This is a genomic window from Dapis purpurea BLCC-M126, assembly GCF_050015975.1.
Taxonomy (GTDB): Bacteria; Cyanobacteriota; Cyanobacteriia; order Cyanobacteriales; family Microcoleaceae; genus Trichodesmium.
The window spans coordinates 1-57,671 of the sequence record NZ_JBNHER010000083.1 but is presented as its reverse complement, the minus strand read 5'-3'; the positions used below and the strand labels follow the sequence as shown (position 1 = coordinate 57,671).

Sequence of the window (57,671 nt, the reverse complement as noted above, 5' to 3'; positions counted from 1 at the left end):
AATGGTGTGTCGATCCCTGGCATGATAATTATCAGGAAGCCCCTTCGGATGGTAGTGTATGGGAAAAAGATGGGAATTATGCCTACAGAGTATTGAGAGGTGGTGGGTGGTTAAACTATCCCAGGGGTTGTCGCAGTGCAAATCGAAATTACAAAAATCCTAGGGGTAGGTATAAGTCTGTAGGGTTTAGAATTGCCCTTTCTTATCCTATATAGCTGAAGTCAGAAGTCAGAATACTCTAATGGCTATTATGCCGTATATTCGCAGCACGGACTAAATTTGAGAGGCGTGATAATGTCCTAAGCACTCTAGTGGCTGCTACACGATTGTTAAACCCTAGATTTCTTATTTAGCTTGCTAAAAAGTACCAGGTTTTGAGCTGCTTAATGCTCAAAAAGGAAAGCATTTTCATTAAAAAAGACTTTTTCAGCAAACCCTAAATAATTAAGTAGGGTTTGCTGATTAAATCTCAAAGCCTCTATATATAAAAATTTTAGCCTTTTTGGATCTGGAAAAAGTACTAAGGTTTTCGTTCTCTAGAGCTGCAAAAAGGAGCGGATTTTGGATTGACAAAGGCCGAAAAATTAAGGAATAATTCTTCTTTCTACCTCCTCGCTCATTCCACATTCCTCTTGACTTCCCCTCCTGCTCCCCTCCGAGGAGGGGCTGGAGGTGGGTTGGGTTAAAGGTGGGTTGACTCCTGAGGACTGACTCCTACCCTCACCGATAAGACTTTTTCAGCAAGCCCTAAGTAGGGGTTCCTTAGTATTTTTCTAATAATTTGACGAAATAACAGATACTTATTGTTGTTGAAGTAGATGTAAAAAAGAAGAGGTTGAAATTTTTGGGTCAAATTTTTGTGAATTAGTATGGGTAGTTTTAAATTTTATTGAAAAAAGCTAATTTTTGTAACTTTATTTTGACAACTTCATGTAGTTTTACTTAGCTACTATGATTCTTTCTCCTTTCTCCTCTTTTCCCTATAAGGGTTTCAACACTGATGGGTAAAACATAGCCCCTTAGGTAGGGGATAAAAAAATAAACTTCAGTATTTCAAACATAGAACCTCAGCCTGAGGTACTGATAACTGATAACTGAATATTAGTCGTCCACAATTTGGGCCCAATCTGGGAAGGAAGGAGGAAAGAAATTAATATCGTAGTCAGACTCTTCCCATTCATTAACCCATAATGGGACTACTCCTACTCCTTTTATGGGAGTTCTAGAGAATACCCTTTCCTTAGATTCGATAGTATGAAATATTTGTTTGAGGGTATCTCCTAAGTTCAGAGTGAAGCTTAATAGTTCGTCCAATTCGGGATCAAGTCGCTTAACCCTTTGTTTTTCTTCTTCAACCCATAATAGTTTTAAGGATTTTAGGGATCTGGGGCTAAGTTGGCTCCGATAATAAACACGCTTAAGCTGGGCTACAGGTTCAAGACTCCTTTCTACCCGGCGAATTTGCTGTAACCTAAGATTGTGCCACTCGGCCAAATGCTTTCGGTCTTCAGGGGGTATTTTTCCTTTACTCGTAGAGTGTTGGAAGGCATATCTGGCACAACTACAGCCAAGATTAGCTAAAAGATGGATTAACTGTCTCTCTTTAGGGGTAGCTTGTCTTCTTTCTGCAGTTCTTGTAATAAGCCTTTTTCTGCGTGTAGTAGTTGTTGTGTCCATCGTTTTGGTCGATAATACTAATCAGAATATATTAATAGAATAACCGAAGGTAGAACCCTAATCAGTAACAAAGAGTTCTACCCAGCTCTAAATCTAGTCTAATCTATCTATACTGTCTCAAGGAAGTTATTTCGGCTTTCCTTATATTTTATCTGCTTGTGTCTACTTCCTCTCTCTCACCATCCTCATCATTGCTTGTGTAATCTTTAGCTAATATCTGACTCTCTTCAATAGTAGTCTTATTAGATAGGCCAAAATTCCAGGCATTGGCCTTTGGTACATGACAAAACGTCAAGCCTGCGGAGGCTATTAATCCTAAAGCAATAATATTCTGTTTCATAGTAGTAGATGAACCCTGTTTAGTTGTTTGGAATTGACTACTGACACTCTTGCAACCTGTAAAAACTGGGTTTTTGCAAAAGCCCTCTTGTATTCCAAAGAATCAGTCTGTAATTATAAAAGAAGCATAGGCACGACCTGATGGATCACAAACGCCGGAAGAGAGGTGTTAGTAGTATTATTACTATCTTCTCCCCAATCCTGGTATTTGGGATGTGGAGACTAAGCCATTAGGGAGTTAAACCATCAGGTAATTAGTCCATCTAGGAGTTATCCATCAGGGGTATCTACTTTTTATTAAACTATCAGGGTGTATCTCCATCTGCAGTTCTGAACTTGCTGTCTATAAGGAAATTAATGATTGAATCATTAATCCAAATAGGCAGCTTTTTTTGTCTATCTAACTTTCCTTAGTAGGAAGATTAAGGAAAGATTAAAGCTCAAGGCCATTTGCTCAAATTTCAATTTTTCTCCACTTAGTTCTTTTATGGATATTGAGTTTAATTCCTTCAGCAAATTAAAGGTTCGTGGCCTTCAATTACTGTTTTCAGCTCCATTGAAAATTGAGCTTCTGAGGACCTTGAAGACGCCTTACTTTCAATTAATAGTTTAGTTATTGCAGTCCTAAATATTTATGTAACTGCACAGAGAGTCGGTAATAAGGATATTCTTGAAGTAATTCTAGGACTAACGGTAGAGTCAAATTGCGACTATACCATTCAGGCTGGAGATAAACAGGAATATTATTATTAGCTAATAAAATTTTACTATAAAATTCTAATTCTTTGCCAGTTTCTATCACCAATTTTATTTCTGAAGCCCGTTTCCACATCTCCGGTACAACTGGATATTTAGGACTAATATGTTGTTTAGGACTAAGAGTTATCCAAATGTTAGAAGAAATATCTTGCCAATAGCAACCGGAGGTTTCTATTGAAACTTTTCTACCAGTAGCTTCTATTCTTTTTACTAAAGTAGGTAGTTGTTTATGAATAAAAGGTTCACCACCAGAAATAACAACTCTAGGAGAAAATAACTCATTAATTAATTCATCAAAAGTGCTTAATTGTCTTGGTAAACCAACTCCTCCATCCGCATAACCAGTATCACAATAATGACAACCTACTGGGCAACCAGCAAGACGAATAAAATCTACTGGTGTACCTGCCCAATAGCCTTCTCCTTGAATAGTTTTCTGGAATGTTTCATGGATGGGAATTGTTAAGTTTTCTGTCATGTTTGAGTGGCAAGGAATAAGTAAGAAGGGAGAAATAGGAAGTAAGAAGTAAGAAGGAATAAGTAAGAAGTAAGAAGGAAGAAGGAGGGAGAAATAGGAAGGAAGAAATAGGAAGTAATCTCACGGGGTGAAAAAAGAATGTTACAAAACTCTAGTTATAGGGAACAGGGAACAGAGATTCGTAGCAAACATTTATCAAAATGGTATAAGAAGGAAGCAGGCATCTCTATCATTGTTCCTTTTTTTTCAATATTTAGTCCTTCTATCCTAGATAACTCAACTCTTCTTCCTTCTTCCTTTTTCCTTCTTCCTTCATCTATAAAATTGGTATTACAGGTTTAAGTTTTTCCTTTTCAACTGTTAATTTTCTCGACACCATAACTGCTAAAGCTAAAGGAACTACCTGAAAATGAGCTGGAGTATAAGTAATAATTTCTCCATCAGTATTAATAGGACGAGGTTTGCGAGTATAAACACTAATTAAGGATCCAGAAAGGGAACGAAAACCAAAACTTTCTTGATATTTTCCTTGCCATATAGAAGGTAACATCCCAATAAACTGCCAACAATATTTTACTTCTAAGCTGTATAAATCTAACCTTTGGTCATCAATTGTAGCATCATGAGCAATGGTCATACCACCTCCATAATGTCTGCCATTTCCTACAGCAACTTGTAAAGTCTTGACTATTTTTGATTCACCATTACAACGAATTTCTGCTGTGAAAGGGCGACTTTGTAAAATCATTTTACTGGCAGTAATAGCATAAGCTAATACACCCCACCGACGCTTTGCTTCTTTAGTTAAATTATTAGTAATATCTACACTTAATCCAATACTGGCAACATTGAAAAAATATTTACCGTTAACTACACCTAAATCTATATAACGTTTTTTTCCAGTAGCGATCGCTCGACAAGCCTCAAATAAAGAAACAGGAATCCCTAAAGTGCGAGCTAAATCATTGGCTGTTCCTAATGGTAAAATTCCCAATGGTAAACCTGTTTCTACTAGAGCATCTACGGCTAAATTTAATGTGCCATCTCCACCACCAATAATTATCAGATTTACCTGATTTTTATACTCTTGAATAAAATGGTTGAAATCCTGGGGCGATTCAGTCTCTTTGCAGATAATTTCTAGGCCAAAATCTTGTAAATAGTTTAAGGCTAAATGTAGATTATCTTTAACTTTTCTAGCATGAGGATTTACCAATAAAAGAGCTTTTGTTGATTCTATCTTATCTAGGTTCATAAAGAAAGTAAAAATTTAAAAGTTAAAAGTAAGAAAAAAAGGAAATTGTTTAAGATTATACTAAGTAATATGAAATACGAAAAATTATGCTACAAACAAAGCATCAGATAAAGCTTCTGATATAAAATACAAAAAATTGTGCAAATATACGAATCTCCCAATCTCCCTATCCCCCCATCCCCCTATCAATCTTTGGTAGCAAACATTAACGTATTTCATATAAAGTCTGTCTTGATGGAAAGTAGCAAATTTGATAACTGTTTATTCCTGAGAGCTGACAGCTAATAGCTGTTTGCGTAGCATTCGGCAGGAAATGCTTACCTCTTTTATGGGAGGTCTAAATAATTAGCGAATTTTTTTGTGTAAAAAAAAATGTCTGCTTCATTTAGTCATCAAAAAACTTTCTCTTTCCTATTTATATGACACTTTTTCCCCACTCATATCAAGTATTATTAAACAACTGTAATAAGAATTTTTCAAACTTGTAGAGACGTTTAATGGAACTTCCCTAGATTTTAATTAGGGTTTGCGCTCAAAAGTATTATGGGTGAGAGTAGGAGTTAGGAGACAAGAAGAGTCAGGAATGAGGGAGAAGGCAGTCGGAAGAATTATCCCTCAATTTCTCTGTCCAAATCTTGCTGTTAATACTAACTTTTTGAGGCTTTTCAACTCAAATCAGCGCACTTTTTCCAGACTTAAAAATGCCAAAAGCAATATCAGTAAACATTTTCATATTTATTCAGCAAACCCTAATTAATCTAACTTGATATTATATCAAGTATTATTACAGGAAATTTCATTACAGCTATGGCAGGCAAGATTCCCACGCTCAATTTGAATCTAGATTCATTTTATAAGCTGAAATTCATCAAATTTTACTACTTTAGAATTAGGCTTTCCTGTATCAAAATAGTAACTACTAACTGTTCCTGTATCGGTCTCAAAAATACTAAAAGCTGTAATATCATTACTAGCAATATAAGGTTGAGGTTTACCATTTTCATCCACTAAAGGTGCGATGGTTGGAATTATTGCATCTAAACCATTTGGATTACCAACTTCAGCATATTTTTCTTGATAATTGAGAGGAACATTTCGCTTTTTATCTCCTAGATAAGCTCCATAACTATTACCTACATTTGATGTTTCTAGAAAGTGCATTCCACTCGAACTAACAAAACGATTCCAAAGATGAGAATGTCCGTAAAATACTAACTGGACACCAGCAGTTTCTAATAATGGCAGAACATCTCGAATAATATAGTCATTTTGTTGGGGATATTCATAACGAATCATGGTAATTTTGCCATTTTCATCTCGGTCAATATATTGGATGGGATTAGTATAAGCAGGAATAATATTTTCACCTAGAGAATGAGGTGGATGGTGGAACATAACTACTTTATATTTTGCTTGTTGAAATTCCTGACTTGCTAGTTCTTTTTCTAGCCAATTATATTGTTCGCTACCTTTAATAATAGGTTCAAAAATATGCTGACCGTAACCCCATTCAGCAGGATTATCAAAATCTTTTTTCCTTTCCCGATATTTGCCTCTAGCATTATCATCTAAACGGGGGACTCGCCAGATATTTGTGACATATAAAACCACTAGACGTACATCACCGAAAGTCACGGCATAATAATTTTTTTTCTCCAAACTATTTTCAGGCAGAGTAAAAATTTCTTGGTAAGTGTCTGTATTAAAAGAATTATTTTTTAACCAAATATCAAGATTAATATTTTCAGGATTTTGTGGATATAAATATTTGGCAGCTTGCCTAGGATAGGGCTGACTAAATTGATAATTTAAAGAAGTTTTCATAGAAAATATACCCATAACTTCATGGTTTCCAATTGCTGGAAATAGAGGTATGTTTTGGATTAACTCCCCACCGGTATAAACAGTCTTTTTGCCATTTTTTTCTAATTCATAATTTGCTCTACCTTGGAGATTTGGAAAAAAAGCATTGCCTCGATTATCATCAAACCATTCTGAGGCACGATCAGGAATATTAACTAAATCTCCAGCAAAAAAAATAGCGTCTAATTTATCAAAATTTTCTGTTACTTTTTGCAGATTGGCTGAACTCATTGGTTTTAATTGATGGTCGGAAGTTAAGAGGATTTGTAATGGTTTACCAGGAGTTGGTTTAGGAGCCAGATTAAAAATTTTACTCTTTATATTTTTCCCATTTTCCTTTTCACTAATAATTTGGTATGGCACAGAATTATTAGGAGTTAAACCAACAACTTTTGCTTCATGTCGCCAGATATCTCGGATAATCGGTTGTTGATAAATTAAACCTTTTTCTGTTTGTTTTCCCACGAAAGAATCTTGGTCTTCACGAGTCCAAGTAAGTTTAGTAGTATTTGCCTCAACAACTTGATTCAAATTTTGACCATAAACCACAAGATGACGTTTGCCAGGAAATTCAGTAAACCAAACAACTTGTACAGAATTTTCTGTCGGAGCTTGGAGAAATGGGTCAGTTAAAAATTCGGATTCAGATTCTAGAGAAAACATAATTATAAATAGGAAAATAACAACAATAATTAAAATACCAAAAATCCAGGGATTACGATAAGAATCTCTGGGATTTTCAAATATTTCTGGCGGAGGATTGAACATAGAAATAATTAGAGAATTTTTAGAGATAATTATGATGATAATCTCATCTATATTTTCAATAATTGATAGTGGTGCATATTCAACAATTGAGAATTGAAAATTACCTTTCCTTGGAAAGAAGAGGATTGACGAACAGGAAAATTGTTATTTATTATCTCCTTAAAAGGAGAGGCTTTAAACCACAATATTTCGGTAATGGTATAGGATATGTGGGAAGTGAGGGAAAAAATATACAGCAAATTGCAAGTAAATGAGGTACAGTCCTTAATTTGATGAATCCCCAGCATTTAAAAATTTGCTTGAAAAACTTTTTTTGCTGTACCTCATAAACCTGAAATACGCTGTATATTTTTACCATTACTATGCAGGAGAACCCAATAATTTAATGTAATTGTCAAAATCATCTTGAATTACTCTTAAATATTCAAATGAATGAATCTCAAATAGCCGATCTTTTACCCGCTCAATTTCTAGAGGAAAATTAATCACTTCCTCTAATTTAAAGGGATATCTAATTGGGCGATCGCTCAAAGTATATCTTATTTCTTGAATACTAGAAAGTTAACTGGCTCCATATACTCGAAGTTTCCCTTTTTCATAGCACACACCAGCTTCAATTGTATACCAAAAAAGTATAGCTATATCCTGTTCTATATCTTGGCTGTTGACATTTTTTTTAGTTACATATTGATTGCCTAAATATTGTCAAAAGTTAGAATAGATTGGGGAAAAAGTAAGGGAACATGACCAAAAATATTATGCCAAAGGTCGGGACGTGGAGAAAAATTAATATCAGTATCTGATCTGACAAAAGTTGCTACGGCAAAATCAAAATAAGGATGAGAAAGTAGATAAAAAAATTTGTCTGCTTCTAATAATCCTATAAATGGCCATAGTTGCCATCCAATTTGTTCTTCTAAAAACTCGGAAAGATGGTTAATATTAGGAATATTTTGAATCAAATCTTTGATCTTTACTAAACCTTCAATAAATAGTTGTAATGTTCGATTTTCAAGACTTTATAATTGTGTATTTAAAAGTTTTTCCCAGTTACTATGAGCTTGGCTTTGATAATTAGAAAAGTTCTGATTTGATCTTTCATAAAGTAAATTTTCTAAAGTTATAGGTTGCATTTTTACTCCTATTAAGTTATTCTACATTGAACTAGAATTATAAATTTATGGTCAAGATACTATAAAAAAAATACTTTGTCAATTCCAAGTAAATTTTGTAGATAATTGAAGTAAAATAGAAGAGATTTCATTAATGGATAATGGATAATTGATAATTGATAATTATCTCTGGTTAAAACTGTTCGGGAATTGAATATAAGGAAATTCAAGAGTATTTTTATCTTGGTCGATTGGATATGGCGTTTAGCGTTCCGCACAACGCGCGTTAACGCTGCGCGACATGAAAAGCGTTAGCGGCTCTGCAAGAGCGGGAAACATCGCCATCTCATCCTTCGGAATGCTCCGCAAACGACTGCTTTTTCCCCTTTAAAGGGAAGGCTAATAAAGCTGAATAATTAATAATTATTAATTATTCGGTAAAAATTTCAATTATTCACTAAAAATAACTTTAATGACCAAAAAATAATGTCCGAACCTTATGGATTTAGCTCGAAATACTTGTAACTGATAACTAATAACTAATAACTAAAATAATCAGGAGCTTGCCTTGATGAAAGAAAGTATAAAACCAAGCTATACGCTGCATAAAAATTTTCGCCTACCAATGGGATTTCCAGCAGAAAAATGGGACTCTGGACTTACATATAAAGCTCAAGCAAGAGACACTTTTATTGTCACTTATCCTAAATGTGGAACAACTTGGACTCAACATATTGTTTGGATGTTATCCCATAATGGAGACCCATTTCCTGTCGGTAAAAATATTAATTTAGAAGTTCCTCATCTCGAAGAAGTGGGAAGTAATTTTGTGAAAAATTTATCTGAACCTCGCTTTATAAAAACCCATTTAATTTACGATTTAACTCCCTATAATCCTGATTCAAAATACATTTATGTAGCTCGCAATCCTTTCGACTGTGCTGTTTCTTTTTATTATCATACTAAAGGATTCATCAAACATTATGATTTTGCCGAAGGTACATTTGATGATTTTTTTGAATGTTTTATGAATGGAGAAGTAGACTGGGGAGATTACTTCGATCATTTGCTGTCTTGGGTGGAGCATAAAAATGATCAAAATGTTCTGTTTTTAACTTATGAATCTATGAAAAATAATCCCAAAATAAATATTATTGCTATAGCTAAATTTTTAGGTGATAATTATGTAGAAAAAATTGAAAATCCACAAATTATAGAAAGCATTCTTGATCATACGAGTTTTACGAGCATGAGCAAAAATCAAAGTCGTTGGTCTAGTCAACGTCCTGCTAATATGACTCCATTTATTCGTCAAGGAAAAGTAGGAGATTGGAAGTCACATTTTTCTGTTGCTCAAACTCAGAGATTAAGTCAAAAGTTGAGGATGAGAATTGCTGGTACTGAAGCTGAAAATTTATGGCAAATTCCTGAATAGTTATGATTATTATTCACAAAAAAGTAAGAGATGAGAAGTTATATTTATCTGTTTATCAAACTCAGAAATTAAGTTAAAAATTGAGATAAATACTGGGACTGTAGCTAAACATTTATGGTGAATTTATGAATGATTCGGAAAAAATTATCCTACAGTGGTTTTTATTTCGGTAGACCACAGCATGGGCAATTCGCGTTTTGCATTCTGCAAAGCTTTCCTAGGAAATCACCCCTACAGAGTTTTGGTTGTGACGTGAGGTCATCAATCAGCAAAAGCGCTGTAAACAATAAAAATCATTGGTCAAGATTAACTAATATGATTTTTCTCCAAAAAGGGAAAATTTTTGATATAATTAAATCTGAAAATTTTGGTAATAAATTTTAGTAAAAAAAATGGTTAATCAATTTACAGGAATTACTAATTATTACGATTTGTTGATGATGTCTGGCTACTATGACTACTATAATATAGCTCAGGAAGCATACTCAATTGTAGGTAATAATTCTCAGGTTCTTGAACTAGGAGTAGGAACGGGATTATTTGCAGAAAAGTACATGGAAATTGACAACACTTGTCAGTTTACTGGAGTTGATATTACACCATCCTTTGTGGAAATTGCTAAAAAACGTTTGGGAAATAAAGCTAAGTTGATTGTAGCTGATGGTCTAACAATGGAATTAAATAAAACCTTTGATGTTGCTATATCTCATGCAGGAGTTTGGCTATTTATTAGTTGTGGCGATCGCTTGGAGTTAGTAAGTCATATTCCTGATGTTCAAGCTAACTATCAAGGATTAAAAAATTTAGCTCGTCATTTACGAACAGGAGGTTTGTTTTTGTTAAGCATACAAAAGTCGGGGATTGATTTTGAAAAAAATTTACCAGGAGGGATTGTATATTCTCAACTTATTGAGGAATTGGAAGATAAAGTAGATTATCGCACTCGTAAAAAAAGCTATTTCTTTAAGAAAGATGGTGAAATTTTAGCTCAAGAGCAACTAACAGTTACTTTGTTCAGACAGGATGCTTATCAGAAATTATTCGATGAAGCAGGATTTGATTTCCAAGGTGTTAATAATGATAATAGCTTGGCAATCTACAAAAAAAGATAAAAGTCTATTGGTACTTAAGTTGAAAATTTATGGCAAATTCCTGCGTCTTAAAATTATTGTCTTGTCCTGCTAATAATTTTAAGTAAAATGTTTGAGATAGCCTCTGATTCCACCAATATAAAATAGGTCTTTTAAATAAATATCTGTATCAGGTTCTAATAAATCTGTTGGCTTAAATCCACATAATATAGAACTGTAACTAACATCTATTTCTATTTGTGGATATCCTAGATAATCCCATCCAATCCCACCAAAGTTCTGACATATTCTATCTGCTACTACCTGATTTAACAAAAGAACAAAAATACAAATTTCGTTCTTATCTCGTTCTTGTTTATTTATTTTCCATTTTATTTGATTTATAACTTTCTCGCATTGATCGTGTTTTAGGTTAACATAATCATCCTCTTTCCACTCAAAATATTCACATTCATCTAATCCATGTTCATTTAGTACAGAACAAAAATCGTTCTCCAAAGTTCTATCAAAACAAGTAGTTTTAACTTGTAAACTTACTGATTTATTATTTTTTAAATAGAAATCCTTTCCACCATCTCCCCATTCATATAACTTGTAATCAATATCACTAATTAATTCGCCTAAATATTGTTTGACAGATTCTTCTCCTATTTTACCTATTTTATAATTAATAAATTCATCAGGAAAGTCATATCTATACCCATAATACTTATATGTTAACTCCTCACAAAACCAATTCATTTGTTTTTCTTTTTCATCATCACCATAACAAACAGCCTCTAAATGAGTAACCCCATCAAAGTTGTATATTCCTCTTGATCTTGTAAAAGTACGTATATTGTAATTTAGAAATAAAATAAATTCATCTTGTTGTGATTCTAAAATTATCATCCAATTAATTTCTGGCATGAGATAAATTATCAAGATTTAACTAAAATTAATTATTTTTTAAACGTTAAATTATACAACATTTTAATCAATCCGGTTAACAACTCTTCACTCAAGAAATTAAAATCAATACAATCTATATCTTAATAGTCTAATGAATATGCTAATAGTCCAAAAATACGGTGGTACATCAGTCGGCTCTGCAGAAAGAATCAAAGCAGTGGCCCAACGTATAGCTCAAACTGCCAGCGATCGCTCAGTTGTAGTAGTCGTATCGGCGATGGGAAAAACCACAGATGGTTTAGTCAAACTAGCAAACGAAATCTCCTCCAACCCCTGTCGCCGAGAAATGGATATGCTCCTATCCACAGGCGAACAAGTTACCATAGCTCTAATGAGTATGGCCTTACAAGAGTTGGGAGTGCCAGCTATTTCCCTCACCGGAGCCCAGGTAGGAATAGTTACAGAAGCCGAACATTCCCGCGCTCGTATTTTACATATTCAAACCCAACGCATAGAAGAACATCTGCAACTGGGAGAAGTTGTAGTCGTTGCAGGTTTCCAAGGTATTAGTCAGACTCGCCACCAAGAAATCACAACACTAGGTAGAGGAGGTTCCGATACTTCCGCAGTCGCTTTAGCAGCAGCACTCCAAGCAGAAAGGTGTGAAATATATACAGACGTACCTGGAATTCTCACAACTGACCCCCGTATAGTACCCGAAGCACAGTTAATGTCAGAAATTACCTGTGATGAAATGTTAGAGTTGGCAAGTCTAGGTGCAAAAGTGCTACATCCCAGAGCAGTCGAAATTGCTAGAAATTATGGAATGCCATTAGTAGTCTTATCCAGTTGGAGCGATGCACCAGGTACTCGCGTAGTTTCGGCAATACCCAAACGTCGCGCTTTGCAAGATTTAGAATTAACCAAATCTGTAGACGCGGTAGAATATGACACCAACCAAGCTGGAGTTTCTCTGTTGCGGGTTCCCGATCGCCCTGGTGTGGCAGCCAAATTATTTTCTGGTATTGCGGTACAAAATATAGATGTAGATTTGATTATTCAATCTATTCACGAAAGCAATACTAATGATATTGCCTTTACCGTCGGGAAAGATACTTTGAAACAAGCGGCAGCAGTAGCGGATGCCATATTACCTGCTTTAGGCAAAAATTCTGACCCTAGTTTGGGCGAACCAGAAGTCAAAATAGAAGAGCGACCTATTGCTAAAGTCAGTCTTGTGGGTGCGGGAATGATCGGGCGACCGCGAGTAGCAGCAAAAATGTTTGAAACTTTGGCAGCAGCAGGAGTAAATATAGCAATGATTTCTACTTCGGAAGTTAAGGTTAGTTGTGTGGTTGATGCAGAAGACTGTGAAAAAGCAGTTAATTCTTTGTGTCAAGCATTTGATGTAGATGTTGCAGATATTTCCAGTAGTGGCGATTTCCTGCGGAATGCTACGCAAACGCGAATCGCCACTACTGAGTCGTCGGAAGAAGTTCCCCCACCAGTACGAGCGGTTGCTTTAGACATGAAGCAAGCAAGACTAGCAGTACGTCACATTCCCGATCGCCCAGGAATGGCAGCCCAAATATTTGGTTTGTTGGCGCAGCAGAATATTAGTATAGATATGATTATTCAATCCCAACGTTGTTATAGTGTAGATGGAGTTTTAACTCGCGATATTGCTTTTACTGTCTCCCAATCAGAAGGGGAAAGTGCATATCAAATTTTGGCAAATGCAGCAGTAGAGTTTGGTTGGGGAGAAGTAGTATTAGAGAGTGCCATTGCGAAAGTGAGTGTAGTCGGTTCTGGAATGATTGCACACCCTGGGGTAGCAGCGCAAATGTTTGAAGCGTTAGCTGCAAGTCAAATCAATATTTTAATGATTGCCACTTCAGAAATTAAAATTAGTTGTGTGGTAGAAGAGGAGGATGGAGTGAAAGCCTTGCAAGCTATTCACAAAGCCTTTGGTTTGTCTGGTAATGAGGTGGTTAAAGTTCCAGCTTAAGGTTACATAAGTAGGGGAGTGGGGGAGTATAGGGACGTTGCATACAACATCCCTACGGATTAGGAACATAAGGAACAGGCATGGCAGTGGGAGCATCTTGCTCCCGATAACCACAGGGATTTTAAGTATTATTTGAATTATTTTCGTAGTATTTATAGCGGTTTTCACAAAGGTAAACTACAAAACTTCTTCCTTCTTCCTTCTTCCTTCTTCCTTCTTCCTTCTTCCTTCCCTAAAAAATACTATCTAATAATGCATACTTAAATTGTTTAGCAGTTTTAAAATAAATTTCTGGCTCATCAATTAATGCTAAATCAATTATTTCTGCCAATGAGTGAGGAATAGCAATATTTCTCTTTCTAATTGGTACAGGTTTAGTTTTTAATACAGTTAAAATTGGGTCTTTGCCAACAAAATCACGGGGATATGCACCAGTTAACATATTATATAAAGTTGCTGCCATCGCCCAAACATCTACTTCCGGTTTTACATATTTAAAATCAATTATTTGCTGCCTGGGCATAAAAGGAAAAGTTCCCCCTTTGCTTCCAGTAATTGTTTGCCCACTTAAACCTGCTAAATCAAAAGCTTTTGCTAACCCATAATCTGCTATTTTGACTGCTGTTGAACTATTTATATTGCTCAGAAAAATATTTGCTGGTTTAATATCCCGGTGAACCAAACCTTTGCCTTTACCAAAACTACCATCTGCTTTTTTAACATAAGGAATTTCTGCATTATGAGCATATTCTAAACCATCTAAAGCTTGTATAATAATTGGCACTGCCATATTAATAGATAATTGATAACCACAACGCTCTAGCAAATTCCAAATACTACCACCATTGCAATATTCTAAAGTAAAAAAAAATTGGTTATCGCTATAACTATAATTTTTTAATTGTACAACATTCTTATGATTTAAAGCTTTAGTATTTTCTATTTCTCTTACAAAACGATTTATAGCCTGATGATGGGTAGCAACTTCTGGCAACATTGTTTTTAAAGCTATTAATTTTTGAGTAGAATTATTTCTGGCTAAATAAACTTCTCCACAACCACCTTTACCTAATAATTTAATTGTTCTATAGCCAGGAATTGTAATTAGCTTATTACTTTCTGATTTTCGCGGAGGTACAGATAATTCAACAGTTTCTGCTGAGGAAGTTTTAGCTATAGAAAGCATCTCTGGTGGAATCTCTGTTTCAGCTTCAATACTCACCTGAAAAATAGTTTTACCCAATTTAATTTTGTCTCCTGATTTTAAATCATATTCAGGAAACTGAATTTTTGCGGCTGCTTCAGGGGTATGGTGTGGTTCACGTTGCCCAATTTTTTTACCATTAACATAAGTGCCATTTCTACTGCCAAAATCACGCACTCGTACATCTGGAGGATTAATATCAAGTATGCAATGATAACGAGAAATAGTACGATGTTGTTCATCACTTGGTAGTCTGGGATTACAGTCTTTATGGCGACCGATAATACAAATAGTTCTTTCTTCAAATATAAATTCTTTGCCGATCAGACTTCCTTGAATAATAGTCAGTTTGACTTGAGCAGACATAAGATAATTACAATTTTTATATTTTCTGGGTTGCTTATATTTATTATCTTATAAATTATCTTCTGTGAATACTACCAAAGTCTGAGTGGAAGATGATATTCTGCTAGTTTTAACATTTATCAGCGATAAAATATGCATATATATTAAATCTTAGAGTGAAAAAGAAGAAACTTTTTGCACCAAGTAGACAAGAGACACTCATGCAAAATATCTTCACACCAATTAGTCAATTAGCCATGAAAAAAATTCAGAGAGTGAAGAATGCAAAGGGAGCTAATTTATACGGTTTCACGGAAGTTATACTAATGTAACAATAAAGTGGGGACAAAAATGTTGAGCTATTGTACCCTTTTTCAGAGCGATCGATTAACTATCAAACCCTCAAATAACCAGGAAATTACTTATGCCTAAATCTGATTGAACTCAAACAGTTATAATTCCCTACAATTACTAACTTTGTGAAAATTTTTTTTCTAGTTAATATTTGAAAATATTTAACTCAGGCCGGGGAAAACTTCTTCAAATCCCGCCTTTCATTAATTGATAATTACCTCTGGTTAAAACCTTACTTGATTGAAGATAAGAAAATCTTGTTTCTTTTCTCTTGAAATATAAGGCTTTAAAACTTTGGGAATTAATTATCAATTATCGATTGGTAATCAAGCAAGCATTTAAAATCAAGTTTTACCCCCTAAAGATTCTATTGTTACCGAGCTGAATTCTGCCATTATTGATGTTATTTTTTTTCTCAGGTCATCTAAATTTTTCCATATTTCCTATTTCCCAAGATTAGATTCCCAGGAATTGAAACTTGTCAATTCCGATTGGAATGCGCATTATCTAATAATATGTATAATATGTAAATTATTTTGAGGCTACAGTAATTCCAGGAAATTATTTCACATCTAAATTTGAAACTATTTGTGACATATTTAATAATTAATTGGTATTAGGTAAAAGGTTTATTAGGGCGAGTAAGAAAAAGCTTATTTATTTTTTGGAGATGTTAATTATAACATTTATTATGTATTAATACTTTAGGTTGACAATTACTGTATATTTTGGTCTTTTTTATCATGGATAATCTAGCTTTTTTATTAACTGCTTATTTCGTAGAGTTACAGAAGAAAGTTAAGGTGGGACTTATTAATTTAATTATCTATTTATTTACTCCCAGCAAAATTTATATTAAAATTTTTTCCAGAATAATTTTATGATAACAAATTTTTTGTCCATAATTTGTTAACAAAAAACTCTTGACTGTCCACCCTTATGCAGGAAGAAAATAATGCTCCCACAACTTGTGAAAATTCTCAATGATAGCTATCAAGCTGTTAAAAATGATGGACAAGATGTGATTGCTGGATTAACTAAAAATCCCAAGACTTTACCCCCAAAATATTTTTATGATGATTATGGCTCTGAATTATTTGAACAAATATGTGAGTTGCCTGAATATTACCCAACTAGGACAGAAACTTCCATTCTAGAGAAATGTGCAGATGAAATTGCGGAACTAACTGGTAGTAAGGAATTAGTAGAATTAGGTAGTGGCAGTTCTACTAAAACTCGCTTGTTGTTAGATGCTTATCAAAAAATAGGTAATTCGTTCACATACATACCGACTGATGTGAGTGGAGGAATACTTAAAACTAGCGTATTAGAGCTACAAGAAAAATATCCATATTTCTCTATTCAGGGATTACTTGGAACTTACGAAGAAACTTTAGCCTACCTAGAATCAACTCCTGCACCAACACGAACAATTTGTTTTCTCGGAAGTTCTGCTGGCAATTTTTCTCCAGAAAAATTTGACCATTTTTTAACTCAAATTGCTAGAAGTTTACAGCCAGGAAACTATTTCCTACTAGGCATTGATTTACACAAACCTAAAGAAATTTTAGAATCTGCCTATAACGACGCTCAAGGAATTACGGCTGCTTTTAATTTGAATATGTTATCTCATTTAAATTGGCGTTTTCAAGGAAATTTTGACCTCAATTTATTCAGTCATCAAGCAATTTATAATCAAGCTGAATCTCAAATAGAAATGCGCTTATATTGCCAAGAAAATGTGACATTTTCTTTGGAAAATCTAGATTTAAAAGTTAATTTTCAGGCAGGGGAAAATATTCTAACTGAAATTTCTCGCAAATTTGATTTGGGAATTTTACAAACAAAACTTGAGGCTAAAGGTTTGAAAGTAAAGAAAGTTTGGATAGACCCTAAAAAGTGGTTTGGATTAATTCTTTGCCAAGCTTAACTTGAAGGAAGAAGTTCATTAATGGATAATGGATAATTACCTCTGGTTAAAACGGTGAGGGAATTGAATATAAGGAAATATCTTAGCACTTTTTTTTTCCTTAAAAGGAGAAGCTTTATACCTTATTCATAAAAAAAGCTGAATCTTAAATATTAAACACCTTGCACAAGTAACCAATTAAAATTATTTTCCTGTTTTTAACAAACAATATGAACTCAATAAAATCTACTACTCCACCACAACTTGATAATTGCCCTACTAACAGTAACTTACGCCAAGATATCCTTGAATATTTTGATAATGCTTGGCAACTTGAAGATATTTTGATGAGTAGTTTAGTGGGAGAAGAAACATTTTATTTCAATCCAGATCCTTTGAGAAATCCTCTAATTTTTTATCTCGGACATTCAGCAGTTTTCTACATCAATAAATTAATTCGGGTGGAATTATTAGAAAAACGCCTTAATCCTGACTACGAAATTTTATTTGAATTGGGAGTAGATCCAGAAAAACCAGAAGAGTTAGATAGGGCGATCGCTCACATTAACTGGCCTCAACTTGAAGATGTTTGGCAGTATCGAGAAAAAGTCTATCAAATTATTATAGACCTAATTGAGAAAACTCCTCTAAATCTACCCATCCATCAAAATCATCCTCTTTGGGCATTGATGATGGGTATTGAACATCAACGTATTCATATAGAAACTTCTTCAATGTTATTTCGCCAACTACCTGTAGAAAAACTCAAACATCCTAGTCATTGGGAATATGCTCCTACTACTAATAATAAGATAATTAATAATGAAATGATAGAAGTTTATAGAGGAGTGCTTAAACTAGGCAAACCAGAAAATCATCCTACCTTTGGTTGGGATATAGAATATGGCGATCGCCAAGTTGAAGTTGCTCCTTTTGTTGCTAGTAAATATTTAATTACTAATGCCGATTTTTTAGAGTTTGTCAAGACTGGTGGTTACGAAAATAAAGATTATTGGAGTCAAGAAAGTTGGCTTTGGAAAATGGAAAATAATATCAAACATCCAAAATTTTGGATACCTGAAAATGGTACATCTATGTATAGATATCGAGCTATGTTTGATGAAATAGATTTACCTTTAGATTGGCCTGTGGAAGTTAATCATTATGAAGCTATGGCTTATTGTACTTGGAGGGGTAAAAATATTCGCTTAATGACTGAAGCTGAATATAATTTAGCAACTTATAGAAATGCTAAGGAAGTAGAAGCAGATAATTATAATCTGAATTTAAAATTTGGTTCTCCTTCTCCTGTTGGTTTCTTAGAAACTGCAAAAAATGAATCAGGATTATATGATTTGCGGGGTAATGTTTGGGAGTGGTTGAGCGATAATTTAAACCCTCTTTCGGGATATAAAACTCATCAACTCTATGAAGATTATTCTGCTCCATTTATTGATAGTAGACATAAAATGATGTTGGGGGGATGTTGGATAACTAATGGAACAGAAGCTTTGAAATATTATCGGAATTGGTTCCGTCCAAACTTTTATCAGCACGCTGGTTTTAGAGTAGTTCAGGAAGAATAGGAAATTAATGCTTTAGTAGACAAAATATTCAATAATTTTTCAATTAGTATCAGAAGTTTAACAATATTACTCCAAAATTTTTCTGACCATTAATCTAACTCTGTTAAAATAGAAAAATTGCTAAGTAAATCAATATGAAAGACTATCAAATTAGATCCGCAGAAGAATTTCAAAGAACAGGATACTTTTTCCACGAAAATTTTATTTCTCAGACAGAATGCAATTCCTTATTACAACTAATTACTGATTATCGCCAGACAAATTCTGTTCCTAAAATTTATCGCAATGTTAAACCAATACCCTTAAGTTATTTTGTCATAGATGGAAAAATAATTCAGTCTCATATTCCAGAAGTTCAAAAACTATACGAAACTGTAAATCAAATTATTAACAATCTCACAAATAAACAACTTTTTCCTTTACAAGATATTCAAGTAGGGTGCAATATTAATATTACTGAAAAAGGAGGTACATATCGCTGGCATTATGACCGAAATGCTATTACAGCTCTTTTATATTTGAACGAAGTTGATGGAGGAGAAATTGAATTTTATCCCAATTATAGAATAACCTTACCCAGTGCTAAATTTTCTAGATTTCAAAGTGTGATAGATCGAGTACAACAATTGAGTTTTTTTCGTCACACCTTTGGAAGACAAATTATTATTAAACCTCAACCAGGTCTACTATTAGTTATGGCTGGTGATAAATGTCTACATAGCGTTCGTCCAGTCACAGAAGCAAGGGAAAGAATTAATATTGTTATGGCTTACGATTTACCCAATGCTAATTTTGTAGTTAAAGACCAACTAAATACTTATTTATATAGTTCAGAAGAGGTGTTAAATACAGATCCAAACTACTCTTAATTTACTAATACTCACTCTAAAGAAAGTTAAATATAAATAAATCTCAAAAATCTATAATTTTTCTCTATTTTTGATTCTCTATAACTTTAAGTATATAATTTGTAATATCCTACTTTCAAAATGGTAAAATATAATAGTTTAGATATATAAAAATCAGGAAATTATTCAAAATGCAACCAAATCCAATTCCACCCAAACACGGTCAAGAATCAGTTTGGGATTATCCACGTCCACCTCGTTTAGAAGATACAAATAAATCTATTCGAGTCATTTTTAATAATATAGTTTTGGCAGAAACAAATAAAGCAAAAAGAGTATTAGAAACTAGTCATCCTCCTTCTTATTATATTCCACCTGAAGATGTTAAGGTAGAGTATTTTATTCCTAATCCTAGAAAGACTTTTTGTGAGTGGAAAGGTTACGCTTCCTATTACGATGTCTCAGTAGGCGATAAATATGTCAATCATCCAGTCTGGCAATATTTGGAGCCAACTCCTAGTTTTCTCCCCATAAAAGGATATTATAGTTTCTATGCTAATTTAATCGATGCTTGTTATGTGAATGATGAGTTAGTAAAGCCTCAAGCTGGTAATCTTTACGGAGGATGGATTACTTCTGATATTGTCGGACCATTTAAAGGTGAACCTGGTACAAGAGGTTGGTAAAAAAGCTTATTTAATTTTGGGGATATCAAAGGCTAACCATAAGTAATTTCAGAATCTTCTAATAGCCACTTATACAAAGCTTTGTGTTTTGAATCAATTTCTTCCACAGACTTATAATAATAATTTTCCCAACCCTTTTCTGGTAGACTCGCAAATAGCATAAGATTCAGTGGATAATTTTCACTATCCGTGCAACGACGAAAATCATCTCGAAACAGAAAAACTTTTTTATTGAGGGCGATCGCAATACCTAATTCAATCATGACACCCTCATCAGGCGGTGTGCCATTGATAATAGCAAATATAGCATCGCAGCTTTTTACATCACTCAAATCTGCTTGAGCAATAGTGTAAGCCCATCCTGGCTTTGATAAGTCTTGTTGGTTATTTCGTTCAAATGGCTCCCAAACTTCCGCTCCTAAAGATTTCAATTTTTCGGCTATAGGAGGAAGCAACAGTTCTTTTTGTTGCTTTGAGAAACCATAAGGATTAGCTAGATAAATTGTTTTTTTCATTTTGCTTTATTTACCTAAACTCTCATACAAATTATACTATCTTAGCAAATCACCTAGAAAAGATTAGCCATGATGCTATTTCAGAAAGCTTTGACGTAAAATTCTTGGTTAACAAGTATTATAGTCTAATTTTGCTGATTAAGTTGTATAATTAGCACTAGAAAGTACCTGTAAAATAAATCAAAAAGCAGTATCAAATACTTAATATTCAGTAGGTTACAGCCTAGCAGAAAATATGGAATTATTTTGTGAAATTATTTCCCCTTTTTCATATCATGCAGGGAAAATTATTCTACATAAATGCTTAGTTTTTTATTTATGGATACCCTCTATAGTTTCTATAATACAAATAAATTTAGGGGAAAAATTCAATAAAAAACTGCTGAGAAATCTAATTAATAATCAATTTATGAATTAAACTATGGCAGATTAAACTAACAATAATTAACCCTAAACTGACTAACTAAATTTGCTGCTCTACCCAAAAAGCTAAAAATAAACAAGAAGCTAAACCTATGCAACCTAACCATTGAGGAGCAAATCTTTTTATCTCTACAGCGATAATTACTGACAGACTTGTAATACCAGTCATCAATACTAAATACCGACAAATACTCCAGTACCAAGAATTGAACCTAAACCCATCAGGGTAGCACTGAACACACCAATTTCTAGTCTTAGTTGAGGTGTAGATGCCATTTTATTTTTCTCCTTCTCACACAAGTAACTATAGAGTCCAAAAATTGGGATAATTTATTTTTTGCTACTCCCTCAAATCAATCCTAACAAACCACTACCCCACTGCCCTCTTCAAATTTATGTGAAATTGAACCAATTACATGATAATATTATCTTGATCCCTATAAAAATATGGAGAATAAATTTAGATGAAATATTCTTTTCGTGCAACTTGGGCTTTAATACTACTTGCTATCAACTTTGTTGTTGCGGGCTACTATTTTGGTATTATCCAGTAGTCTTCGGACTTCTAAACCACTAAATATGTGCCACTCTTAGAATATTCTTCAGAGTGGCGCTAAAACTATGTTTCAGTATCAATATATATGTCCAGAAAATAGGGAGCAGGGAACAAGGAGTAGTGAGTAGGAGGAAATAATTGATTGTTTCTGTACAGTAATTAATTGAATTTTTTATTATTGGAGATGTCTAATAGGTATATCATAACTTAACCTAAAAGTTAGGGATAAGTTGAAACTTTTCTCCCTTCGTAACGTTCAAAAATCAACTTTCTTGTATAATTAGTCTTAAAAATAGTATTAAACTTAACTCAACTTATAGCCGTGTTTATGTGAGGTATACTACCTCTGCTTTACCCATAATACCAAATTAATAAATGTTTGCTACAAATAGCTAGTGCATAATGGCAGAAATAACTGACCAGTTACATGCATCCTAAAAGTCTTACTAATCAATACTTTTGACTGTCTTGAGTGTGTAATTCTGAGGTCCCCTCAGAATTACACACTCGCTTCTGAATTCTGACTTCTGACTTCCGCGTAGCGGCACTAGGGGATTTTTTAGGAGTCAGGAGTCAGGAGTCCTATGGGAATGGCTTCGATACTGTTTTTTAGGTCAGAAATTATCTTTTTTATCAAAGAGACATCTACTGTAAGGTCTTTTTATCGTCCTTATTATTCGTAACATTCTTTTTTCACAATGGTATAACTTGTATAATCCTTTCTCAACAAAGATTACAGAAGTGGGACTTCTTGATAATTTGCCCATTTCTATAGAGAGTGTAAGTCTCTCTATAGAACTAATTGAGGATAAATTGAAAATATAGATTGTGTGATGGGGAGGTTGGATATACTGGAATATTTTTCCATGCTTGATTCACCCACAACGAAAAATCTAATCACTAATCAATCTATGAATTAAACTATGCCAAATTAAACCAACAATAATTAAACCTAAACCTATTAACCAAATTTGCTGCTCTACCCAAAAAGCTAAAAACAAACAAGAAGCTAAACCTACCCAACCTAACCATTGAGGATAAATCCTTTCTTCTGGAGAAAGTTGGAGAGCAGCAAAATTAGTAATAGCATAATAAATCAAAACATTAAAAGCACTAAAAGACCAAGTAGTTTTCACATCGCCAATTAAAACTAAAAAAGCGATCGCTACTCCTACCACTACCACAGCTATATAAGGGGTAGTTTGCTGACTATTTAACCTAGCAAAAACTTTAGGTACATCTCGCCGACGCCCCATTGCCAACAAAACTCGCGACAAACCCAAAATCAGATTTAGTAGCACTCCCAACATTGCCGTAATAGCACCAACAGCAATTAATTGAGGAATCACAGGAACACCTAAACCCGATCTAGCAATAACTTCTAGAGGTGCAGCTAGACTCACATCCGCTTGAGATAATTTTTGAATTACTTCTTGACCAACTACCACAGTCACTATAGCAATTGATATATATAATAAACAGGTGACGAGCATCGTTAGAGCGATCGCTCTGGGAATAGTACGTCGTGGTTCCCGCACTTCTTCACCCAAAGTTGCAATACGGCCATAACCAGTATAGGCAACAAACATTAAAGCAGCAGCTTGTAGTAAAGATGCTATGGGTTTATCCCCAGGAAAAAAAGGCGTTAAATTTTCCCCTCCAGACAGGACTACTTGAGGTATTCCTGCCAAGATAAATATAGCTAGAGAAAATAATGTAATTGAAACAATAATAATATTAGTGAAATTAGAACGACGAATTCCACTTAAAACAACAATAGTTAATACAACTACAGTAGTTAAAGCAGTCAACACCAACCAAGTTTGATTATTCACGCCAAAAGCATTAAGCAAATAACCAGCAAAACCCAAAGCAGCAGTAGCAGCAGAAGCACTTTTCGCAAGAAGAAACATCCATCCAGCGATGAAACCTAACCAATGATTTAGATATTTGTTAAACTAAGCCAGGTAAGTTACCCTACCCAACTCGTCTTCAGAACCGGACGTGAGACTTTCACCTCATCCTGGCTCCTCTCTTAAACGTCCCTTTTCATGGGTACATCCTGCTTCAGAGTTAACATATCGTCAATCCATATATAATTTTCAGGTAAATCCTGGGGTTTAAATTTTGGATATGTCTTTTTGTCTGAAGCCGTTTTACTGTCGTGGCAATGTCGGTGCAACAATTGTTTGTTTCTATAAGTGTTGTCACCACCTTTAGACCTTGGTTTTATATGGTCTACTTCCATAAGGTCATTTGGCCTAAAGGTTAGCCCACAAAATGCGCATTTATTTTTTTGACGTTTTAACAGCGTCGTGACTTCTTTCCTTACGCCTGGGTGTTTGCCGATTCTGCTACTCCAATAAGTCCAATCGCCGTCATAAGGCGATTTATTACCCTTCACTTTGATGTGCCGTACAATAGGAAAATCAGAGTGTCGCTTTAGTATATATCCACTATCGTTTAATTCCCAATTTCTGGTTTTTTTGACTTTGGGGAAATACTTTTTCTTAACCCATTTGGCCGACTTATTGGGATGCCTTCTACTTGCCCATCTCCATAGTCTGTTCCATAAAAGCATATCCATTTTATGGAATATTTTTTTACTAACTTGTGTTGAGAAGTAGTTAGCCCATCCCCTAATTACCGGATTTAGTTTAGCTATTAAAGCTTTAGTTGGAGCGGTTTTGTTCTTATCAAATATATCCGCCAGTTTCCGATAATGAGTTTTAATGCTCTTGGAGGATGGCTTAATCAGCGTCTTAAACCCTTGTTTGGTTGACTTAACCTCATATTGCCTAATATTGAATCCCAGGAAGTCAAATCCGGGTTTATTTCCTTTGTATCCCTCCAAGGTGTGAGCAATTTTGGTTTTTTCTGGTTTTAGTTCTAATCCTACCTGATTTAACCATTCCTCTAGTACGGCTTTTGCTTGTAGCACTATTTTGATGTCTTCATGTAGGACTACAAAATCATCAGCATAGCGTATTAGACTAAGGCTCTGTCGTCTATCTCTTTTTGGCATTGTTTTTCCACTTGGATATTTAAGTGGTAGCCTTTCGATAAATTCCATTAGCCTTTCTTCCATACCGTGCAAGGCGATGTTTGCTAGTAGCGGTGAAATGACCCCTCCTTGTGGTGTTCCTTCCACAGTGTTTGAGAATTGTTTATTGTCAAACACACCAGCTTTTAACCATTGCTTGATTAATCGTCTATAGAGTGTTTGGCCTACTTTTCTCAACAGTGCATCATGGTTAATTCGGTCAAAACACTTAGATATATCAGCATCCAGTACATATTTAGGTTTCCGGTTTACACTGGAGTGAATTGCTACTATGGCATCATGTGTTGACCGTCCTGGTCTAAAACCATAGCTATTAGGTTCAAAGTGTGCCTCCCACTCTGGTTCCATACCTAACTTAACCAAGGCTTGTAGCGCCCTATCATACATAGTAGGTATGCCTAATGGACGTTTTTCATCTCTCCCTGGTTTTGGTATCCAGACTCTGCTGGTCGGGCTTGCTTTGAGGTAGCGTGAGTTTAGGAGATAAACTAGGTTGAATCTCTGCATAGGAGGTAAATTCTTAATACCATCTACCCCGGCAGTTTTCTTACCCTGGTTATCTTGTGTCACCCGCCTAACAGCTAGCAACCTAGCGTAATAACTTTTGGTCAGAAGTCTTTGGTATTTACGCATCTTGCGGATTTCGCCACGGCTGGATGCTCTGTAAATTAATTTTTGCAACTTAAATACATTCTTCTCAACCCGTTTCCAGTTAATATCTCTCCATTTGAGATTTGGATTAATACAAACCGGGTCTGGTATATCGTCTGTATCCCATGCCACGCTTAAAAAGCGAGTGCGTAATTCTGAGGTCTCCTCAGAATGTAAGACGCACTCAAGAAAGGGCTTTGGATTACCCAATCTTCTTTTTAGTGTTTTAGCTTTATTCATCGCTAATAATTACCTTACATTACGTCTAACAGTGGGTACGTCAGCTTGATAGCTTTTTACCCAATCCTACTCTCCCTAAGACCTGCAACCATAGTGCAGATTGACCTTGAATGGCTTCCTAAGTTATCGACCTATATTCTTAGGTGTCTTAGGGAGGTTTCCCCGTTCCCTTATTCCTTTTTACGGCTGATTTAGTAGGGTAAAATCTCCCGGAGGGTTCGGTATGGTTGTTGATAATCTCAGCAACATAAGTTTATCCATAGACCCCCTGACTTCCGTCCTACACTCCATAGCTACCTTTGAAGTGGCTTGAATTAACGAGAGTTTAATTACCTTCCTGTTCGTCCACTTGTCAGCCTTTGCTCGCGGTATCGTTCCTCGGTAACTGGTATTTTCCCGCTTTTAAACCAGCTTCGGAGATTGATGTTCAGTCTCTACTCCGTGGGCTATGCTTTCTACCCAACAACAGGGTGGAGGAATTTCACCTCGAAGGATATAAGAGTTATTCACAAGTCGAGGTTGTCCTCATGTATTGACTTGGAACGGCCATTTATACCTAGTTTCCTAGTTTAGTGGCCAACGAGTCGCACGTAACCATATTCATAAGTACCACCACTAACAGGATGATTTGCGGCTAACTGGGCGCTGTTAAAGCCGTTACAAATGGCAACAAGGGCACCTATTGCCACTGCAAGAATTACAGATGGGCCTGATATACTGGCAGCAATACCAATACTGACAAATACTCCAGTACCGACAATTGAACCTAAACCCATCAGGGTAGCACCGAACACACCAATTTCTCGTCTCAGTTGAGGTGTAGACATTTTAGTTATCAGTTATCAGTTATCAGTTATTAAGTTATCAGTTATAAGTACCTCGTGCAATGTAAAAACTCTAACTTGATTAGGGGTTTGGTCTCCAAAACCCCAAGAAGCTGGAAATGATATAACTTCTGACTTCTGATTTCTAACTTCAGACTTCAGAAGCATTCCCACCAACAACAACATTCCTAATACGCAAACTTGGTCCGCCACAACCAACAGGTAAACCATTTTGCCCGCCTTTACCACAACCGCCAGACTCATCCCAATAAAAATCATCGGCGATCGCTTCAATATCTGCCAAAGTATTAAACACATTTCCAGAAAGAGTCACATCCCGTACCGGTTCCGCTAACTCACCATTTCTAATCATCCAAGCTTCCCCAGCACTAAAAGTAAACATTTCCCCATTAGTCATTCCACCAAACCAGTTACGAGCATAAACTCCCTCCTTAATATCAGCAAATAAATCTGAAACAGGAGTATTTCCTGGTGCTATCCAAGTATTAGTCATTCTCACTAGAGGTGGATAATGATAATCAAGACAACGTGCATTACCCGTAGGTGTCTCTCCCAATTTTCCAGCAGTCTCCCGCGAATGCAAACGTCCGACCAAAATCCCATCTTTAATCAACTGAGTAGTAGTTGCTAAAGTACCTTCATCATCATAAATATAACTACCTCGATGTACTTCTCCCTCTTCTCCATTGAGTGTAGGTGGCACCATCGCACCATCAAATATTTGTAAATTCTCAGGACCAAATCTCCGACCAATTGTCATAACTTCTAATAGATCGGGATTTTCGTATGCCATATCTGCTTCTGAAAGATGACCAAAAGCTTCGTGGACAAATAGACCTGTAAGAATAGGGTCAATAACTACAGTATAAGTATTACCTTGAACGATCGGTAAAGCTAGAGAATTAACAGCTCTTTCCGCAGCACTACGGACTTGATTGTCCAAATTAGTTAAATCTTCATAAGCTTTGCGAGAACCAGTAGTTTCCCTACCAGTTTGTACGGTTTCCCCGTTCCTGGCAGTAGCAGCAAAGCGCATTTCCATATCTGTCCAAGATTGTTCTAGCATGGTTCCTTCGGAAGTAGCTAGAATTACTTTTTGGGTACTATCCCCATAACGCACAGATACAGTAGTAATTCGAGGATCGACACTCCGCAGAACTTGGCCATAATGTTCGCAGAGTTCTTTTTTATTGGCTAAAGATATTTGACGAGGGTCTTTACCTGTGAGAGAAACTACATGAGTTGCTTGAACTATTGGTATAGGAGCTAGAATAGTTTCTTCTTTCCCAATAAGTTTAGCGGCAGCGATCGCTTCTTCTATTCTGTCTTTTAAGGTAGATATTTGATTAAAACTGGCAAAACCCCAAGCTCCTTTATAGCAAGCTCGGACTTGACCGCCAATGGAAATACCTTCACTCAGGGTTTCTATTTTGTGGCCTCGCAAGAGAATATCTGTTCCTTGGGATTCTTCTAGGCGAATGGCCAGATAATCTACTTGAGAGCTATAATCACTGAGTAGGTCAGATAATAGATTTTTTGTTTCAGTTAGTAATACGGGCATTAGAAGTTTTGATAAGTTAAAAAAAGATTGTATATGTTATACCATTTCACGGAAGTCATGCATCGAGTATATAATTAGACATCTCCAGAAAAGAGGGAGTAGGGAGTAGGGGGAAAAAATTGAGATTTTTTGCTCGATAATTGATTTAATTTTTGATTTTTGGAGATGTCTATTAGTCAGTCTCAGCGTTGCACAGTAAGGAATAATTAGGATAATAGCTTTCAGCTAGTGCAGGATGACGGAAATAAGTGACCAGTAACAAAATACTCAAAGCCTTACCAATCAAAACTTCTGAATTCAGAATTCAGAATTCTGACTTCCGCGTAGCGGTACTAGCTTGTCACCTCGTTATCTCTTTTCTACAAGATTTTCTTGAAACCATTCTAAACCGCGATCAATATCGGGAAAAACTAAGTTCAAAGACTCATTTTTTTCAAGAATATCGCCTCGATAAAATTGTTGTTCGTGTTTTAGGCTTAAATCAGTAAATAATAAATAAGCATTTTTCTTTTGAGCCGTTCTTTGAAAATTAGCTAATTTTTCAATCAGTGATGAATCTAAAAACCTAACTCGGTTAAAATCCAAAATTAGGCATTTTGAAGTTTCAGGTGAATTTTCGTTGAGGCATTTATTTAATTGCTTGAATAACTTATTCATATTCCCAAAAAATATTAGCCCTTCCAATTTTAAAATATAAGCTTTACCAGTCTTATTATTGTTGTCAATATTCAAAATGCTAGATTGATAAATAGGTGTAATCAGACTTGCTTGAATAGCAAAAACAAGACTTGAGCTAATCAAGCCAATTACAACTCCTATAATTAAGTTTCCATTAGCAATTGATAAGCCAATTACTAACATCATTAAATATTCTAATTTAGAAACTATAAACCATTCTTCATACAAGTTATCAAAGAGAAGATAAATTCCTAAATAGGCAAAAATTCCAGCAATAATTATTTTTGGGAAAAAAGCCAAAAAAGATATATTTACAAAGATAAAAATTATCCTAGGTACAATAAAAAAGAAGCTAATAAAACGAGTTTTAAATCTCATTTTTTGTGTGGCGAAAGTATAAGCTGAAGGACTTAAAATAGTTCCGCCAAAAAAACTATTCAAAATGCTGGCAATACCAATTATTTTTAATTCATGATTTATATTAATATCTTGCTTGCTAATTTTTTCGACACCACCAAGAGAGATTGCGAAAGCAAAAACATCAATTAGCATAAAAGCAATGATGTCAGGAATTTTTTGAAAAACCAACGACCAATGGATTTTTTTTAAGCCTGACCAGTCTAATGATTGTGCCAAGTTGCTTTCAGGAAATGGGCCAAGTAACCACCCCTCTTGAAAAGCTTCGGAAATAGAAATATTTGTTAAAGTTAAACTTAAATAAAATAATCCCATTCCTCCTAAAATAAACAGAGGAATTGTGAGAAAGTGCTGAAAAAACTTTAAAACTAACCAAAGTGTGAATCCAAAGAAGACTGTAGATAATAATTTGAGTAAAATCTGTGGCTGAAAAAATAAGGGAAGCTCTGACCAATTTAAGTTTATATTTGTTGCTATCTTAATTGACGATCGAATAAACAAAAGTCCCATTCCTGTGATAAACCCGGCCATTATCGGTTGAGGAACAAAGCTCGTAAACTCCGCTAATCTTAATTTCCCAACTGTAAAGTAAATAATTCCCTTGATAGCAGAAGTGATACTGAGGATGGCAATAATGGTAAAAAATATCTCCGAATCAGTAGTTTCTGTTGGCAAAATTTGAACTGCATCAGTAATAATTGTGGCTAAAATAGGGGAAAGAGCAATGTGTCCTAACATTCCTTTTAAAGAACTTCCTAGTCCGAGTGGAAGGGCAAACCATTGCTGATATCAAGTACGACGAGCTTTACTACGCTATCCAACGGATCGCTAGTAGTGAGACTGTATCGACTCTTTTGGAAATTGGCTCTTTCACAGGCCAGGGTAGCACTGAAGCTTTCGTTACAGGTATGTTAAAAAATCCTCATCAGCCTCATCTTTTTTGCATTGAAGCAGTTGATACCCTATTTGCCGAGCTAGCCAAGCGTTACGAAGAGTATTCTCAAGTTCATTGCTACCATGCTTCTACTGTTACAGCAGAGCAATTTCCTTCCCCGGCAGAAGTAATGGCCTTCTACAAGAGCCATGCCCAAGTCATGCAGGAAGTTTCCCTTGATACCTTAATGCGATGGCTACAGGAGGATCGGAGCTACATTGAAACCAGTGGTATTCCTACACACATCATTCACACTATTCAGGAGGAACACAAAATAGATAGGTTTGATGTGGTGTTGATCGATGGTTCTGAGTTCACTGGTTTGATTGAACTCGAGCAGGTTTACGGAGCTAACATCATTATCCTGGATGATATCAACGTTTTAAAGAACTATCACAGCTACCATCGCCTAATGGAAGATCCAGATTATTTACGAACAAGTCATAACCCTTCTCTAAGAAATGGTTACGCTATTTTCTATCGATTGGGTTATCTCCATCCGTGACATACTCCCACACTAAGCTGACGCTATAGTGTGGGCTTCTCGCTTCACAGCCCCGCCATTGCGTCGGGCTCCACGAGCTTTAAGGACGGAATGCCCTGCCGCCCTATTTTTTATGTTTATTGCGGCATTCAAGTCACGGTCTATGACGATACCGCAATGTGGGCAAGAATGAGTTCTGATAGATAATTCTTTAGGGACTTTTTCACCACAATTCGAGCAGTCTTGGCTAGTGTTTTTGGGGTTCACAGCTATAGTTTTTTGCCCAGCATTCTCAGCTTTGACAGTTAAAATAGTTAAGAATTGTCCCCATCCAGCATCGTTAATCGACTTGCTCAATTTAGTTTTCGCCAGCCCTTTAATATTTAAGTTTTCGTGGGCAATAACATCCGCTTTTGATAATAATTCATTAGCTGTTTTGAAATGAAAATCTTTGCGCTTGTCGGCAACTGCTTGGTGCGCGTTCCCTTGCGACTCTCGTCGTCGCGGGGTCGCATCCGCTTTTTTGTGTTGCTTTGCCACAGCTATAAGAGCTTTTAACCATCTTTTGCTGCCTTTTTTCTTACGGGATAAACGTTTTTGTAGAGTCTTTAACCGCTTCTGAGATGAGCGATAATATTGAGGAATTGGAACCGATTCTCCATCACTTGTTACCAAGAAGTCTTTCAGCCCCATGTCGATACCTAGCGTATTTTCTAGGATTGGTTCAATATCACAAGTTAAAGCTGGAACTGATTTATCCTCCAACGACAAGGTTGCATAATAGCCATCTGCTTTACGGCTAATAGTGACGGTTTTAATTTGAAAACCTTCTGGCAACGGTCGATGTTGAATTAACTTTACTTTACCTATTTTGGGTAAATTAATTTTATTTCCTTCAATGCAATCTTGCTTGATTTGAGGATAAGTAAAACTATGATAACGACCTTTTCCCTTAAACCTTGGTTTTCCTAATCTCTGCCCATTTTTATCTGCTTTAAACCATCTATCGAAGGCAAGCTTTACCCGTTTAATACAATCTTGCAATACTTGAGAATGAATTAACTTGTACTCAGGAAATTTATCTTTGGTATTTACCAAATCCTTTTTTTGAGAATAATAGTCTGGATTATCTCTAAGTTGAGGAATTGGCATTATTAACGGGCAAGCATTAACCGGACAGCGGTTTTCTTCCCACCATGAGAACCGCTCACCCAACCGATAGTTGTACTGCCGACGCAATAAATCCAGCCACAATTCTATTACTGCGACTTGTTCTTTATTGAGCCTGAGCTTGTACTGGTAGGCGGTTCGCATATCTGCTTTGACTTGGTGTATGCTTTTATTATGGCACCAATTTTAAAAAATGACAACTATTATGCAATTAGATTTTGTGTCAAGTGGGCGGTCAGTATCAGATTTAAAGGCCCATTTAATCTTAACAACCAAGTATAGAAAAAATGTTTTTACAGCCTCAATGCTGGTAAGGTTAAATGAAATTTTGGAAGAGTTATTAGTTAAATGGGAATGTAAGTTAATAGAGTTTAATGGGGAAGAAGACCATGTTAATATTTTGTTTCAATATCATCCAAACGTTATGTTAAGCAAGCTAGTTAATAACATTAAAACAGTTACAAGCCGACGGTTAAGAAAAGAATTTGCAGAACAAATTAATACTATTTATTGGAAAGATGTTCTCTGGAATGGTTCTTATTTTATTGCTTCTTGCGGCGGAGTGACAATTTCTACTTTGAAAAAGTACATTGAAAATCAGAAAACTCCAGAGTAATATTGTTAATTAAGCAGGCATCGAGCCTACTTAATTAACCGCCGATTCATCTCACGCCAAATCACAGATTATGGCGTGAGATGAATCGGCGATCTAGCTAAAAATTGTGGCAATGAATCGAATCCCACGCTCCTTTCTTGACTATGGAATTGATATAAAATTGATAAAGTTTGGATTTGAGTATTGGTCAAAGATTGTTTAAAATATGACTCATATAGTGATAAAAATTACATTTTGTCGGTCTCATCATTAAAGTAGACCGACTTTTTTTAGCATAAAATGTAACTTATGGCCATCATTGAAATTGACATAAAAATCAACCTTAATAAAAATTAAACCTTTTATTCTACATATAGTTTTGCTCTGTTTGTCACCCCATGAGATTTCAAAATATTTGTGACATCTTTCAAGTCAACAATCAAATTATTGACTTTTGTCATAATAAGCGGAGATTGCGGTTATTTAGTTCGGTTCTACCAACATAAGTAATGACTCAATACAGATACCCTAAGTATTAAGTAAGGTCTACAGATAACCAATTAGAGAATATTAAATTCTCTGTAGAAGTCTGAATTTATTAGTTAATAAATTAAAATTATTTATTCATTTATTTTAGTCAAAAAAATGGACAACTATGTATTACCAACTTTAAGTGACATTTTTGCCCTAGAGAGGTCAAATAGTGATTTGTCTGCAACAAAAATAGAAATAGCTAGGGAAAATCCTCCTCCTTCCATAACTGACAGAAATCGAGATTTATATTTAAAAGCTCAAAAGGAATGGTATAGTGCTATTGCTACCATTAATCAACTGCTAGAAAAGTCAGTAAAAATCTCAGATTCTCAAGATTTAAAAGATCGAGAGATGACGAAAATTGACAAAGAAAAAGAAATTAAAAAAACTACTCCTTTGCTCAGAAATTGGGAATCTCAAACCAGCTCAAAATCCCCAACTTCTAACTCCTTAGTTTCTCATCTAAAATTATATCGTGGATTAGTATTATCTAGTCCTACTCCTGTCTTAACAAATCCTGCTTTAAATAGCAGTTTTTCTACATCAATATTTACCAGTGAAATACCAGAAAGTTTAGATTGGTTATCGATATTGAAATGGCAAACCTTACCTCTATTACCAGCAGCAGATAGTATTAATTACTTACCTTCTGCTATACCAATATTACCTTTATCGACTAAAGACCCAATAACAAATGAGCAGTTTTGTTTAGTTTTAACTGCTGAATTTAGTTTGATTATGGTCTTAGGAAAAAAATCAGATAATACACCAGCTTTTCTATTTTCTTTTGACCCAGAGACAGTCAAAAAAGCATGGATTATCTTACGCCAACGAATAGTATTGCCAACATATTTTCCGACTATAAATATTGATAAGCAGCAAAAATTTATTTCCCAATATTCTCAGCGATTAGCTATTTTAGATCGTCTGTTTGAGCAGTTTCCACCTCTTGCACCTGACTACAAAATAGTCATGGAATTTAGTCGTTTGTTATTGGATAATTTACCAAATGTAGATGGTAAAAATGAAGCATTAGAAGTTAAGAATCCTGGCAAAAATACAGAAAATCAAGAAACTACTATATCACTAAAATCTACTATTGAAAATCTCAAATCTCCTGATGTGGAATTGTTACAAGCGATCGCCCACGAAGTCAAAACTCCTTTAGCAACAATTCAGACTTTAACTCGCCTTTTATTAAAACGTCCTAATCTAAATCAGGAAGTAATGAAAAAGCGTTTACAAATGATTGATGCTGAATGTACTTCTCAAATAGAACGCTTTAATCTAATTTTTAGAGCAGTAGAATTAGAAACTCAGCAAACCTTCAAGCAACAACATCCATACCTACAATTAACAACTATTCCTCTAGCTGAAGTCTTTCAAAAGAGTATACCTCGTTGGCAACAAAAGGCAAATAAAAGAAATCATACTTTGAAAGTTATTTTACCTCCAAAAATGCCAACTGTTGTAAGCGATCCGACTATGCTTGACCAAGTATTAGGAAATTTGATTGAAAATTTTTCCCGAAATTTACCTCCTGGTAGTCTTATGCAGGTGGAGGTAATGTTAGCTGGAAATCAACTAAAATTACAGCTTAAATCTGATTCTGATGTATGTGGAAAAAGTCACTCACCTTTCACCAGTTCCACAAAAACACCTTTTAAATCTATTGGTCATTTATTAATGTTTCAACCAGAAACAGGTAATCTGAGTTTGAATTTAAAAGTGACTAAAAATTTGTTTCAAGCAATAGGAGGAAAATTAGTAGTTCGACATCGACCAACTAAAGGAGAAATAATGACTATTTTCTTGCCAGTTCAATAATTGGAGACAAAACGCCTACAGTTTTTTTCACAAATCATTTAGCATGACTATATAATTTATCACTTATAGTAGAATATAATTTTGCCTAAACAGTCATAAGCATTCACCAAATCTTTTATCAGGCATTAAAATCAAGAGCTAATAGCTTATAGCTGACGGCTGTTGGCGCAGCATTCCGCAGGAAATACTTACCACATAAGAAATAGGAAATCGGCAAAAATCAAAAGTCAGGGTAGATTTTCTCCTATTTCCTATTTCCTATTACCTTTTGTACTATTTTAAAATTGGTATAGTTTATACTTCTTATTTTTAAGTTAATTAATTACGATCAAAATCATCTCCTTCGATGGAAATTTCTTCCAGATCGATATAATTTACTTCCCCTAATTTAACTTCCTTGGGTACATGAGTTACCTCATATTTAGTACCTTTAGGAACTAATACTTCTCTTTCAGTATACATTGCTGAGAAATCACTGATAGGAACTCCTGAATGGTTATGTTTTACCCGAATTACTACTGGGTAACAATGACCAGAATAAGTCTCAGCAACTTTTGGATCGGAAGTAAAACTGGTAACCGAATCTAAAGTATAATCTCTGTGGGGTTTTAATTGTTGAATAAAAGATTTTATCGATCTTTCACTAAAAGACATACCCCGATAAATATTACCATCATAAGGGGGCATTTTGTGCATAAAGTTATTAAGATTTTTAACGTTTTTTTCGTTTTTTCCTTCTTTATCTGCTCGTCTTATTTTACGGAAATCTGCAGTGGTAAATCTTTCTAGTGCTGCTAATGATTCTGCGGCTTCAACAGAACTCATTCCACTTAATTTAGCGACCTTAGCAACAAGTTTGTTGTTTAGGCCAAGTACAACATTGTTCATAAAATGAACCTCAACCCGATACTTATTATTATCTCCTAAAGTGACTCATAAAATAACTCTCTGATTCAGATAATTTTTGCGTCACCCATCTGGCTAAAAAAAACAATAACAAATCAACATCTTTACTGAATCTTTATCTAGTTAATCTATTAGTGATACCAATTCACTTTAAGGATGTCACAAATAGTTTAAAACTTTAAATGTCAAATAATTGCCTGAAATTATTGTATTGTCAAAGTTTTTAGTCGATCAAATCTAATGTCTAATACCATTTCTCAAAAAGAATGCTATATATGATTGGGTGGGGAAGTGGGGGAAGTGGGGGAGGTGGGGGAGAGGTTAAAAGTAGGAAAAACTAATACTAACCGATTAATAATTGTCAAAAACAGACTTTGAATTTTGCTAAATATTTGACTTCTGAAGTCAAACTGAAGTATAGCATTACTTTTGGTAATTGGTATAACTTCTGAATTCTGTGAAACGGTATGAGAAGTGGTGTTCTCAAGACAAAAGTTGATACGGGATGAATAATAAACCCCTCCAGTGAATGAAGGGGCGATTACGGTATCTTGATGGTTTTCAGGAGACTTTATTTTAATCTTAAATTCCAGTGTTGATTAGCACCATTATGACAATCCCACATTTGAACATTTGTGCCATCTGCACCATCTCGATTTGAATCAGCATCTAAGCACTTACCAGGAAAAGCTTGATTGAGTATCATACGCCCACTAATTCTCCACTTTTGATTTTCTCCTCCATGACATTCCCATAGTTGGACATTAGCACCGTTTTGATTAAGTTTATTACTATCAGCATCTAAGCACATCCCTCGATATGCGACTGTTCGGATTGTTCCATCACCATATAGTTGCCAACGTTGATTACCAGCATTTGTAAATGTCCATAGCTGAACATTTGTGCCATTTGCACCACCTCGATTAGAGTCAGCATCTAAAGTTTTTCCTACATAACCTTGAATTTGATAAGTTTTAGCAGGTTCGGCTAATGCCGATTTTAATTCGACTGATATTAAAGGTACAGAAGCAATTACAACTGCTGTACTCAATCCAGTCGCTGTTGCGATAGATTTTAGAATTTTCATGATTTTTTTCCAAAATATTCAAAATTTTTGATTCTCTTTCACCTATTCCTAGAGAAACTGCGTTTTAGTACCAACTATCCTGAAATTCTTGTATGAAAAAGCTTCCACAGGGGGTTTTAGCTGCGATTAGTTCCCTTTTAGCAATTTTTCGAGTCTTTGTTGCAGGCTTATTTGATTTATCACAAGACTTACGCAAAATTCGGGCATTATACGCTAGCTATGGTGTAATGTGCCCTGCAACGCACCCTACCGATAGAGTTGCTGCGTAATATGAAATCCGGTTATACAGTTACCGCACTTGCTACTTCTACTCAATACAGACCTTCCTAAGAATATCCCTACATAATTCCCACAATCAAATCCTTCCTAACTCCTGACTCCTGTACATCGCGAATCCGACGGCTCCCCTACCTGACTCCTCAATCATACGATAACTAATTACTCGGATTCTATATCAGTCCTATTATCAATAAAAACTAAAATCTATATATAGTGAGCCTTTTTTAAATTTGGTAGAGCTTTGCTGGCCTTGTCTAATTAGGGCGAGTTGGAACTAAATTTTATCTATTCTAATGGTATCAATTTTACGCCAATCTAAGCCAAAATCTTGAGTTTCTTTGCATAACTTTACGTCATGTCGTATTTTGCGCGTAGTGCGGCTATACCCCAATTAGACTCAGTTGTGTCTACTAACGACTTGCCAAAATAGCACTACCATAAGCTGCATCTGTATAAACAGCTTTCATCGTAGGTACTCCTAAATATCGTCCCCGAATTTCTGTAAAAGTAGGATTTTTAGAACCGCCTCCAGCAGTATAGACCTTTGTGAGGGTAGCTGCGCCTAATGCTTGCAACAATTGATAACCTCGTAATTCAATTCTGGCGATACTTTCAAGTAAACCATGAAGAAACATCACAGGATTTTCTGGTTGAGGGTCTAATCTTGGTAGTAATTCTGGGTCATTAATAGGAAAGCGATCGCCCTTCTGCAACAAAGGATAATAATCTAACCCACTTTCAGCATTGGGATCTATTTGCATACTGAAATTTTCCAACTCCGCATCAGTAAAAAAATGTCGCAAAACAGCACCTCCAGTATTGGAAGCGCCACCTACTAACCACAAGTCTCCGAGACGATGACTATAAATGCCATATTTAGCATCATCAACTCTAGTACGACTCAAAAGTTTTAACACTAGAGTCGAACCCAAAGAAGTGACTGCTTCTCCCGGAGTATTAGCACCACTGGCGATAAAAGCAGCAATGCTATCTGTTGTACCACCACAAACAACACATTCAGGAGACAAACCAAAATTATTAACAACTTCTGTTGTCACATTTCCGACTGTCGCACCTGGTGTAATTACTTCTGGTAACTGAATATTTTTCCGAACTTCAGAATTAACAAAATTAGTCAACCAGTCTGGGTAAGATAACTCACCCACATCATAACCTAGTTTCAAAACATTGTTATAGTCACTCACCCCTAGTTTTCCATGAAGCAAAAACCCTAACCAGTCTGCTTGATGCAAAAAATAATAAGTTTGATTTGACAGAGAAATATTTTCAACCAACCATAACAATTTTGCCAAACTAGAAGTCGCACTAATAACAGGATGATTAGAAGGAGCAATACTTTTCAACTTATTCATCATTGCTACCCCTCTACTATCGTTGTAAAGAAGAGCTTCAGTCACAGGTTTACCATCACCATCGCACAATAGTACGGTTGCCGAAGTACCATCAATAGCGATCGCTCGAATCTCTTTTCGCGTTTCCTGGGGAATATTGTTCAGGAGATGAAATAAAGCATTTTGCCAAACATGAGGTAATTTATTTTCCTCAGCATTTTGCCAAACATACTGTGTTTGTGCTTTTACCTCAAGATTAGAGTTAATAACTACAGCACGCGCTCCCGAAGTGCCAAAATCAAGTCCTAAGTAGAAGTTCATTGTGAGTAAATATTTGCTATAATTTAAAATAGGATTGTATATGCAAAAACTAAGACGTTATAGTTTTTAGTAGGTTAGATTGAAGTCATTCCAGTTATCAGTTTTTTTCAGGGATATGGGAAAAGCGACAGCGCAACCCAACAAAAACTAGGACTATGTTGGGTTCTTTTGCCTCAGTCTAACTAGGAATTACTACACTTTTTCAACACTCCAAGCGGATTTATTACCAATTTTGCCGCATTTAATAAACTTAAAAGCACCTCTAGCAAAAGAAGAAGCTCTAGGTTTTACACCTATTAATTCTTTCACTTCAGAGGTAGATAATATCCATTGATTGTCAACTGCTTTTTGCAAAAGTTCCCAATGTAATATAGGGTTGTATTGATCTGCTTTATTTTTTAATCGTTCATACTCAGATGCTGTCAAAATAACTTCTTGTTCTTTTTTTTCAACCTCATCTTGTGCCATTTTTACTTCTGAATAATTACTACTAAATAATTCAGGACAATATTTAGAAACATAATTATAATTTGCTTCTAGTCTAGCCCATTCTTCAAAAGGCCGTTTGAGTGTATCTTCAAAATATTCTTGAAAATTATCGTAAATTTTGGAGTTATTTAAAGAGCTTTCTTTTTTATACAGCTCTTCTTCTTCTACAAGTTTCAAAAGTTCATAAATGACACTCCAAGTTTCATTTAATGCTTCTGAAGATTTAGCTAACCAAGTCCTAGCAAAAGCTGCTCTAGCATCATCTGATTTAAGTTTATAAAAATCTGTCAAAACTTCAGTATGTGTTAATCCATGAACTGCCTTACCAGCAGCACGTTTTGCTTTACCTGCACCTTGAGCAATTTCTATTTCTTTATCTCTTTGAGACTTAGACATTTAAGTTAATTTTCCTCTGTTTCTATTTCAAAAGCTACTGCTAAATTAGGACAATATCCTTTAATAATTAGTTGATGTCTTACCCATCCTATAATTTTTTGCGTTACATCTTTACGGGTTAAAATTGCTTGTGCTTGAGGACAATTATATCTACTATCATCTTTTAACGGTTTATTTGTTCCTAGGACTTGCTTCATTGCACTACCTACTAACTCATAAACCTTGTTTCTGTTATCTAAATTTTTGCCTAAAGAACTGATAACTTTAGAAGCAATTGATTTGCGAATATCACTAAGTTTAGAAATATTTGGAATATGACCAAGATCGAAATTCTCAATCCACCTTATGTATAATCTTTCTAAAACGATTTGGGAACTAGGATTATCTAACTGATTGCTCAAATCAGGTTCGTGAGTTTTAATATATTGTGTAAGCTGTTCTCTTGATGGTTGAGAATCAAGTTTTTCATCCCAAACAACAGGAATTTCTGGTAGTGTTTCAGTGTAATTTATTTCTCTTTCTGCATCTTCTGGATTATCAACTACTTTCCCTACCCATTCAGAAATTTTCTGACGTTTATCTGAATTATTATCGCCCCAATTATCTTGATATTTTCCCGTATTAATTGGTTGATTTGGATTAGTTTGTTTTGTTTTTCCAATATCACCAGCAATTTCTATTTTTTCTTTTGTTTTTAAAATTCCCTGTATTGGAATATCAACACCTGGAGTAATTTCACCTTCGATTAATTGTTCTATTGTTGGTATTGCTTCTAAATGATCTCGCATATTACAGATATAAGAAATTGCTCTACGAATATCATTAACATTACCATAAGTCTCATGGGTAATAATTTTTACGCTATCTAGTCGTTTAGGTGGAGTAAAAAGGGTTATACATTCTAAATCTAGATCGGTTTCTCCAGGCTTAAATTGCTTTTTCAGTTGTTCTTTTTGATCGTAGCTCCGAATTTGGCGACCAATAGCTCTTTGTACAAGCTCAATTAAAGATTCACTTTTACAAGCATATCCAATACAACCACAATAACGGTTACTTACTCCTTCTCTTGCCATTCCGATGACAACAAGAACACGACTACAGTTTTCATCAATTATTCCCATTTGTTGATACAACATCCAAGGATGCTTTGGAGACATCTTTTTACCTTTGATATAATTTTTTTCGTCTCTCTTTAAATTTTTATCTTCAAGTGCTTCAGCAAGATTAGAGTGAATAATTTCAGCACTATATCCTTTATCTTTTGGAAATTTTCTTCGATTACTTTCAAAAATTTGATTTATTTTTTCACAGATTTTTCGACCTATTTGTACACTATCTACAACTATCATTGAATGTACTGGATACCATAACTCAGCTTTAGAACCTTCAGGACGATGGGGAGCAATCTCACTAATTAATGATGTTTTTTGCTCAATCTTATCACATGATTCCATATAAGTAAGGACTGCTTGTACAACAGAAAGTTGTGGTCTTAAGTTTTTATCATATCCCTCTTGTGTAGCATCATCAGTTTCGAGAAAACCATCATCATTGATTAATTCTGCTTTAGTAATACCAACTTCCTCAATAAAATATTTATATTCTCCATCTTTATCACTTACATATTTCATTGAACGATCATTTTCATTGGCATCATCATAATCATAAACAGAAAGTGACGTGAACTGAGAAAGAGCTTGTCCATCTGCTTCAATAGGCGTTCCTGTATAACCAAAAACCAAGGAATCTACAGCTTTTTGAACAATATTAAGAACTTGATTTAAAGCATGATGAGGTTCATCAATAGCTATAAAAGGAAATTGAGCTAAAATTTCCGATAAATTTTTCCTGGGATTGTTATTAGTTTCAAAGAATTGTTGAATACAAGCTACCCAAATATCACAACGTTCTAAACTGGGAAAATCTATAAGTTGCGAACCTTCAGATAATATTCCCACTCTTGGAGCATCCGATGAAATGCCATATTTTACTAAGTCATTTGCTCCTTCTCCTTCTCCACTAAAAGAGTTGGCTATTTGATCTCTAATAGCAAGTTCTTTAGTTAAAATCAAAATTCTATTAATCCGAGGATGTGATTTACCTAAATCTCTTTGTATCAGATAATTTAACGCACAAGCTTGTACCACAGGAGCTAGAGTTTTACCAGCACCAACAATCCAAAAATTACCGTAAATAATGCGATTAATTTGATTCCAAGGGCGTAAAAACCAGTCTTTATAATCTATAACCCTATCCCACCCTTCACGTCTTTGAGCAGTTCTTAATTTCTCAAGATTTATTCTAGGATGATCGATAGGATGATCGAAAAAGAATTGTTTTGACCAATATTCATCAGGTTTAATTCCTTTTTTACTGTTATGTTCTCTACAAAGTGGTTGTAAGTTTTCTATTTCATCAGAACCACCATTACGTCTGGCAACAATATGATCGACTGTATCTGCCAGTTTATTACAACCTTCCCACTTGCATTGAGGAGAATTTCCGTATTTAGCAATAAACTTTGTCCATGTTTCTGATTTTAGCCAACTTGGTTTGTTCATGGCCATAAATTATTTTCTCCTAATATTAGTATTAGAAATTTATATGATGACGAGTTAATCATTTTAACCTAATTTATTTTTTTCTATAGAAACCTAAGCATAATCTTTTGATAGCGATCGCTCTAACTATTATTAGTGCTACCTTCTTCTGAATTGCCTGATCCATTTTATTTTGGAGATGTTTAATATACAAAACTAAGTGAACATCTCTTTCATCTGAGGCAATAATATTTTAAAAGCTTCACCACGATGGGAGAGCGATCGCTTCATTTCCCCAGACATTTCAGCAAAAGTCTTTTCTTCGGAAGGAACATAAAAAATTGGATCGTAACCAAACCCACCATTTCCACGGGAACTATATAGAATTTCTCCACGGGAAATTCCCTCTGTTTCTAAGGCAACTGTACCATCAGGTCTCGCAATAACTAAAGCGCAAACAAACTGTGCTTGACGATTAGAATTATCCCCCAACTCTGTCAATACTCGCTCTATTTGTTCTGGGACAGTAGGAGCATAACGAGCAGAATAAATTCCTGGTCTGCCATCCAAAGCATCCACTGCTAATCCTGAATCATCAGCGATCGCCCATTTCCCAGTAACTTTTGCGACTTCAGTTGCTTTGAGGCGAGCATTAGCTAGAAAAGTTTCTCCTGTTTCCTCAATTTCTAAATCTTTGGGTTTTAATTGTAATTCTAAATTCAAATCAGCTAGATATTCCTGCATTTCTTGAAGTTTTCCAGGATTACCGGTAGCGACAACTAGCAATTTAGGAGTTATTTGTGTGGGAGTAATATTTTCCATTTTTCTATATAAATATTTATTTGGTTAAAGATACTTATATCATGTCTTTGTAGATTAATTCTATAGAACTTACACATCTTAACTAAGAAACCGGGTTTATTACTCTAATTTAATGGTTAATATTGCAAATTTTAGTTGATCAACCCAGTTTCTGCCTAATACCAATTCTCAAAAACTTTGCTATACTTGAAATTCATATTTTTAAATACTATTTATTGATGTGATATAAGCCTTTAATCATTTTTGCCATTTTGAGGCTTATTTTGACACTTTCCAAGTGTAGCATTACTTTTTATAAGCAGTAAATCTATGTTGCACATTTTTTTTTCTTGATTGTGTGGTGTAAGCAAGAAAAATAGTGTAATGTTTTATAACTATGCCCACACAAAAAAAATAACCCCTAACTCTTTAGGGGTAAGACAACTAAACACACACAAACACATACATAAATTCAATCAGAAGCTTATTAATATTTTTTTTGAGGTACTCCTTGTAATTGCTAAATTTCTATATTTTTATCATCTCTTAAATTCTTGTGAAGTGCAATAATGTGCAAAAGTTATCACAAAATCGTTTTTGTTATAGGCGGACGTGCATTTTCTTGCACATTGACTGGATAATCCGCAAATAACAGGATTTACACCATGAACAGAAAAAGCGTAGAGTCTATGGTGCATCAAGACTCTAGGGGTGTGAGGAATGATTAATTGAAGGTGTCTACTCATAATGTACTCAATTTGTATGAAAAGACTATTAGTTGAGAGTGAGTAGAAAAGAAAAATTGACTAGGAAATGAGTGAGTGTTGGTAGTTTCCATAAAGGATTTTAGTTTAGTATAATAATGCAATGCAACCTCAATCACTCAAAAAAATAGCCCCTAAGTTTATAGGGACTACAATGTAAAAACACACACAAACACATACATTAAAAAATCAGAGACTTATTGTATCGGCACTCCTTAACTGCTAATTAACTCTATGTTTTAATCATCAACCTTTTTTCTGCTGATGGTGGTGACTTGTGAGTAAAATTGTGGTGATTTTTCAGTCAGGAAAGAGTGAGACTGCAAGTATTGATAGAGTGAGGCTAACTGCCGAGAAATAGTGAAGTAGATAAATAATTCTGGTGATGTTTATCACCTACTTAACCTACTTATTGGCGTAATATCATGTTCGGTTGAATACTTATAAATAACGTAGGGAGGAGTCAGGAGCCAGGAGTCAGGAGTCAGGAGAGAAGAAAAGTCAGGAGTCGTAGGAGCGATTCGCGAATCGCCCGTACAGGAGTCGGGAGAGAAAGAGTAAATTAGAGCAAGTTAAGAATGTTTATTATAACTGATTATCCGAACATGATATAAAACTAGAGTAAATGTAATGAAGTGCCAACTTGTAATATTCTGTATCTGTAGGCAATCGTGCATCGACAAAAAAATAGCCCCTATAGACTTAGGGGCTTTACTTGATAATTATCCACCACAACTACCACAATCTGGACTACAATCTAAGCCACAACTACCACATTCTAATTCAGGAACACAATCATCACATTCCAAGATTTCATACGGGCAACAATCAATATTTTCTATAGTCTTCCTACAATTTGATTTTCTCTTATCACTATCTTTTAATTTCAATTTAGGCGGTTTATTTTTTACCAAATTTTCTTTATCTTTCAAATCTTCTTCATTTTGACAATTATTAACTGCTTGTAACTTCAAAATTTGATTAGCTTCTTTGCAAGCTTTAAACCTTTGACGTGCTGCTGCAATAGCTCCATAAAAATCTTGTTCTATAAACATACGTTTAATGTAATGAGAACAAGACTCATCACCATACAATATTCTATAAGCACAAGAAAAACCTTTTCTAGGGGAAATGTATTGTTGATACCCGCTAATTAAAGCAACAGTAATTTTGTTCATAAGTTAAGCAATAAATTTTGATATTAGGCTAACTTAACACTACAAAAATTAAATCTTCATTTCGTATTTTTCGATAAATTTAGTAATAGGGTGAGCAAATCTTTACCCACCCTATCTATTCTTCAAATTTATAATAATATCCTGTCGGCTTAATTAGCTATAGCAGTATGAAACGATTTGTGAAAAAAAATGTAGGGGTTTGCTCTCCAAACCTAAACGAAAATAGGATTTGGAAACCAAACCCCTACGATAAAATATTACAACCTATTTAAGATTGCTATAGACAAAAATGAACAAACCCTTTCTACCCCTCCTGACTCCTGACTCCTAAATACTATTAGCCCAATTTTTCGCCCATTCCAAAGTTTGCTTCACTTTCTGAATATCCGCAGCTTCACAATAAAGTCGTAAAACAGGTTCCGTACCACTAAACCGAATTAATAACCAACGACCATCAGCTAACCGAAACTTATACCCATCTATGGTCAAACAATCAACTACTTTTTGTCCGGCAACCTCCGTCACAGGATTATTTGTTAACTCCTCCAACAGCCGCCCTCGCACTTCCATGTTAGGTAAAGGCAAATCTATCCGATCATAAACGGAACTAAAACCGGTTTTTTCTTGCAATTGGGCATAAATAACACTCAAATCTTCACCAGACATTACCACTGCTTCCAACAAATAGAGCGCCGATAACAAAGCATCCCTTTCTGGAATATGAGTACCATAACCAATACCCCCAGACTCTTCACCACCCACAAGCACCTGAGCTGACAACATCCGATCAGCAATATATTTATAACCAATAGGAGTTTCAAATATTGGCATCTTGTATAACTCTGCAACTTTCGGGAATAGATCGGAACCACTAATAGTCTTCACCACTTCCCCACTAAACCCATGTCTGGTTGTCAAATGTTCGATCAGAATTGGAATTAAAATTTGAGAACTGAGAAAATTACCCTCACCATCCACAGCAGCAATGCGATCGCTATCTCCATCAAACACTAATCCAATTGCTAAACCTTCTTTATTTGCTACTCGGTAACTTTTAATTTCTTTAAAAAGTTTACTTAAATAACGAGGCAAAGGTTCAGGTGCTCCACCATCAAATAAAGGGTCACGATCGCCATTAACTTCTTCAATTTCTACTCCCAATATTTGTTGTAAACCTCCAGCAGCAGCACCGTGCATTACATCGGCAAAAACTTTTAATTTTCCTTCATTAATTGCCGACTTAATTTTGTCAATCTCTACCATTTTTTGTAGAGTTTCGCAATAACTCGGCCAAGGATTCAAACTTTCTCTTTTCCCTCCTTGAACCCCATCTTTTTCCACTTCAACTGTTAATAAATCTTCTATTTGCTTAGTTATTTCTGGAGGCACCGATCCACCAAAAGCACCCTTTACTTTTAACCCTAAATATTTCCCTGGATTATGACTAGCGGTCATCACAATTGCCCCAAGAGCTTGTTTTTGAAATGCTGCTAAACTAAAAGCAGGAGTAGGAGCATAAGTATCAGTTAACAAAACATCAAATCCTGCATTTTGAACAGCTTCGGCAGCAACTTGAGCAAATTCTTCAGCCATAAACCTGCGGTCATGGCCGACAATTACTGTTTTACTATTATTAGTAGAATCAGCATAATTTTTCTCTAAGATTTGTGCTGCAATGGGGGCTACTAAAGCAACCCTTTCAAAAGTAAAATCATCAGCTATGACACCGCGCCAGCCATCTGTTCCAAATTTGATTGGTTTAGCCATATCAGAAATCTCTTGATGTGTATATTTTTTTTTGTCTAAGTTATTTACTTTGAATCTCAGCTTGTTAACCCTGGTTTCCTATAAATAATTGTAGAAGAGAAGGGAAAATAAGAAAAGTTACCAAGAAAGAATTCAGGAGTCAGAATTTATTTGGCGAATTCTTTCAGACTGGCAGATATAGCTTGCTTCTAGTAAACGAGTATCAATGGGTTTAAGAAATCCACCAAATTTGATGATTTGGTGGTTTTCAATTAATACAGACTGCTAATTAATTCTAGCTTCTGTCTTCCTTCTTCTGACTCCTTATTCAATTCCTTATTCCCACTAAATTCAGTTACTACTTATGAAAAGAATGTAGGTTGATGGCGAATTAAGCTTAAGTATTCCTCTCTTGTTTTCTGATCTTCTTCAAAAACACCAAGCATTGCACTGGTAACAGTCCAAGAACCAGGTTTTTGAACCCCCCGCATTACCATACACATATGAGTAGCCTCAATTACAACTGCTACACCCTTTGGTTCTAAAACTTGTTGAATTGCTTCAGCAATTTGACGATTTAGTCGCTCCTGGACTTGCAATCTACGAGAGTACATTTCGACAATCCTAGCTAGCTTACTAAGACCTACTACTTTTTGATTAGGAATATAGGCTACATGAGCTTTTCCCATGAAGGGCAGCATATGATGTTCACAAAGACTAAAAAGATTGATATCTCTAACTAGAACCATCTCATTATGACCTTCATCAAAGATAGCATTATTCACAATTTCTTCAAGGGATTGACTGTAGCCACTAGTGAGAAACTGCATTGCTTCTGCAACCCGCTTGGGAGTTTTGAGTAATCCTTCTCGCTCAGGATCTTCTCCTACTGATAGTAGCATTGTCCGCACTGCCTCCATCATTGCCTCATTACTCTCTTCAGCAGGAGGTTGTTGCCTAATTGATTGACCATTGGATGAGGAGCTATGGTCAGGTCTATAGGAAATTTTACCTGTTACATCTGCATCAGAAGTTTTAATACCATTGATGCTAAGTGTGTTGCTAGAATTGGAACCGTTGGAAAAAGTTTGAGTCATAATAGATTCGGATCAGATTTCAAAAAAGCACGTTATATCTTGACCTAACTTGTGCTAGGCCATTTAGCTTAGGTCATAATTCTTTGTTCATTGGTGCTAATAAATTTTAGTTAGGGACGAGTGCAGAAATAAAATACCAGCCCTAAAATCTATATTCAAAAGAATCAAAAATTGGATTGGTATTTTAATAAACTGCAAGCCCCTTATTAATGAGCAATGAACTATAACTATGAGAGTTTTTCAATTTCTCTGCTGTAAGTTTGACACCGACCAAGAATCCATTTTCACAAGTCATTAGTTATCAGAAAATAGGTAAATTACTGTCTGAATTGGTATCAGAAAAGCATTGAGAATTCACTCCTCAACTATATTTAGGATTTTATCATGTTCAAATAGTTAAGATTGATCCCAATAAGTTTCTTAATCCTAGAGAGGGGTATTGACAAAACTAGGAAGAACTAGCTGTAAGACTAATTCAGTAGTTCTTTGCTTTCTTGTCATTATTTTATAAGGAGCTATGAAGCCAAATTAACTGGACACTTTAGACATCCCTCTTGTGAAAATACTTGGTCATTAACGAAACCATACATACTACTGTAATAATTATGCCAGAAAGTCTGTCCTAAATAACGAATTTAAATTGGTTTAATTAATTTCAAAACATTTATCGAGTTGAGTTGACATTCTCACTACTGTTCTGGTATTATCTCAACTTATGCCAATTATTTTGACCTTTAGCAAATCTTTCCCTGGTTTATTGAGCATTACCCTTTAAATAATTTTTCATTTATAATATCTCTACAAGCTTCAGATGTTGTAGGAACTCCAGCTCAACAAACATATATATAGATTTTGTTTTTTGACGGAGGCGTTTAAAGTATCTGTCTAGTTACAAGCAATGATAAGGAGATTTATTAAGTTTTCAAGTTTAACGACATTTTATGTCTATGTCGATATTGAGAACATAACTGAGAAATAGGATAAAATCTATCTGCTTCAAACCTATAAACAAACAAAATCCTAAATTGCTTGGTTATATAAAATACCTAGCTGTAAGTCTATATTTATATTTCACTTTATTCAGCCCTTTTGGTCTGGGAAAAACTCTCTATTCTATTGAACTGTCATACTCTTAACAAATACTTTCTGACAGTTATTCAGTATTTTCACTAACAAACTACAATCTACAGTTTATCACCTTAATAATTGCTTTATTATTAGGATCTTTGCACTTGCTTACAACTCGCATGTGCTTATTCAACCTGCAGTTGAAACTTCTAGGAATTTTCAGAGTTTTCATTTTTAGGTTTCCACAAATACCCCTATAGAGCGGAATTTTTGATAACGCTGTTTTCGGCGTTCTTGACTGCTTAACTGGCTTAATTCATCTAGACTTTTCACTATGGCCTTTTTGAGATTTTCTGCTGCCTGTAACGGGTTAGAATGAGCGCCACCATTTGGTTCTGGAACTACATCATCAATAATTCCTATCTTTTTTAAATCCCACGAAGTTATCTTCAAAGCCTCCGCTGCTTGAGAAGCTTTGCTGGCATCTTTCCAGAGAATAGCTGCACAAGCTTCAGGACTAGCAACTGTATATATAGAATGTTCTAGCATTAGTAACCGATCGCCTATTCCCACACCTAACGCTCCACCTGAACCACCTTCTCCAATTACTGTACAAATTATTGGTACGTCCAGATGGAACATTTCTCGTAGATTATAGGCGATCGCCTCTCCTTGTCCTAATTTTTCAGCTTCTATACCTGGCCATGCACCTGGAGTATCGATAAATGTCAATATAGGCATTCCAAAGCGATTGCCATGTTCCATGAATCTGATTGATTTGCGATATCCTCCTGCTGAGGCCATACCAAAATTACGAGCTACATTATCTTTTGTATCTCGTCCTTTTTGATGACCAATAATTACTACAGGTCTGCCATTTATTCTGGCCAAACCTCCTACTATTGCTGGATCATCACTACCACCACGATCACCATGCAGCTCTATCCACTCATCACCAATAGCTTGAATATAATCCAGAGTGCTTGGTCGCCTTGGATGGCGGGCTAACTGTAGTTTTTGTACAGGGGAAAGACCACTAAAAATTTCTTGACGTAGTTGAGTTGCTTTTGCTTCTAGCTGATGAATTTGCTCGGAAACATCTACACTACTACAATCTTTAGCTAGTTCACGAATCTGATTTATACGGTTTTCTAATTCCGCCAGAGGCTTTTCAAAATCTAGTAGAATTTTACGTTCTGATTTGGGCACACGGAGTTTCTTATTTTAAGTTGCACAATTACATCTGTAACTTTACCACATTTAACCAGTTTTTTGATTAACGTAGTAAAGTCATCCATAGAGAAGTATCTACAATCCCATTTTGCTCTTGTTGATATTTTCTTTGAGCAGCCTTAACAGCAGTTTGAGTCTTAGGGCCAAATAATCCATCTACTTTTCCCTGAAAAAATCCTTTGACTTTTAGCTGTTGTTGTAATCCTCTAACTGCATTACCTCTCATACCAATTTTGAGAATTGGCAAATCAATATTCGAGGCTTCTGGATCTGATTCAATTTTTGGAGTAGACCTGTTAATTGTGGTAGTTGAAGTTGGATTTTGAGAACAATTACAATTTGAGTCTCTATCTTGTAGTGTTGTAGTTTTATTCGTATAATTAGAAGTCTTAGCTGCTGGTAATAAAAGGTTCCAGGTATTTTGGTCAACTATTCCATTTGGAATTAATCCTACAGATTCTTGAAATTTAACAACTGCTGCTGCAGTAGTATCAGAATATACTCCATCTACTTGCCCAAAGTAATATCCGAGTAACTTTAAAACTCCTTGTAGTTGTAATACTTCTTCTCCCTGGCTACCTGTTTTAAGTGTTGGTCGATTAATAGTAATAGGTATAGAGTTAGTTTCTAGAGGTATTTGTCCCCACATCATCGCGGCACTACTTAAATTAATTATAAATAAACTGAAACAGCTTAAGCCAAATATGCAGCTTGAATTTTTGCCAAGTTTGACTACTATCCCAATTAAGTTTCTTAACATTACATTTAGGTATTAATAAAGTTGGCTCTTATAAACTGGTTATAGCAAATTAGTAGTTTAAATGGGCTTAAACCTTGAAATAGCAGAGGACTAAAGCAAATAAAAAGGTATTTTTCTTAGAATTGCTTTTTTGTATTCCCAAATCACCTCTTTTACTCACTACTTTTTTCGGGTCCGACAATTGAAATATAAGGTTCTATAAAATACTTATTGGCAACTTTTTGTGCTTCAGCACTCGTCACCATTTCCAGATTTTCCTGAAACTTACTGTCAAAATATATGCCCAAATTTAAGATTTCATACCATCCTAAAATTTGAGCGATTTGTGAGTTTGTTTGTTTACCTAAAGCATACTGACCTAATAATTTGTTTTTGGATACTTCTAACTCTTCTTCACTAAGTAAATCAGTAACTAAGCGTTCTACTTCTACTTTTAATCCAGCTTGGGCGGTTGCTGTATTTTCTGCTGCTGTACCTATATAAACTGTAAAATTAGAGGTATAGAGACGGGTAGGATAAAATGCAGAAACATCGTAAGCTAAACCTCTTTTTTCTCTTAGTTCTACAAATAAACGACTTGATAAACCATTTCCCAAATAAGTATTAAGTAATTTCAGAGGAGCGTAGTCATAACTATTAACATTTGCTGCCAAATACCCAAGCATAATAATAGATTGTTGAGTTTCTTGGTATTTTTTTTCTGTGAAAGGTTGAGGAGTTATTGTTGGTAAATTTAAATTTGGTAGAGGTGTTATTGGTGCTTGCCAATCTCCATAAGTTTTTTCAACTAAACCGATGGCTTTTGTATTACTAATTTTGCCTACTATAGATATCACTATATTATCTGGACGGAAGTAAGTTTGATGAAATTTTTGAATGTCGTGGCGAGTAATTTGGGATACTGTATTTTCTGTACCTAAAGTTGATAAAGCATAAGGATGATTTTGATACATCATCTCTCGTAATTGAGAGAATGCTACGGTAAAAGGTTGTTCTAGTTGAGAACGAATACTTTGAATAGTCATCCGTTTTTCTAATTCAATTTCTGTTTCTGGGAAGGAGGGATATCTGATTATTTCTCCTGATAATTGAAAGATATCATCAAAGTCTTCTGATACTGTTTTCATACTAAGCAAAAAATAATCTGCTGTTGTATCACTTCCTAGTCTTGCTCCTACTGATTCAATTTTATTAGCAATCTCTAAAGAGGATAGTTTTTCTGTTCCTTTTGTCAAAACTGCTGCTAATAAGTGTGAGATTCCTGATTGATTTCTGGTTTCATAACGACTACCTATTCGCAAGAATATTTTTGCTGATACAATATCAGCCACCGTATTTTCTGTTGTAATTACAACTATGCCATTATTTAAAACTTTTCGATCTATATTTGTTTGATTAATCATTAATTTTTTAATTTTTATAGGAGTCGTACCACATCTCAAAAGTCTGGTAAATCTTATTGAGAATAGGGAGTAGAGAAACTAGGTATAATATATCTTTGCTATTTGCAAGTGAATTGTTAAAAACATTACTAAATTTTTCTAATTACTTAATAACTGAAGTTTTAAGGAAGTATAGCATTATTTTTGGGAATTGGTATCATAAATTCAGGTAGGGTAGCCATTGGATTGGCGACGTATACAAGTCATACTGAATCGGATTTATAGAGTATTTTTTTGAGAAGGTGGAGAGATAGGGAAATGGGGAGATAGTTATAGAGTATTTTCAAAAAGGTACTTTTAATAAGCGGATTTGGTATCAGAACTCAGAACATACCAGGCAAAATTTTTGATTGTCTCTATTGCTCTATAGATAAATCATAAATATAGTTATTTCAGTTTAGATTGATACGAGTTTTTTTTGCCTTGTAAGTGTTTCATTCTTATTTAAAATGACTATATAATATTAAATACTAAAATTTTTGCTATAAATACTTAGGCTGTTTCAAGAAGTCAAAAGTCAAGAAAAATACCTTATATATCATTTATTAGAGTCAAACTCTGTTTTTAGTCAAATATAGTAATCTCCGCATTGTTCGTGACAGTTTTAATAATAGTTAATTTAAGCCATTAACCTTGAAAATTATGACTCCTGTGCGGGCGATTTCCGTTTCTCATGTTCTTAATTACGCAATCCTCTCTGCCACAAAAATACAGCAGTTTCCGAAGCTATGAGGTAGATTTATTGAAAGTTTGAAGAAGTAGGGGAGTAGGGGAACAAGCCCAAAACATTGACCTCATCAAAAGTCTAGTTACTTTACCTCACGAGCAATGGGAAGTGCTGTATTACAATTTATTAGAGGATTGCTATAGGCATTTCCAAGTAATACCAATTCCCATGGATTAACGCTATACTTGGCTGATACTTCAATTATTAAGTAATTAACACCGGTGAAATAACCATTATCCTTAATTATTAACCAGTTAATGTTAATTATTATTATGTGTACGGACGTTGCATGCAACGTCCCTTCCCCTAACCTCCCACATTTCTGTAGGGACATTGGATGTAACGTTCCTCACCCACATAATCAAATATAGCAACATTTTTGAGAAATGGTATAAAGTCTTTTAACCAGTAAAATTGTTTGTAGCATTTTTTATATTTCATATAAATTTGATAATAACGTCGGAAGCAAATCTTTCTACTGTTTAGCAAATTTTGCCTAGAAATCAGAAAATTTTAGGCAAAAACTTTGATTGTCGATAGAGTAATAGAGATAAATCAGAAATGAAAATTTGACACTGATTTAGGAGTGAACTTTCTCATACCAATTTATATGTATTAATTCTATACTTAAGTAATACTTCAGTTATTAAGGAATTAATACAGACAAAACACCTTTTTGCTAATTTAAAACCATTTAAAAATTAATTATTATTGTGTTTACTTCTCCCATAAGTCTGCTGCATACAACTTACCCACCTATTCCTAGACTCAATAAATATAGAAAAGTTTTTGATAAATGGTATCACTTCGATAAATTTTGGTCTTATCTTAACCATATTAATTTTCTTATTTGCACTGCGTTTCAGTCATAATTACATAGCAATATTTAATTATACTTGACTAAATTATTATTGCTTCTTCCTTATTTTTTCTTCCTTGTTATCTCACCCTTACTATTAATTTCTAACATTGTCTTAGGAAAATCTTTATTTGTTAACTCCCTAATTAACTTAATACTTCGACCAAGTTTATCAGGATAAGGAATACCCTTACTATTCAAATGAACAGGTAAAATTTTCCCCGAAACAAAATCTCCTCTAGGATTAACATCTAACTCTAAAACCAAAGAATATCCTAACTTCCCTTTACTAGATAATGTACGATAACCCATAAAATTTCCCAAAGAATAAGCAATTAATTTTCCTTGATAAACTTCCATTGCTCTAGGTACATGAGGACCGTGACCTAAAATTAAATCTGCACCTTCATCTATTAATGTACGAGCAAATAAAACTTTATTTCCCCGATTTTCACCAAAAAAGTATTCTGTTTTATTCTTGATTCTTAATGCTCTAGTTCCCTCTGCACCTGCATGAACAGAAATAACCACAATATCTGCCTTTTCATCTGCTTCCTGTACAAGTTTCTTTGCAGAATCTAGGTCAAGCATAGAATTATGATAACTATAATTACTAAAAGCAATAAACGCTATATTAATTCCTTTAACTTTCCGATAAACAATTTCTCCTTTTTTACCAACTGCCTGCATTCCTAAACTTTGAATATTTGTAATAGTATCCTCAAAACCTTTCTTGAAGAAATCAAAAGAATGATTATTAGCCACACTCAATACATTAAAACCAGCATCTTTCAATAAGTATCTATAATCTGGTGGTGTTCTAAAAGCAAATACTCGACCACTACCCATTCTTTTACGACTTTTTGGGTAACTTGTTAAGGTACTTTCAAAATTACCAAATACAATATCAGCATCTTGCAGAAGAGGTTTGACTGATGCAAATAGGTCTTGTTTTTTTGGGTGTAATTTATTTTTCGGATAATTAGTACCTGGAATAATATCACCTACTGCTTTAATAGTGATTCTAGTATCAGGATTTATAGGAGATTTAATTGATGATAAAAGAAATTCAGAAACTTCTGATAAATTAAGTTGATAATTAGTTGGTTTGATTGGGGTATTTTGTATATTGTTAGTAGTAGGTATAGTTGTTGGAACTGACTGACTAACGTCTGCTACTGAGGTATTGGGATGAGGTGTTTTTGGTGGTGGAGAAAGATTTGAAATAATAGCAGGTAGCCTGTCAGTTTGAGAATTAATAACTAAAGTGGATATGGGAACTAATACTATACTAATCGCACTTGCTAATAGCCAAACAAATTTATTCTTTTTATGTAAAGATAGCCTCTCAATAGAGTGGAGATAAAATGATTTTTCTGTTGTTGCCAAATTGCTTTTCTTTCTAGCAGGTTGATTGAGATAAATAACAGAAGAATCTACTTCCTCTTCTGGCTGTGTCTGAATTATTTCTGAATTATGTAAACTTGCTTTTTTAGATAGGTCAGGTAAAGTAACTGTAGAAGAATCTTGGGAATAATTTGTATTTTCTGGTTGCCACCAAATTGTCCCTACTCCTGCCGGATGGTATATTGCAGGTTGATGTAATTCAATTACTTCTGTCCACTCAGGAATTGTATGACCTAATCTTCGCCCATAAATATTGACAAAATCAATTGATGGTCCTTTGAGAGTTTTCATTGTTTGATGAACTACTCCAATAGAAGTTTGCTGATTTGGCAGTTCAGAGGCTTCTAGTAAAATGTGCAGATTGTTTTTCTGAATATTAGCCCTAACTTTAATTTTTATATTGCTTAATTTTTCCTCGATCAGAAATGCTATGGCTTTAGGATCTCCTTGTTTTGCTCGTGTTAATATTTCTTCCTGACTCACTATTATTTTCCTCACACAGAATATTGGCTAGATTAATGATATTACTTTGTCATCAATATATAGCTAAATTGATAAGTGATAGAGGATAGATTATAATTACACAATCGTTAAAACATTTTGGTGACTAATAAATATGGAAAAATAGCAATACTAGTACCTTGACTTTAGTTAAATAAATTCTGCCATAGCAAGTAATATATAGAAATGAATAACGTACACAACTAAAAGTCTAGAAGTATCTAGATAATTAGTTTAATATAGGGTCCCGCAAATGCAAATATTTAGGAAATTCCTCTATTCCCTGAAAATTTAAATTTATTATCCTAACCAAGAAACGTAGTGCTATATATTTGATAACTGTAGCTTCAGGAGATGAAAATTATGGAAAGTCGATTATTGATAACTGGGGGTGCTGGGTTTATTGGTTCTAACTTTGTCCATTATTGGTGTGAGACCTATCCTAATCACCGAGTAGTTGTGTTAGACAAACTAACATACGCTGGTAACAAAGAAACTTTAGCTGATTTACAAAATAGGCCAAATTTTCGTTTTGTTCAAGGAGATATTTGCGATCGCTCTTTAGTAGATAGCTTGCTCCAGGAAGAAGATATAGATATAGTAGCCCACTTTGCAGCAGAATCTCATGTAGATAGGTCTATATTAGGACCAGCAACCTTTGTCCAAACTAATGTTGTAGGTACTTTTACTCTGTTAGAAGCATTCAGAAGTCATTATCAGACTCTAGCCCAAAATTCAGACCGTAGGTGTATATTTCTCCATGTATCAACTGATGAAGTTTATGGTAGCTTAAGTCCTGAAGACCCTGCCTTTACAGAAACGACACCCTATGCTCCAAATAGTCCTTACTCTGCTTCTAAAGCAGGAAGTGACCATCTTGCTAGAGCATACCATCATACTTATGGTATTCCTACAATTATTACTAATTGTTCTAATAACTACGGACCTTATCATTTTCCTGAGAAGTTAATTCCTCTAATGTGTATCAATATGTTATTAGGAAAACAATTACCAGTTTATGGAGATGGGCAGAATATCCGGGATTGGTTATATGTAATAGATCATTGTCGAGCATTAGATACGGTAATTCATCAAGGTCAACCAGGAGAAACTTATAATGTTGGTGGAAATAATGAGGTAAAAAATATTGATTTAGTACGAATGTTGTGTCAAATTATGGATGAGTTGGCGAATGATTTACCTGTTCAACCTTGTGAAAAATTAATTACTTTTGTCAAGGATAGACCAGGGCACGATCGACGTTATGCTATTGATGCGACAAAGATTAAAACTGAGTTAGGTTGGCAACCGTCTGTAACTGTTGAAGAAGGGTTACGTCAAACTGTTAAATGGTTTTTGAATAACCGAGATTGGTGGGAACCATTATTGTCTGAAGAGTATCAGGCTTACTATAAACAAGTTTATGCAAGTTCTTAAAATGAAAAATCAATAAACTTTTGCAATTTACCTTGTTGTTACTAAACAGAGATAGAGTTTCCACATGAGTTGTAAATACTCATTACTATTTGTTTTCCTAAAAAAACTATTTGATTACCTTCCAATTTTACCCAATTATTAATTATTAATAATTAATAATTAAATAATTCTGGTTTAAA

General features: G+C 34.8%; 45 protein-coding genes and 2 pseudogenes (1 of these 47 running past the window's edge). 14 read left to right on the top strand and 33 right to left on the bottom strand.

Annotated features, from left to right (window positions below; genetic code table 11):
- The coding region annotated (locus ACP6PL_RS07960) for an SUMF1/EgtB/PvdO family nonheme iron enzyme (RefSeq protein ID WP_426544302.1) crosses the window boundary (this coding region is incomplete at its 5' end): on the top strand, positions 1–215 show 215 of its 1,829 nt. Its footprint begins 1,614 nt before the window's first position.
- A gap of 886 nt (positions 216–1,101) precedes the next feature.
- On the opposite strand, the gene ACP6PL_RS07955 is transcribed toward ACP6PL_RS07960, so the two are convergent.
- From ACP6PL_RS07955 to ACP6PL_RS07920, 8 genes are all read right to left on the bottom strand, one after another.
- Complete coding sequence (locus tag ACP6PL_RS07955; RefSeq protein WP_426544300.1) at positions 1,102–1,677, bottom strand: hypothetical protein; 576 nt, start codon at positions 1,675–1,677, stop codon at positions 1,102–1,104.
- A gap of 148 nt (positions 1,678–1,825) precedes the next feature.
- The gene (locus ACP6PL_RS07950) at positions 1,826–2,017 is read right to left on the bottom strand and encodes a hypothetical protein (protein WP_426544299.1); all 192 of its coding nucleotides are present in this window, start codon (positions 2,015–2,017) and stop codon (positions 1,826–1,828) included.
- 612 nt (positions 2,018–2,629) lie between these two features.
- The gene (locus tag ACP6PL_RS07945; protein ID WP_426544297.1) at positions 2,630–3,253 is read right to left on the bottom strand and encodes a 7-carboxy-7-deazaguanine synthase QueE; all 624 of its coding nucleotides are present in this window, start codon (positions 3,251–3,253) and stop codon (positions 2,630–2,632) included.
- Positions 3,254–3,569: 316 nt separating this feature from the next.
- The gene (locus ACP6PL_RS07940; RefSeq protein ID WP_426544295.1) at positions 3,570–4,508 is read right to left on the bottom strand and encodes a lipid kinase; all 939 of its coding nucleotides are present in this window, start codon (positions 4,506–4,508) and stop codon (positions 3,570–3,572) included.
- Between the two features lie 846 nt (positions 4,509–5,354).
- Positions 5,355–7,139, bottom strand: coding sequence for a metallophosphoesterase family protein (locus ACP6PL_RS07935; RefSeq protein ID WP_426544293.1), 1,785 nt, complete (start codon positions 7,137–7,139; stop codon positions 5,355–5,357).
- Positions 7,140–7,499: 360 nt separating this feature from the next.
- Complete coding sequence (locus tag ACP6PL_RS07930) at positions 7,500–7,670, bottom strand: hypothetical protein (RefSeq protein ID WP_426544291.1); 171 nt, start codon at positions 7,668–7,670, stop codon at positions 7,500–7,502.
- Between the two features lie 30 nt (positions 7,671–7,700).
- Positions 7,701–7,793 carry a hypothetical protein gene (locus ACP6PL_RS07925; RefSeq protein ID WP_426544310.1) on the bottom strand — a complete coding sequence of 31 codons (93 nt, stop codon included), beginning with the start codon at positions 7,791–7,793 and terminating at the stop codon, positions 7,701–7,703.
- A gap of 41 nt (positions 7,794–7,834) precedes the next feature.
- On the bottom strand, positions 7,835–8,101 hold the full coding sequence (locus tag ACP6PL_RS07920) for a hypothetical protein (RefSeq protein ID WP_426544289.1): 267 nt from the start codon (positions 8,099–8,101) through the stop codon (positions 7,835–7,837).
- Between the two features lie 721 nt (positions 8,102–8,822).
- Between ACP6PL_RS07920 and ACP6PL_RS07915 the strand changes: the two genes are divergently transcribed.
- Positions 8,823–9,686, top strand: a complete 864-nt coding sequence (locus tag ACP6PL_RS07915; RefSeq protein ID WP_426544287.1) for a sulfotransferase domain-containing protein — start codon at positions 8,823–8,825, stop codon at positions 9,684–9,686.
- A gap of 392 nt (positions 9,687–10,078) precedes the next feature.
- Positions 10,079–10,798, top strand: a complete 720-nt coding sequence (locus ACP6PL_RS07910; RefSeq protein WP_426544285.1) for a class I SAM-dependent methyltransferase — start codon at positions 10,079–10,081, stop codon at positions 10,796–10,798.
- A 78-nt stretch (positions 10,799–10,876) separates the two neighbouring features.
- Here the strand turns inward: ACP6PL_RS07910 and ACP6PL_RS07905 are convergent, their stop codons facing one another.
- The gene (locus ACP6PL_RS07905) at positions 10,877–11,686 is read right to left on the bottom strand and encodes a hypothetical protein (RefSeq protein WP_426544283.1); all 810 of its coding nucleotides are present in this window, start codon (positions 11,684–11,686) and stop codon (positions 10,877–10,879) included.
- 139 nt (positions 11,687–11,825) lie between these two features.
- Here ACP6PL_RS07905 and ACP6PL_RS07900 point away from each other — a divergent pair, with 139 nt between their 5' ends.
- On the top strand, positions 11,826–13,676 hold the full coding sequence (locus ACP6PL_RS07900; RefSeq protein WP_426544308.1) for an aspartate kinase: 1,851 nt from the start codon (positions 11,826–11,828) through the stop codon (positions 13,674–13,676).
- A gap of 232 nt (positions 13,677–13,908) precedes the next feature.
- On the opposite strand, the gene ACP6PL_RS07895 is transcribed toward ACP6PL_RS07900, so the two are convergent.
- The gene (locus tag ACP6PL_RS07895) at positions 13,909–15,246 is read right to left on the bottom strand and encodes a protein kinase domain-containing protein (protein WP_426544281.1); all 1,338 of its coding nucleotides are present in this window, start codon (positions 15,244–15,246) and stop codon (positions 13,909–13,911) included.
- A 1,288-nt stretch (positions 15,247–16,534) separates the two neighbouring features.
- Here ACP6PL_RS07895 and egtD point away from each other — a divergent pair.
- The 4 genes from egtD (at position 16,535) to ACP6PL_RS07875 (ending at position 20,608) form a co-directional block, all read left to right on the top strand.
- Entirely contained in the window at positions 16,535–17,509 is a 975-nt protein-coding gene (gene egtD, locus ACP6PL_RS07890) for an L-histidine N(alpha)-methyltransferase (protein WP_426544279.1), read from the top strand.
- Positions 17,510–17,718: 209 nt separating this feature from the next.
- Complete coding sequence (ovoA, locus tag ACP6PL_RS07885) at positions 17,719–19,074, top strand: 5-histidylcysteine sulfoxide synthase (protein WP_426544277.1); 1,356 nt, start codon at positions 17,719–17,721, stop codon at positions 19,072–19,074.
- Between the two features lie 134 nt (positions 19,075–19,208).
- Positions 19,209–19,943 carry a 2OG-Fe(II) oxygenase gene (locus ACP6PL_RS07880; RefSeq protein ID WP_426544275.1) on the top strand — a complete coding sequence of 245 codons (735 nt, stop codon included), beginning with the start codon at positions 19,209–19,211 and terminating at the stop codon, positions 19,941–19,943.
- Between the two features lie 170 nt (positions 19,944–20,113).
- Positions 20,114–20,608: a DUF427 domain-containing protein gene (locus ACP6PL_RS07875; RefSeq protein ID WP_426544273.1), complete on the top strand. Its 495-nt coding sequence runs from the start codon at positions 20,114–20,116 to the stop codon at positions 20,606–20,608.
- A gap of 32 nt (positions 20,609–20,640) precedes the next feature.
- Here the strand turns inward: ACP6PL_RS07875 and ACP6PL_RS07870 are convergent, their stop codons facing one another.
- Both ACP6PL_RS07870 and ACP6PL_RS07865 read right to left on the bottom strand, forming a co-directional pair.
- Positions 20,641–21,123: a nucleoside 2-deoxyribosyltransferase gene (locus tag ACP6PL_RS07870; RefSeq protein WP_426544271.1), complete on the bottom strand. Its 483-nt coding sequence runs from the start codon at positions 21,121–21,123 to the stop codon at positions 20,641–20,643.
- A gap of 463 nt (positions 21,124–21,586) precedes the next feature.
- Positions 21,587–21,715: a hypothetical protein gene (locus tag ACP6PL_RS07865; protein WP_426544269.1), complete on the bottom strand. Its 129-nt coding sequence runs from the start codon at positions 21,713–21,715 to the stop codon at positions 21,587–21,589.
- 295 nt (positions 21,716–22,010) lie between these two features.
- Between ACP6PL_RS07865 and psaX the strand changes: the two genes are divergently transcribed.
- Entirely contained in the window at positions 22,011–22,100 is a 90-nt protein-coding gene (gene psaX / locus ACP6PL_RS07860) for a photosystem I protein PsaX (RefSeq protein ID WP_293109045.1), read from the top strand.
- Positions 22,101–22,995: 895 nt separating this feature from the next.
- Here the strand turns inward: psaX and ACP6PL_RS07855 are convergent.
- From ACP6PL_RS07855 to ACP6PL_RS07830, 6 genes and pseudogenes are all read right to left on the bottom strand, one after another.
- A pseudogene (locus ACP6PL_RS07855) lies at positions 22,996–24,042 on the bottom strand (APC family permease); the annotation flags it as partial.
- Positions 24,043–24,137: 95 nt separating this feature from the next.
- Positions 24,138–25,949, bottom strand: a complete 1,812-nt coding sequence (ltrA, locus tag ACP6PL_RS07850) for a group II intron reverse transcriptase/maturase (protein WP_426544267.1) — start codon at positions 25,947–25,949, stop codon at positions 24,138–24,140.
- A gap of 677 nt (positions 25,950–26,626) precedes the next feature.
- A complete protein-coding gene (locus ACP6PL_RS07845; protein ID WP_426544265.1) occupies positions 26,627–26,884 on the bottom strand; it encodes an amino acid permease in 258 nt (85 codons plus the stop codon).
- Positions 26,885–27,032: 148 nt separating this feature from the next.
- A complete protein-coding gene (locus tag ACP6PL_RS07840) occupies positions 27,033–28,463 on the bottom strand; it encodes a TldD/PmbA family protein (protein WP_426544263.1) in 1,431 nt (476 codons plus the stop codon).
- Between the two features lie 348 nt (positions 28,464–28,811).
- Entirely contained in the window at positions 28,812–29,324 is a 513-nt protein-coding gene (locus ACP6PL_RS07835; RefSeq protein WP_426544306.1) for an STAS domain-containing protein, read from the bottom strand.
- Between the two features lie 3 nt (positions 29,325–29,327).
- A pseudogene (locus tag ACP6PL_RS07830) lies at positions 29,328–30,308 on the bottom strand (SulP family inorganic anion transporter); the annotation flags it as partial.
- 14 nt (positions 30,309–30,322) lie between these two features.
- On the opposite strand from ACP6PL_RS07830, the gene ACP6PL_RS07825 reads away from it, so the two are divergent.
- A complete protein-coding gene (locus tag ACP6PL_RS07825; protein ID WP_426544261.1) occupies positions 30,323–30,997 on the top strand; it encodes a hypothetical protein in 675 nt (224 codons plus the stop codon).
- A 12-nt stretch (positions 30,998–31,009) separates the two neighbouring features.
- Here the strand turns inward: ACP6PL_RS07825 and ACP6PL_RS07820 are convergent, their stop codons facing one another.
- Positions 31,010–32,290, bottom strand: a complete 1,281-nt coding sequence (locus tag ACP6PL_RS07820; RefSeq protein WP_426544259.1) for an RNA-guided endonuclease InsQ/TnpB family protein — start codon at positions 32,288–32,290, stop codon at positions 31,010–31,012.
- 61 nt (positions 32,291–32,351) lie between these two features.
- Between ACP6PL_RS07820 and tnpA the strand changes: the two genes are divergently transcribed.
- Positions 32,352–32,762 carry an IS200/IS605 family transposase gene (tnpA, locus tag ACP6PL_RS07815; RefSeq protein ID WP_426544304.1) on the top strand — a complete coding sequence of 137 codons (411 nt, stop codon included), beginning with the start codon at positions 32,352–32,354 and terminating at the stop codon, positions 32,760–32,762.
- Positions 32,763–33,386: 624 nt separating this feature from the next.
- The gene (locus ACP6PL_RS07810; protein WP_426544257.1) at positions 33,387–35,102 is read left to right on the top strand and encodes a sensor histidine kinase; all 1,716 of its coding nucleotides are present in this window, start codon (positions 33,387–33,389) and stop codon (positions 35,100–35,102) included.
- A gap of 318 nt (positions 35,103–35,420) precedes the next feature.
- Here ACP6PL_RS07810 and ACP6PL_RS07805 read toward each other — a convergent pair whose 3' ends face one another.
- Both ACP6PL_RS07805 and ACP6PL_RS07800 read right to left on the bottom strand, forming a co-directional pair.
- A complete protein-coding gene (locus ACP6PL_RS07805) occupies positions 35,421–35,990 on the bottom strand; it encodes an ADP-ribosyltransferase (protein ID WP_426544255.1) in 570 nt (189 codons plus the stop codon).
- Between the two features lie 589 nt (positions 35,991–36,579).
- Entirely contained in the window at positions 36,580–37,095 is a 516-nt protein-coding gene (locus tag ACP6PL_RS07800; RefSeq protein ID WP_426544253.1) for an RICIN domain-containing protein, read from the bottom strand.
- A gap of 92 nt (positions 37,096–37,187) precedes the next feature.
- Between ACP6PL_RS07800 and ACP6PL_RS07795 the strand changes: the two genes are divergently transcribed.
- Positions 37,188–37,364, top strand: a complete 177-nt coding sequence (locus ACP6PL_RS07795; protein ID WP_426544251.1) for a hypothetical protein — start codon at positions 37,188–37,190, stop codon at positions 37,362–37,364.
- Between the two features lie 420 nt (positions 37,365–37,784).
- Here the strand turns inward: ACP6PL_RS07795 and ACP6PL_RS07790 are convergent, their stop codons facing one another.
- From ACP6PL_RS07790 to ACP6PL_RS07735, 12 genes are all read right to left on the bottom strand, one after another.
- Positions 37,785–39,047 (bottom strand): FGGY-family carbohydrate kinase, encoded by a 1,263-nt coding sequence (locus ACP6PL_RS07790; protein ID WP_426544249.1) that lies wholly within the window; start codon positions 39,045–39,047, stop codon positions 37,785–37,787.
- A 192-nt stretch (positions 39,048–39,239) separates the two neighbouring features.
- Positions 39,240–39,932, bottom strand: a complete 693-nt coding sequence (locus ACP6PL_RS07785) for a hypothetical protein (protein ID WP_426544247.1) — start codon at positions 39,930–39,932, stop codon at positions 39,240–39,242.
- Positions 39,933–39,937: 5 nt separating this feature from the next.
- Positions 39,938–42,499: a DEAD/DEAH box helicase family protein gene (locus ACP6PL_RS07780; RefSeq protein ID WP_426544245.1), complete on the bottom strand. Its 2,562-nt coding sequence runs from the start codon at positions 42,497–42,499 to the stop codon at positions 39,938–39,940.
- A 189-nt stretch (positions 42,500–42,688) separates the two neighbouring features.
- Positions 42,689–43,294, bottom strand: coding sequence for an RdgB/HAM1 family non-canonical purine NTP pyrophosphatase (gene rdgB / locus ACP6PL_RS07775; RefSeq protein WP_426544243.1), 606 nt, complete (start codon positions 43,292–43,294; stop codon positions 42,689–42,691).
- A gap of 1,465 nt (positions 43,295–44,759) precedes the next feature.
- Positions 44,760–45,215 (bottom strand): membrane protein insertion efficiency factor YidD, encoded by a 456-nt coding sequence (yidD, locus tag ACP6PL_RS07770; RefSeq protein WP_426544241.1) that lies wholly within the window; start codon positions 45,213–45,215, stop codon positions 44,760–44,762.
- Between the two features lie 327 nt (positions 45,216–45,542).
- Positions 45,543–46,982: a phosphoglucomutase/phosphomannomutase family protein gene (locus ACP6PL_RS07765; protein WP_426544239.1), complete on the bottom strand. Its 1,440-nt coding sequence runs from the start codon at positions 46,980–46,982 to the stop codon at positions 45,543–45,545.
- A 341-nt stretch (positions 46,983–47,323) separates the two neighbouring features.
- On the bottom strand, positions 47,324–48,058 hold the full coding sequence (gene folE / locus ACP6PL_RS07760) for a GTP cyclohydrolase I FolE (RefSeq protein WP_426544237.1): 735 nt from the start codon (positions 48,056–48,058) through the stop codon (positions 47,324–47,326).
- A 1,302-nt stretch (positions 48,059–49,360) separates the two neighbouring features.
- Positions 49,361–50,335 (bottom strand): acetyl-CoA carboxylase carboxyl transferase subunit alpha, encoded by a 975-nt coding sequence (gene accA / locus ACP6PL_RS07755; protein ID WP_426544235.1) that lies wholly within the window; start codon positions 50,333–50,335, stop codon positions 49,361–49,363.
- A gap of 67 nt (positions 50,336–50,402) precedes the next feature.
- Positions 50,403–51,119, bottom strand: coding sequence for a peptidoglycan-binding domain-containing protein (locus ACP6PL_RS07750; protein ID WP_426544233.1), 717 nt, complete (start codon positions 51,117–51,119; stop codon positions 50,403–50,405).
- A 152-nt stretch (positions 51,120–51,271) separates the two neighbouring features.
- Positions 51,272–52,522, bottom strand: a complete 1,251-nt coding sequence (locus tag ACP6PL_RS07745; protein ID WP_426544231.1) for a M16 family metallopeptidase — start codon at positions 52,520–52,522, stop codon at positions 51,272–51,274.
- Positions 52,523–53,594: 1,072 nt separating this feature from the next.
- On the bottom strand, positions 53,595–53,729 hold the full coding sequence (locus ACP6PL_RS07740) for a hypothetical protein (RefSeq protein ID WP_426544229.1): 135 nt from the start codon (positions 53,727–53,729) through the stop codon (positions 53,595–53,597).
- Positions 53,730–54,210: 481 nt separating this feature from the next.
- A complete protein-coding gene (locus ACP6PL_RS07735) occupies positions 54,211–56,037 on the bottom strand; it encodes a CapA family protein (RefSeq protein WP_426544227.1) in 1,827 nt (608 codons plus the stop codon).
- A 381-nt stretch (positions 56,038–56,418) separates the two neighbouring features.
- Between ACP6PL_RS07735 and rfbB the strand changes: the two genes are divergently transcribed.
- Positions 56,419–57,492, top strand: a complete 1,074-nt coding sequence (gene rfbB, locus ACP6PL_RS07730) for a dTDP-glucose 4,6-dehydratase (protein WP_426544225.1) — start codon at positions 56,419–56,421, stop codon at positions 57,490–57,492.
- Positions 57,493–57,671 lie beyond the last annotated feature (179 nt).

Coding starts and splice junctions, on each gene's coding strand:
- ACP6PL_RS07910 (WP_426544285.1), top strand. CDS start 10,079: ATGGTTAATCAATTTACAGGAATTACTAATTATTACGATTTGTTGATG.
- ACP6PL_RS07805 (WP_426544255.1), bottom strand. CDS start 35,990: ATGAACAATGTTGTACTTGGCCTAAACAACAAACTTGTTGCTAAGGTC.
- ACP6PL_RS07765 (WP_426544239.1), bottom strand. CDS start 46,982: ATGGCTAAACCAATCAAATTTGGAACAGATGGCTGGCGCGGTGTCATA.
- ACP6PL_RS07940 (WP_426544295.1), bottom strand. CDS start 4,508: ATGAACCTAGATAAGATAGAATCAACAAAAGCTCTTTTATTGGTAAAT.
- ACP6PL_RS07880 (WP_426544275.1), top strand. CDS start 19,209: ATGAAAGACTATCAAATTAGATCCGCAGAAGAATTTCAAAGAACAGGA.
- ACP6PL_RS07955 (WP_426544300.1), bottom strand. CDS start 1,677: ATGGACACAACAACTACTACACGCAGAAAAAGGCTTATTACAAGAACT.
- ACP6PL_RS07895 (WP_426544281.1), bottom strand. CDS start 15,246: ATGTCTGCTCAAGTCAAACTGACTATTATTCAAGGAAGTCTGATCGGC.
- ACP6PL_RS07945 (WP_426544297.1), bottom strand. CDS start 3,253: ATGACAGAAAACTTAACAATTCCCATCCATGAAACATTCCAGAAAACT.
- ACP6PL_RS07875 (WP_426544273.1), top strand. CDS start 20,114: ATGCAACCAAATCCAATTCCACCCAAACACGGTCAAGAATCAGTTTGG.
- ovoA (WP_426544277.1), top strand. CDS start 17,719: ATGAACTCAATAAAATCTACTACTCCACCACAACTTGATAATTGCCCT.
- ACP6PL_RS07820 (WP_426544259.1), bottom strand. CDS start 32,290: ATGCGAACCGCCTACCAGTACAAGCTCAGGCTCAATAAAGAACAAGTC.
- ACP6PL_RS07835 (WP_426544306.1), bottom strand. CDS start 29,324: ATGTTAGTAATTGGCTTATCAATTGCTAATGGAAACTTAATTATAGGA.
- psaX (WP_293109045.1), top strand. CDS start 22,011: ATGAAATATTCTTTTCGTGCAACTTGGGCTTTAATACTACTTGCTATC.
- rdgB (WP_426544243.1), bottom strand. CDS start 43,294: ATGGAAAATATTACTCCCACACAAATAACTCCTAAATTGCTAGTTGTC.
- ACP6PL_RS07935 (WP_426544293.1), bottom strand. CDS start 7,139: ATGTTCAATCCTCCGCCAGAAATATTTGAAAATCCCAGAGATTCTTAT.
- ACP6PL_RS07780 (WP_426544245.1), bottom strand. CDS start 42,499: ATGGCCATGAACAAACCAAGTTGGCTAAAATCAGAAACATGGACAAAG.
- egtD (WP_426544279.1), top strand. CDS start 16,535: ATGCTCCCACAACTTGTGAAAATTCTCAATGATAGCTATCAAGCTGTT.
- ACP6PL_RS07915 (WP_426544287.1), top strand. CDS start 8,823: ATGAAAGAAAGTATAAAACCAAGCTATACGCTGCATAAAAATTTTCGC.
- ACP6PL_RS07800 (WP_426544253.1), bottom strand. CDS start 37,095: ATGAAAATTCTAAAATCTATCGCAACAGCGACTGGATTGAGTACAGCA.
- ACP6PL_RS07900 (WP_426544308.1), top strand. CDS start 11,826: ATGCTAATAGTCCAAAAATACGGTGGTACATCAGTCGGCTCTGCAGAA.
- ACP6PL_RS07790 (WP_426544249.1), bottom strand. CDS start 39,047: ATGAACTTCTACTTAGGACTTGATTTTGGCACTTCGGGAGCGCGTGCT.
- ACP6PL_RS07810 (WP_426544257.1), top strand. CDS start 33,387: ATGGACAACTATGTATTACCAACTTTAAGTGACATTTTTGCCCTAGAG.
- yidD (WP_426544241.1), bottom strand. CDS start 45,215: ATGAACAAAATTACTGTTGCTTTAATTAGCGGGTATCAACAATACATT.
- folE (WP_426544237.1), bottom strand. CDS start 48,058: ATGACTCAAACTTTTTCCAACGGTTCCAATTCTAGCAACACACTTAGC.
- ACP6PL_RS07845 (WP_426544265.1), bottom strand. CDS start 26,884: ATGTCTACACCTCAACTGAGACGAGAAATTGGTGTGTTCGGTGCTACC.
- ACP6PL_RS07785 (WP_426544247.1), bottom strand. CDS start 39,932: ATGTCTAAGTCTCAAAGAGATAAAGAAATAGAAATTGCTCAAGGTGCA.
- tnpA (WP_426544304.1), top strand. CDS start 32,352: ATGCAATTAGATTTTGTGTCAAGTGGGCGGTCAGTATCAGATTTAAAG.
- rfbB (WP_426544225.1), top strand. CDS start 56,419: ATGGAAAGTCGATTATTGATAACTGGGGGTGCTGGGTTTATTGGTTCT.
- ACP6PL_RS07905 (WP_426544283.1), bottom strand. CDS start 11,686: ATGCCAGAAATTAATTGGATGATAATTTTAGAATCACAACAAGATGAA.
- ACP6PL_RS07840 (WP_426544263.1), bottom strand. CDS start 28,463: ATGCCCGTATTACTAACTGAAACAAAAAATCTATTATCTGACCTACTC.
- ACP6PL_RS07950 (WP_426544299.1), bottom strand. CDS start 2,017: ATGAAACAGAATATTATTGCTTTAGGATTAATAGCCTCCGCAGGCTTG.
- ACP6PL_RS07795 (WP_426544251.1), top strand. CDS start 37,188: ATGAAAAAGCTTCCACAGGGGGTTTTAGCTGCGATTAGTTCCCTTTTA.
- ACP6PL_RS07865 (WP_426544269.1), bottom strand. CDS start 21,715: ATGACTGGTATTACAAGTCTGTCAGTAATTATCGCTGTAGAGATAAAA.
- ACP6PL_RS07740 (WP_426544229.1), bottom strand. CDS start 53,729: ATGAAATATAAAAAATGCTACAAACAATTTTACTGGTTAAAAGACTTT.
- ACP6PL_RS07745 (WP_426544231.1), bottom strand. CDS start 52,522: ATGATTAATCAAACAAATATAGATCGAAAAGTTTTAAATAATGGCATA.
- ACP6PL_RS07870 (WP_426544271.1), bottom strand. CDS start 21,123: ATGAAAAAAACAATTTATCTAGCTAATCCTTATGGTTTCTCAAAGCAA.
- ACP6PL_RS07750 (WP_426544233.1), bottom strand. CDS start 51,119: ATGTTAAGAAACTTAATTGGGATAGTAGTCAAACTTGGCAAAAATTCA.